Raw genomic sequence first — 54,577 nt, 5'->3', positions numbered from 1 at the left:
ACCTCGGCCTGCCCGTGCCCGGACGGCGCTGAGCCGAACGCACCCGCACCGCGGCCCGCCTCGGATCCGGGCTCAGATCCCGCCTCAGATCCGGCCGAGGCGGGCCGCGTGCACACCGGCCTGGAAGCGGCTCTCCGCTCCCAGGCCGGCGGTCAGTTCGGCGACCAGCCGGCGCACCGTACGCTCGGACACCTCCAGCTTGCGGGCGATCGCCGCATCGGTACGGCCGGCCGCGAGCAGCCGCAGCACCTCCAGATGACGGTCGGTCATCTCCGTCGCGTCGGAGAGGAGTTCCGGCGGCGTCCAGGCGGCCGACCAGAAGTACTCGAACAGCTCCGCCACCAGTGCGACCAGGGCCGGTTCGCGGACCACCACGGCCGCCTCCGCCACCGGGGCGTCGCCGTCCGGACCGGCGCCCGGCGCGGGCAGGATCGCCAGCCGGGCGTCCACCACGATCAGCCAGAGCGGCAGCGAGTGGGCGGCCCTGATCCTGGCCCCGGCGCCGGTCAGCTCCCGGACGTGCGCGAGCACGGCGGGCCGGCGCAGCGCGGCGGCCGGGTAGATGGTGCGCAGGGCGGCGCCGTGGGCGAGGGCGAGCCGTTCGCGGGCCAGCTTGCCGGCCAGGGCCGGACCCGACAGGTCCTGGCCCGGGCGCAGGGAGAGCGCCTCGGTGCGGGCACCGCGGGCCGCGTCCTCCAGCAGGGCGGCGATCCGGTCGGCCCCGCGGACGAGCTCGAGGGCGGTACCGGCGTGGTGGCGGTGCTGGACCGGCAGGTAGCCGGTGTGCAGGCGGTCGACGGAGTCGCGGGCCCGGCGCAGGGCCGTGACCAGGGCGCCGACCTGCTGGTCGGCGTCGAGGAGCAGTTGGCGGACGGCCGTGTCGACGGAGACCGCCGCATGACCGGCAGCGTGATCGCCGACGCCGTCGGCGCCCTGGCCCGGCCCCCGACCTGCGCCCCGACCTGCCTCCTGGCCCGCGCCCCGACCGCCGGCCGTCGGCTGGAGCAGGCCGAGCGCGAGGAGCTCGCCGGTCGCGGCGGCGAGGCGGCTCTCGTCCCAGCCCAGGCCGAGGGCGACGGCCGGGCGTCCCGGCTCGGCGAGCAGGCGGGCGTAGAGCAGGGTGGCGTCACTGTCGGGGCGGCCGTCGGGGCTCTCCATCAGCGCAGCGTAGTGAGGGGGCGGCGGGTGGGTCCGGGGTTTCCGAGGAGCGAGACGGCCGCCCCTTCCGCTCCCGGTCATGGCCGGTTCCGGCAGCGCCGGGGCGGCTGACCCGCGGTCCGGCGGTGGCCAGGATGGGCCCATGGCTCTTCCCGAAGCTTCGACGATCTGGTTGGACGGCGCACTGGTGCCCTGGCAGGAGGCGCGGGTGCACGTCCTGACGCACGGACTGCACTACGGCACAGGGGTACTGGAGGGCACCAGGGTGTTCGCGACGGCGGACGGCCCGGCGGTGTTCCGGCTGCCCGAGCATCTGCGCCGGCTGGAGCGCAGCGCCCGCATGCTGCGCATGGAACTCCCCTACACCGTGGACGACTTGACCAAGGCAACGATCGAACTGGTGCGCGCCAACGGCCACCGGTCCTGCTATCTGCGGCACTTCGCCTTCCTCGGCTACGGCTCGATGGGGATGGACATGCGCTCCTCCCCCGTCTCGACGTCGATCGCGAGCTGGGAGTGGCAGTCCCAACTCCCCGAAGCGGAGGCGGGGATCAGGGTGAAGACGAGCAGCTGGCGGCGGAACGACCCGAACACGGTGCCGCCCGCCGCGAAGGCGACCGGCCCGTATCTGAACTCGGTGCTGGCCCGCCGGGAGGCGACCGACGCGGGGTACGACGAGGCGCTGCTGCTCGGCCCGGACGGCTCGGTGAGCGAGTGCACCGGGGAGAACGTGTTCGCGGTGCGCGACGGGGTACTGCGTACCCCACCGACCAGCGCGGGAGCGCTGGAGGGGATCACCCAGGACACGGTGCTGGCGCTGGCCCGGGGCCTGGGGGTGGAGGTGCGGGTGGAACGGCTGCTGCGCTCGGATCTGTACGCGGCGGACGAGGTGTTCGTCTGCGGGACGGCGGCCGGGGTGGTCCCGGTGCGGTCGCTGGACGACCGGGAGCTGCCGGCCGCGCCCGGCCCGCTGACGGCCCGGCTGCGGGCGGCCTACGAGGCGGCGGTCTCGGGCGCCGATCCCCGGTACCGGCACTGGCTGACCCCGGTGGAGTGAACCCGCCCGGAGGCCGGACGGTCTCCGGGTGCGGACTCAGATCTCGTACACCGCGCCGGCCCGGGCGACCTCGACCGGGCCGGCGAAGGCCTCGGCGGCGTCCCGCAGGTTGTGCTCGGCGTCGGTCCACGGCGGGATGTGGGTGAGCACGAGGCGCCGGGCGCGGGCGGCGGTGGCGTGTTCACCGGCCTCACGGCCGTTGAGGTGGACGGCGCGGTAGGTGTCCCGGCCGTCGAGGTAGGCGGCCTCGCAGAGGAAGAGGTCGCTGTCGCGGGCGAGCTCGACGAGTTCGGCGCTCTCCCCGGTGTCGCCGGAGTAGACGAGGGCCCGGCCGTTGTGTTCGAGCCGGAAGGCGAAGGCGTCGACCGGGTGGTTGACCTGCGCGACCCCGATCCGCAGCGGGCCGAGGTCGAAGCCGCCGGGAGTGAGGGTGCGGAAGTCGAAGACCTCCTTCATGCCGGGGTCCTCCGGCATGTCGTAGGCGCGGGCGAGCCGTTCGGCGGTCCCGGCCGGGCCGTAGACCGGCATCGGGTCGGGACAGCCCCCGGCACGGTAGTTGCGCGCGACCCAGTAGGCGCAGAGGTCGATGCAGTGGTCGGCGTGGAGGTGGCTGAGCAGGACAGCGTCCACCTCGTAGAGGTCGGCGTACTTCTGCAGGGCGCCGAGCGCGCCGTTGCCGAGGTCGAGCACCACCCGGTAGCCGTCGGCCTCGACGAGGTAGCTGGAGCACGGCGAGTCGGCGGACGGGAAGCTCCCCGAGCACCCCACCACGGTCAGTTTCATCCGAGCCCCTCCGCCCCGACACGTCCTGGCTGCTGCTGGTCAATGGCAGTACGGGCCGGTGAACCGGCCGGTAGCACTGCGTTCGCGTGTCGAGAGTAAGGGGGGAGCGGCACTTTGCCCCCGTCTCCGTGCCGCGCTGTGGCTGGAATCACCAGAACGCCTGGGCCGGGGGCGGCGTCTCCGGTTCAGCGGTGGCCGGGGCGCCTGCGGGCCCAGGTCCTGATCGTGGCGGGGTACCAGCGGGGGTGGCCGCTGCCGTCGACGACGTCGGGGGCGGGCAGCAGGCCGTGCCTGCGGTAGTTGCGGACGGTCTCCGGCTGGACCTTGATGTGGCGGGCGATCTCGGTGTAGGTCCACAGGTCGGTGCTGTGCCTCACGGGGTCACTCCGTTTGCGTCGGGAAACGTTCGTGAGCAGCCTTTCCGGGGGCCGGGGGCATCCTCGCCCAAGATCGGACTCTGTGGTCATTCCGTGACGAACCGGAAGCAGAGTCCGGACAAATACCCGGCCGCGGCGACGGTCACAGTGGTGCGGGGAGCCGCGTGCCCGGTACGGTCGGCCGCATGACTGGCATCTGGGTGGTCCTGGCGGTGGCGGCGGTCGCGGCCCTGGCCTTCGTCGTGTCGGCGCTGGTCCGGCGGGCCCGGCAGGCGCCCGCACCGGCCGCGCCACGGCCGGCGAAGGGCCGTCCCGGACCGGCGCCGCAGGAGATCTGGTGGGCCGAGGTCCCGTTCGAGGACGGCCCGGGGTCGAAGGACCGCCCCTGTCTGGTGCTTCGGGTGAACGGCCGGGTCGCGACCGTCGCGAAGATCACCAGCAAGCACCACGCCGACCGCCCCGGGGTGCTGCCGCTGCCGCCCGGCACGGTGGCCGACCGGCAGGGCCGGAGCAGCTGGCTGGAGACCGACGAGCTGCGCGAGGTGCCGCTCTCGGCCTTCCGCCGCCGGGCCGGTGCGGTGGACGGGCAGACCTGGGCCCGGGCCCGGCACGCGGCCGGGGTCTAGCGGTCGGGCCGTCCGGCCCGTCCGGCGGGAAGGGCCCTACGCCCAGAGCTGGCCCTGAAGGGCCTCGACCGCGTCCTCGGTGGTCTCGGCGGTGTAGATGCCGGTGGAGAGGTACTTCCAGCCACCGTCGGCGACCACGAAGACGATGTCGGCGCGGCGGCCGGCCGCGGCGGCCTTGCGGCCGGCGCCGATGGCGGCGTGCAGGATGGCGCCGGTGGAGACGCCGGCGAAGATGCCCTCCTGCTGGAGGAGCTCGCGGGTGCGGCGGACGGCGTCGGCGGAGCCGACCGAGAAGCGGGTGGTGAGCACCTCGGCGTCGTACAGCTCGGGGACGAAGCCCTCGTCGAGGTTGCGCAGACCGTAGACCAGGTCGTCGTAGCGGGGCTCGGCGGCGACGATCTGCACGCCGGGGACCTTCTCGCGCAGGAACCGGCCGACGCCCATCAGGGTGCCGGTGGTGCCGAGGCCGGCCACGAAGTGGGTGACGGTGGGCAGGTCGGCGAGGATCTCGGGCCCGGTGGTGGCGTAGTGGGCACCGGCGTTGTCCGGGTTGCCGTACTGGTAGAGCATCACCCAGTCGGGGTGCTCGGCGGCGATCTCCTTGGCGATCCGCACCGCGGTGTTGGAGCCGCCGGCAGCCGGGGAGGCGATGATCTCGGCGCCCCACATGCGGAGCAGCTCGCGCCGTTCCTCACTGGTGTTCTCGGGCATCACACAGACCATCCGGTAGCCCTTGAGCTTGGCGGCCATGGCGAGCGAGATGCCGGTGTTGCCGCTGGTGGGCTCCAGGATGGTGCAGCCGGGGGTGAGCCGGCCGGCGGCCTCGGCGCGCTCGATCATGTGCAGCGCCGGGCGGTCCTTGATGGACCCGGTGGGGTTGCGGTCCTCCAGCTTGGCCCAGAGGCTCACCAGGCCGTCGGCGTTGCCGGGGAGCGCGGCGGAGAGTCGGGGCAGGCGGACCAGCGGGGTGTTGCCGACGGCTTCGAGCGGGCTGTCGTAACGCAAGGGGGCCTCCGGCAACGGCGGTGAGGGTCGGGTGCGGCGGCTCTCCCGCCCGCGCCGCCCGGTGGGCGATCGGGCGGGAGAGCGGGAGGTCAGCGGGCGCCGCCGGCCACGGCGGGCAGGATGGTGACGCTGTCACCGTCGGCGAGGGCGGTGGAGATGCCCTCCAGGAAGCGGACGTCCTCGTCGTTGAGGTAGACGTTGACGAAGCGGCGCAGCTCGCCGCCGTCCAGCAGGCGGGCGGCGATGCCCGGGTGGCGGGCGTCGAGGTCGTGGAAGAGTTCCCCGAGGTTGCTACCGGTGCCCTCGACGGCCTTGGCGCCGTCGGTGTAGGTGCGGAGGATGGTCGGGATGCGGACCTCGATGGCCATGGGTGCGCTCCTGTGCGAGTGGTGGGGTGGTGGGCCGCAGCGGACGCGGCAGGGCGGGGTGGGCCCGGGGCCTGGGGCCGACGGCGGGCCTGGACGGGCGGCTCAGCGCGAGCGCGCCGGCGTGCCGGGACAGATCGCACTGGCGAGCCGGCACAGGTCGACGTGCAGGCGCGCCACAAGGCGGATGCCCGGGGCCTGGTTGCTCACATCGACGGAACGCATGGACTCATCGTATAGATTCCCGGGCCCGCTCCGACATGCCCGTCTCGGGATCCGGATGTTTCCGTATCTGCTGCTGAGACAGCACGGCCCGCCGACCGCTTCGCGGACAGTCGGCGGGCCCCGCCCAGGTGGGTGCTGGTCAGGCCGGGTAGGCCTCGACTACCTGGACGTCTTCCTCTGTGATCGCGCCGTCCACGATGCGGAACGAGCGGAACTGGTACGGGTCGTCCGCGCCGTTGCCCTCGGCGGTGGAGACCAGGACGTAGTGGGCGAACGGCTCGGAGGCGTAGCTCACGTCGGTGCGCGACGGGTAGGCCTCGGTGGCCGTGTGCGAGTGGTAGACGATCGCGGGCTCCTCGTCCCGGTCGTCCATCTCGCGGTAGAGCTTGAGCAGGTCACCCGAGTCGAACTCGTAGAAGGTGGGCGACCGGGCGGCGTTGAGCATCGGGATGAACCGCTCCGGCCGTCCGCTGCCGGCCGGTCCGGCGACCACGCCGCAGGCCTCGTCCGGATGGTCGGCGCGGGCGTGGGCGACGATCGCGTCGCGCAGTTCTCGGGTGATGGTCAGCATGCGGCCAGGATAGCCACGCCCCGGCCGGTGTCCGCCGGGGCGTCCACGGCCCGGCTCAGCCGCTGTCGCCGACGTGCAGGTGGTCATGGGCGGTGCCGTGGACGGCCTGCGGGCGGGTGCGCTTGAGCACCTGGTAGCCGACGACCAGGAGCACGGCCCAGACCGGGAAGACGTAGAGCGAGATCCGGCTGATCGGGTCGAAGGCGATCAGCACGACGACCAGGGCGAGGAAGGCGAGAGCGGCCCAGCTGCTCCAGACACCGCCGGGCGCCTTGAAGCTGGGCGGTGGCAGGTGGCCGTTCCGCCAGGCCCGGCGGTAGCGGATCTGGCAGATCAGGATCATCGCCCAGGTCCAGAGCCCGCAGACGGTGGCGACCGAGGTGATGTACTCGAACGCCTTGGCCGGGACCAGGTAGTTGAGCACCACGCCGACGCCCATCAGCAGCGAGGAGACGGTGATCGCGACGGCGGGGGTGCGGCGCGCGTTGAGGCCGGTGAGCCGGCCGGGGGCCTGGCCGCGCAGGGCGAGGTCGCGCAGCATGCGGCCGGTGGAGTACATGCCGGAGTTGCAGGAGGAGAGCGCGGCGGTGAGCACCACGAAGTTGATGATGCCGGCCGCGGCCGGGATGCCTATCTTGCCGAAGGCGGCGACGAACGGGCTGACGCCGGGCTGGAATTCGGTCCACGGCACCAGCGCGAGGATGATCGTCAGGGCGCCGATGTAGAACAGCACGATGCGCCAGGGCAGGGTGTTGATGGCCCGCGGCAGGGTCTTCTGCGGGTTCTCGCTCTCCCCGGCGGTGACGCCCACGAGTTCGACGCCGAGGTAGGCGAACATCACGATCTGCAACGTCATCACGGTGGCGCCGATGCCCTTGGGGAAGAAGCCGCCGTTGTCCCAGAGGTGGGTGATCGACGCGGTGTCACCGGCTTTGCTGAAGCCCAGGGTGAGCACGCCGATGCCGATCAGGATCATGCCGATGATGGCCGTCACCTTGACCATGGAGAACCAGAACTCGATCTCGCCGAACAGCTTCACCGAGATCAGGTTGGCCGCGTACAGGATGACCAGGAAGGTCAGCGCGCTGATCCACTGCGGGATGTCGGGCGCCCAGAACCGTATGTAGACGGCGGCGGCGGTGGTTTCCGCCATGCCCGTGACCACCCAGAAGAGCCAGTACGTCCAGCCGGTCACATAACCCGCGAAGGGGCCGAGGAACTCCCGCGCGTACTCCGCGAAGCTGCCCGACACCGGGCGGTAGGTGAGCAGTTCGCCGAGGGCCCGCATGATCACGAAGATCACCACGCCGGCGACGGCGTAGGACAGGATCAGGCTCGGCCCCGACCTGGAGATCGCCGTGCCCGCACCGAGGAAGAGGCCGGTGCCGATGGCGCCACCGATGGCGATCATCTGGATCTGGCGACTGCCCAGCCCCCGCTGGTAACCCTCCTCGTCCGGCTTGGCGTCGACGACTTCGTCGTAGAGCTGTTCGGCCATGGTTCACCGTCCTGGGTGGGTCTCGTGGGGAGGAGGAAGTCGTACCACGCAGGCTCCGAATAGCGGTGTTCATCTGAGCGACATTTGAGCATGACCTGGTAGGTTTTCGCCCGTTTTAGACAGAAATGCCCCGACCATCGGTCCATCATGTGGACAGATGGTCGGGGCGGCCCGGCGGCGGGAGAATCAGTCCGCGATCGCCTCCAGCAGCGACTCCTGGAGTGCGCCCAGCCAGAGGTAGGCCATCACCAGCGGCTTGCGCTCGTCGGTGTCCGGCAGGTCGTACAGCCCCTGCTCGTCCTCCTCGGTGACCTCCAGCCGCACGCCCAGCGTCAGCCGCAGGTCGTTGAGCGCGCCCAGCCAGCGCAGACCGTCGGCGGCGGCCAGCTTGAGCACCCCGCCCTCGCCGCCCAGCCCGTCCAGGGCCCGGACCACGTGCAGCGCGTCCTCGCGCTTGCGGGCGCGCAGGTCCAGCTCGGTGTAGCGGCGGAACTCGGCGGAGGCCACCTTGTCCTCGGCCTCCTCGGGCCGCTCCGGATCGCCGTACGCGTCCGGGAAGAGCCTGGCCAGCGCCGGATCGGCGGGCGCCTCCGTGGGCCCCTCGGCGAACAGCGCGGCCAGCGGGTCGCCGCCGCCCTCCGCCGCCGGGCCGGGGCCGATCAGCTCCAGCATCTGCACCTCCAGGGAGCGCAGGATGGAGGCCTCCAGCTCGTCCAGCGCGATCGCCGCGCTCCCGCCGCCGGCACTCTCGAACAACCCAGCCATCTGTATCGGTCAGCCCGTCTCGTCGATTCGGTGGTGTGCGGAGCCCGCGCCGGCGGGTCAGTCGTGCTGCAGGGTGGCCCAGAGGCCGTACCCGTGCATCGCCTGGACGTCACGCTCCATCTCCTCGCGGGAGCCGCTGGAGACCACTGCCCGGCCCTTGCTGTGCACCTCCATCATCAGCTTCCTCGCCTTGTCCTTCGGGTAGCCGAAGTAGGCCTGGAAGACGTGCTGGACGTAGCTCATCAGGTTGACCGGATCGTTGTGCACGATGGTCACCCAGGGCGTGTCCGGCTCCACCACCGGCAGGCCTTCGACCTCCGGGCGCTCGATCTCCGCGGGCGCGACACTCACCGCTGGGTCCTCCCTCGCTGTGCTCTCTCCCACATGCCCTTCCAGCCCCCATGCTGCCATCCGGGGGACCCGCGGGCGATTCCGCCCCAGGTACCGCGAACGAGAAATCGTCACTCTGACGCTAAGTGGTAGTAGCATCATCCACATGGACGCCACTTCCGTGCGCGCGGCCGGCTCGACCGCGCTGTTCACCGATCGTTATGAGCTCACCATGCTGCAGGCAGCCCTGCGCAGCGGGGCCGCGCACCGCCGCTCCGTCTTCGAGGTGTTCACCCGCCGGCTCCCGAACGGCCGGCGCTACGGCGTGATGGCCGGCACCGGCCGGGTGCTGGACGCCGTCGAGGACTTCCGTTTCACCGCCGCACAGCTCGACTGGCTGGCCGGCCAGGGCGTGGCCGACGAGGACACCCTGCGCTACCTGGCCGACTACCGGTTCACCGGTGACATCCACGGCTACCCGGAGGGCGAGGTCTACTTCCCCGGATCGCCGCTGCTCACCGTCGAGGGCACCTTCGCCGAGGCGGTGATCCTGGAGACGGTGATCCTCTCCATCCTCAACCACGACTCGGCGATCGCCGCCGCCGCCTCCCGGATGACCGCCGCCGCCGGCGGGCGCCCCTGCATCGAGATGGGTGCCCGGCGCGCCCACGAGCACGCCGCCGTCGCGGCAGCCCGGGCCGCCTACGTGGCCGGCTTCGGCGCCACCTCCGACCTGGAGGCCGGCTTCACCTACGGCATCCCGACCACCGGCACCGCCGCACACGCCTTCACCCTGGTGCACGACAGCGAGCGCGACGCGTTCCGGGCGCAGATCGCCTCCATGGGCAAGGGCACCACCCTGCTGGTCGACACCTTCGACCTGCGCGAGGCGGTGCGCACCGCCGTCGAGGTGGCCGGACCGGAGCTGGGCGCGGTCCGGATCGACTCCGGCGACCTCACCCTGCTGGCCCACCGGGTCCGCCGCCAGCTGGACGAGCTCGGCGCCGAGCGGACGAAGATCATCGTCACCTCGGACCTGGACGAGTACGCGATCGCCGCGCTGGCCGCCGCACCCGTGGACGGCTACGGCGTCGGCACCAGCCTGGTCACCGGCAGCGGCCACCCGACCTGCGCGATGGTCTACAAGCTGGTCGCCCGGGCCACGTCGGCGGACGGGCCGCTGGCCCCGGTGGCCAAGCGCGCGGCCGGCGGCAAGACCAGCATCGGCGGCCGCAAGTGGGCGGCGCGCCGGCCCGACGGGGAGGGCGTCGCCGAGGCCGAGGTGGTCGGCACCGGGCCCGTCCCGGCCGGGCTGGAGCCGCACCTGATGCAGGTGCCGCTGGTCCGGGCGGGCGAGGTGGTCGGCCGGGAACCCCTGAGCGCGGCCCGCGAGCGGCACGTCCGGGCCCGGGCGGCGCTGCCGCTGTCGGCCACCCAGCTGTCCAAGGGCGATCCGGTGCTGCCCACCGAACTGATCGTCTGAACGTTCGAACGCAGGTCTCGCGCGGAGGCGGCGGGCCCGGGCCTTCCGCCTCCGCGCGCCACTCCCTAGAGTCAGCCGTAGAGTTCCCGCGGAGCTCCCGAGGGCTCCCACCGCCGGGGCGCAGACCCCCCACAACCGAGGATGCGAGCCATGCACCGGGCACTGATCGTCGTCGACGTGCAGAACGACTTCTGCGAGGGCGGCAGCCTGGCCGTCTCCGGCGGGGCCGAGGTGGCCGCCGCGATCACCGACCTGATCGCCGAGTCCTCCCCCGGGTACCAGCACATCCTCGCCACCCGCGACAACCACATCGACCCGGGCGACCACTTCTCCGACCGGCCGGACTACATCAACAGCTGGCCGGTGCACTGCGTGGCGGGCACCGAGGGTGTGGGCTTCCACCCCAACTTCGCGCCCTCCGTCACCTCGGGCGCCATCGAGGCGGTCTTCGACAAGGGCGCCTACGCGGCGGCGTACAGCGGGTTCGAGGGGATCGACGAGAACAACCGCGGACCGGTGGAGTGGCTGCGCGAGCGGCAGGTCACCGAGGTGGACGTGGTCGGCCTCGCCACCGACCACTGCGTCAAGGCCACCGCGCTGGACGCGGCCAGGGCGGGCTTCACCACCCGCGTCCTGCTGGACCTGACGGCGGGCGTCATGCCGGCGACCGTCTCCGCCGCGCTGGAGGAGCTGCGGGCCGCCGGGGTCGAGCTGGTCGGCTCCCCGGTGGTGCGGAGCTGAGCCCCTGCTCCGCAGGCCGCTCGGCACGCGGTTCGGCACGCGGTTCAGAACTCGGTGACCATCAGCTCCACCACGTCGGTACCACCCCGCAACAACGCCTCGCGCAGCTCCGCGCCGACCGCGTCCGGGTCGGCGGCCAGCCGCGCGCCGGAGAGGTGGACCACCCGGACCCCGAGGTACTCCATCCGCTGCTGGCCGCCGCGCACCCAGGCGGTCTCCCCCTCGCTGACACAGCGCAGCTCCGAGTCGACCTCCACCGCCACGCCCGCCTGCGGCCAGTAGAGGTCCGGAACGGCGATGTAGGTGCCGCCGCGCATCCGCAGTTCGGGGCCGGCCAGCGGGGCGGGCAGCAGCCACGCGTCCACCACCTCGCCGACCCGGTCCAGCGCCACATCCCGCTCGGCGGCCAGCAGTTCGTCCAGTGCGGCCCGCACGGCCGGGTCGGCGACCAGCCCGGACTCGGTCAGCTCGGCGACCAACTCCCCCGCCGTGCAGCGGACGTCCGGCCGGTGCACGGCCTCGCGCAGGACCTCGCGGACCAGCCGCGGGCCGGCCGCGACGCCCGGCGCGGCCCCGTCCGCCGTCCACGCGCACAGCGCGTCGGCGACCGCCCGGGCGACCGGCGCACACGCCAGGCCCTGTACGGACCGGGCCACCAACTCCCGCTCGGTGCGCCGGATCCGCACCTCACCGGCGTCCTTCAGCCGGCGCTGCCGGGGCACCAGGACGTCCACCCCGGTGACGGCGGTCAGCCGCGGCGCGGCCGCGAAGCCGTACAGCGCGAGCGCGGCCGTACCGGTGATCACCGCGCCCTCGCGGCGGCCCTCCTCCCGGCCGTTCTGCGCGGCGTACAGCAGGGCGGCCCACATCCGCTGCTCCGGCGTCGGCCCTTCGTCCTGCAACAGGTAGACGCGGGGCAGCAGCCGCCGCCACGGGCCACCACGGCGGCAGTGCTCACTGACGACCCGGGCCGGCACGCCGCGGGCGCGCAACTGGCTGGCGGTGACAACATTCTGCTGACGCTTCGCCAGCTCCTCCAGGGAAGGCGGCGGCGAGGGAATCCGGTAGCTCATGCCGACACCATCCCCAACAGCACCGACCGGCCATCAGGCGCCTGACGCACTGTTACCCAACCGTCGCGAAACCGGGATCAGCCCGCACTAAAGTCCCCATACCCTCACCCATTCGGAGCAATGGTCGGCCTTATGGTTGTCATCACCGATCGAAGCCGATCGCCGACCAGGGCGTTTGACCGTGGGTGACCAAGGGCATACGCCGAAGCCCCTCCGGGAGTCACTCCCGCCCTCCGGATTGCCTACCCTTACTTCATGTCACGTGACGAGACCGCCGGCCTCCGCGCGGCCCAACTCCGCCTCGGCCGCCTGCCCGGATACGTCCGCCGGCCGGACCCGGCCCGCCGGAGCGGCGAACAGGGCCATACGTACAAGAAAGGCTGGGAGGTCCGCTTCACCGCCCGCAGCGAGGCGGAGATAGCCGAGATTCGCGACCTCGTGGTCGCCGCCGGGTTCGCCCCGGCCAGACCCTTCTTCAAGGGCCACCAGCTGATCCAGCCGGTGTACGGGATGGCCGCCGTCCAGGCCTATCTGGCCGCGAGACAGGCGGCCGAGGAACACGCCGCGCGCAGCGCCGTCGGCCGCGACCGGCGGGGCACCGGGGCCGACCTCGCGAGACTCACCGTGCACGGCGGGGACGAGGCCGACACCGCGAGACTCGCGAGCGCCGCCGGCGCCGCGGCCGCCGCAGCGGCGCAACTGGCCCGCCGGCGAGCCCTCGAATCGTTCCCCGCCCAGGTCGAGCGGCGCACCGCGGCGGACGACCGGATCACCCCGGCGGAGACCGGACGCCAGAACTGACGAGCGATCACACCCACGGCCGCGCTTCGCGATTCGGCCTCAGGCCGCCGGAGCGTGGTCGATGTGCACGGTGGCGGCCAGCAGGCGCGGGACCGCCCGGACCAGCGCCTGCTCCGCCGCCTCGGCCACCCGGTGCGCCGCCACCACCGAGAGCGTGCCGTCCACCACCACGTCCGCCTCGGCCCGCAGCGTGTGCCCGATCCAGCGCATTCGGAGCGCGCCCACCCCGCGCACGCCCTCCACCTCGCGCAACGCGCCCTCTGCGGCGTCCACCAGAGCCGGATCCACCCCGTCCATCAGCCTGCGGCCGACCTCGCGCACCGAACCCCGCAGCACCCACAGGATCGCCACCGTGATCAGCAGGCCGACCAGCGGGTCCGCCCAGGGCAGGCCGAGTCCGGCGCCGACCGCGCCGGCCAGCACCGCCAGCGAGGTCAGGCCGTCGGTACGGGCGTGCACACCGTCCGCCACCAGGGCCGCCGAGCCGATCCGCCGGCCGGTCCTGATCCGGTAGCGGGCCACCCACTCGTTGCCGACACAGCCGGCCACCGCCGCGCCGGCCACCGCCCAGAGGTGGCCCACCGGCCGGGGGTCCAGCAGGCGGTCCACCGCGGCCAGCCCGGCGAACCCGGCCGAGGCGGCGACCGCGAGCACGATCGCGACACCCGCCAGATCCTCGGCCCGCCCGTAGCCGTAGGTGTAGCGGCGGTTCGCCGCCCGGCGGCCGAACAGGAAGGCCACCGCCAGCGGGACCGCCGTCAGCGCGTCCGCCAGGTTGTGCACGGTGTCGCCGAGCAGCGCCACCGAGCCGGAGAACAGCACCACGGCGGCCTGGACCAGCGCGGTGGCGCCGAGCACCAGGAGGGAGATCCAGAGCGTGCGCAGACCGTCCGCGGAGGCCTCCAGGGCGGCGTCCACCCGGTCCGCCGCGTCGTGCGAGTGCGGACGCAGCAGATGGCCGAGACGGTGGCGCGGGGAACCGTGCGCACGGGTTCGCCCGTGATCGCCGCGGCCGGAGCGGCGAGCTTGCACCTGATGGGCGTCAGCATGATCATCGGCATCACCACCGTGCGGGTGGTCGTGTGAATGGTTGTGCGGGCGCGGCTTCGCGCCGTGGTCGTGGACGTGAGCCTCCATACGGCCTACGGTGGCACATCAACTGCCTTGCAGCTATTGCCGTCCTACACCTCCTGACCAGGTGCGACGCGCTCGCACCTGCACCCGTGGCGCTACTGCGCACCACGCCACGACCGCTCCCTCGCCAACCCTCCGTCCGCCCCGCCCCGCCGGCCGCCACCGGAACCGGCCGGGCGACGGCGCACGCCGGGCGCTCCGGCCGATTGGTAACCCAGCGCACCGAGCGCCTACCGTAGAGTGAGCACAGATGATCGACCGTCAGAAATCCATCTCCCTTGCCGAGAAGTCGAGATGACAATTCGTCATGACAGCACCGCCGAACCCCCTCCGGGGCCCGGCGAACCACCCGACATGCCGTTGGAGTTCACGGCTTTCTGTGAGCTGCACCGGCCTCGGTACCTCAGCTACGCCCGGGTCTGGCTGCCGGAACAGGCCGAGGCGGCCGGCGCGGTCCAACAGGCGTTCGCCGAAATCGCGATCCGCTGGCGCGAGTTGCTGGGCAGCTCCAACCCGACCGCGCACGCCTGGCAGATCCTGCGCGGCATCGTCACCGATCACACCCGGCTGTCCCGGCCGCCGGAACCGGTCCGCCACCCCGTCGACGACGACCTGGCGATCCTGCACTACGTCGTCGGTCTCGCCGCGCCCGAGATCGCCGACGTCATCGGCACCGACACCGCCAGCGTGGCCGGCCGGCTCCGCCGGACCATGCTGCGCGAGGCCTCCGACTGGTGACCCCGGCACGGGCCCAGGCCCCGGCCGGAGGCCTGCCCACCGGCTGAACTCCCCTACACCACCCGCCGCCCGGCGGCCCGGGCCCGCTCGCCCGTGACGTCGTACAGGTGGTGGACCGGGTCATGGATCAGGTAACGGGAGAACGACTCCACCGTGAAACGCGCGCCGTCGCTGCGGCCCCCCGTACGCTGCCACTGCCCGTCCGCGACCTCCTCGAAGGCGGCCGCCAGCGTCTGCGCGGCAGCTGCCAGCCCGTCGGCCACGTCCTGCGGACGCTGCTCCCCGTAGCGGTCGGCGACGGCCGTCTCGTCCTGGTCCCAGTTCGGGAAGATCGGGTTCTCGTGGTCGAGCATGAGGTTCAGACGGACGTGGAACAGCCGGAAGACGTCCCGGACGTGGCAGGCGTACTCCAGGTCCGACCAGATCTCCGGACTGCGGCGGCGGCGCAGCGCGTCCTCCTCGCCGGCCAGCACGGCCAGCCAGGCGTCCGCATTGGCCCGGATCATCCCGGCGACCTCCTCCCGGGCCACGGACCGGGCGTCCAGGCCGCAGTCCGGGCAGGGGCGCTCCAGGACCCAGGTCCAGTCCTTGGTGTCCGGGACGACGGCGGCGGGGTTCTCGGCGGTGGTCATGCATCCAGGATGACGGCGGGCCGGCGCCCCGGCCAGCGGCCTTACCGCCAGCGGCCGCCGAAATACTGCCAGCCCGCCGCCGGGCCGCACCGACCGCCCGCAGGCCGGAAACCCCTGGTCAAACCGGGGCGCTCCGGTCCATGCTGGACACCATGCTCATCCGCGAAGCCACCCCCGACGACTGGCCGGCCATCTGGCACTTCCTGCGTGAGATCGTCGCCGCCGGCGAGACGTACTGCTGGGACCGCGACACCGGCGAGGAACGGGCCCGCGCCCTCTGGTGCAGGCACGCCCCCGGCCGCACCTTCGTCGCCGTCGACGAGGACGGCACCGTCCTGGGCACCGCCGAGAGCCACCCCAACCAGGCCGGCCCAGGCTCCCACGTCGCCAACGCGGGCTTCATGGTCGACCCCCGCCACTCCGGGCGCGGAGTCGCCCGCGCCCTCTGCGCCCACGTCCTCGACCAGGCCCGCGCCGACGGCTACCGCGCCATGCAGTTCAACGCCGTCGTCGAGACCAACCACCGCGCCGTCGCGCTCTGGCAGTCCTTCGGCTTCGAGATCCTCACCACCGTCCCCGAGGCCTTCCACCACCCCGACAAGGGCGACATCGGCCTGCACGTGATGTACCGGAAGCTCTGACCCCCTCCCCGACCGCCGCCTCCCGCGTCACGCCTTCGAGCGAATCCGCCGACACCGCGTTCACCCGGAGGGTTACTCCTTCGGAGGACGCGCCGCACGGCCCCGCTCACTGATACGGATTCCCCGACGGCGGCACCGGAGGCGTCGGGGGCGGTACGGGCGCCGCCGGCCCGGCATGCGGGTACCCGCCGTACCCCGGCACCATGACCGCCCGCCTCCGGCGTCGCGCCCGCACCGCCACCGCCCCGGCCACACCCGCGACCACCAGCACCAACAGGCCGCCCGCGCCGACCAACGTGTACGTGATCCCCGGGTTCCCGCGCGCCCCCGCCACCGGCGCGGCCATCGGCGGCTCGGTCACGTCCTCGGAGGGCTCCCCACCGGGAACGGCCGTCGTCGCCCCCGGCGGAGTCCCCTGGGACTCCGCCCGCCCCAGCAACGGGTTCTCCTTCGGCCCGCCGTCCACCGCCGGATTGGCCTCCAGCGCCTTCGCCGGAGAGACCACCCCGTACCCGTACCGGTCATTCGGCACCGCCGAACCGTCGCCGGGCGGAGTCGCGCTCTTGATCATCCGGTTGATGACCTGCCCGGCCGAGAGACCGGGGTACTTCGACCGAATGAGCGCGGCCGTCGCGGAGACGTAGGCGGTGGCGTCCGACGTGCCTTTACCGATTCCGTAGCTCGATGTCGACTTGGCCGTGGCCTGGTAAACGTCTACGCCCGGGGCCGTGATCGTGGTCTCGGGGCCGAACGTCGACCTCTCCCAGAGGTTGCCCTTCTCTCCCACCGCCCCGACCGCTACAACTCCCGGAAACGCCGCCGGATACTCGACCGCGGCACCGCTGTCCCCGCTGTTCCCGGTGGCGGCGGCCACCACCACGTCCTTGGACACCGCGTAGTCGATAGCCCCACGAGTCTGGGAATCGAATCTGGAGAATCCTCCGATCGACATGTTGATGACCTTGGCACCGTGGTCGACGGCGAATCGAACGGCCAAGGCAATGTCGGACTGCTGCGGGTCCTGGGACTGACCGTTCCACACGATTCGAACGGGCAGGATCTTCGCCTTCGGCGCCAGGCCCATAACGCCCGCCTGAGACTCATGCCCGTGCCCGGCGATAAGGCTGGCGATTCCGGTGCCATGGCCATCGGCATCTGCTCGCCCGTCAGTCCCGGCTCCGGAGAAGTCGGCACCGGGCAGCACCTGGCCGGTCAGGTCCTGGTGGTCCTGATTGACTCCGCTGTCCACGACCGCGACGACAACACCCTCACCCTGGCTGGTGGGCCAGACCTTCGTCTCTGCCTCGTACTTCTTCAGCGGCCACTGCTTGTCGCGAATCTGATCCGCCGCAGCCGGTGAGACGGCGCTCCCCCACAACAAGGCGCCGGCAGCAAGTACGGCTGCACCACGCGCCAGTCGGTCGCTCGTCAAGCCCGGTCACCCCACTCAGCACAGCAGTCGTCCCACGGGGCGTCGGCCTGCGGGACGACTGGTCGAATCGGCCTGTCCCTGCACAGGCCAGAACTCATTCCACCACGTTCGGATTGGTCTGCTTGCCCGATGCCCAAGTCTCCTCGTCCTCGACCAGATAGGCCGGGCGCTTGCCGTCCTTCTCCTTGCCCTTCCTTCGACCCTGTCGATCGGACAGCGGCGCCACCGACCCCGGCCCCATCGCCGCACCGGCGCCCTCCTCACCGCGACCGCGGTTCCGGGCCCCCAGACCTGATCCACCTTCAGTGAAGGCCTGCCTCCCGGAAGCGCCGGCAGCAGGGTGACCGCCTTCGCCGACGACACCCGGGATCCGGCGAGGACCGGCTCCGGACTTCACTCCCGATGTGCTTCGTCCCTCTCCGGCAAAGGCGCCCCCCTGGACTCCACCCACACCAAAGGTGCTACCGCCACGAACCGACGCCACCCCGCGCGCTCCACCACGCCCCAGAGGCTCGCCCTCAAGGCCGCTCGCCCCACCTCTGGCACCACCACCCGGCACACCCAAACCCCCGGGAAGGGCGGCTCCCTGCCCTCCTCCGTGGGGACCGCCGGCGAGACCGCCCGGCGCTCCGTGGCCGGAACCGGCACCTGGTGCACCAGGTGCTGCCGCGCTTCCGCCCGGCCCGGCGCTGAGGACTGGCACCACGCCGTCGATCCCGGTTCCCGGACCGAAGTTGGTGGCGGAAGGCAGCTTCGGCAACACCTGTGCCGCACCTCCCTTGATACCGGAATCCCGTGACACCGGGGCTGTTGCCGAAACCGCGCCGACAGGCCTCTGAGATACCGGTGCGCCGGGCCGCTTCACGGTTTGGGGTGACGGCGCCGCAGCAGCGGCACTTCTGGTCCCCGTACTACCAAGACCTGCTCCGGCCATCATCGCGCCGACCGCCGCCGAACCGTCGGCACCGGACGTGGCCGAGGTGTCCTCCACGTCAGCCCGCCCGGGCCGGCCCGTTCGAAGCGGCGGAGGCGGCGGAGGCGGCGGCTTCAGCATCGGTGTCGCCACGCGGTAGTGCATGGCGAGGGTCTGCATGACCGCGACGGCTTCGGCCTTCTTCTGCTCGACGACCGCGGTCTTGGTGTCCTCGTCGTCGCCGCCGAAGAGGGAGGAGACGGTGTCGCCGACGCCGTCCTTGAACTGGTCCCAGCCGCTGGGTTCTTCGGGCATGTCGCGCTTGGCCTTGGCGATGGCCTCGGACATGGCCTTGAGGGTGATGGCGGCGTCGTTGGCGTAGGCGGCGGTGTTGTTGATGGTGCCGGCGAGCTGGAGCATGCGGGCGTGGAAGGCGTCGCTGGTGCTGCCCTCCCAGCTGACGGCCGCCTCGGTGCTGGCGCGGGTGAGGGTGGTGCGGATCGCCTTGAGGGTGTCGGCGGCGCGGCGCCAGGGGTCGCTGGCGGCCATGACCTCGCCGGGGTTCAGGGCCTCGGCCATCTTCCGGAGCTGGCCGTGGCTGTACGCGCCGAAGTCGGTGTAGTTCACCGGTGGTCGCCTCCGCTCTTCCTCGGCTGTTCGGTGCTCACCGTTCGGACTTCCCGCCGGAGTGCCGGGGCGGGGCCACCGTCCGGGCGTACGCGGCGGCGCTGGTGGCGGACGGGACCGCCACCGACCAGCCGTCGTCGCCGAGTTTGAGTCTGCCCGCGGTGCGGCGCTCCTGCTCCTCGTAGTTGGTGGCGGTGAGTTCGGCCTTCTTCTGGGCGTCGTCGACGGCTTCCTGGAGCTGGTTGAGCACGTCCCGCAGGCCGTCCCGCATCGCCTGGTACCGGCCGTGCAGTTCGGTGGCCTCGGCGAAGGTGCCGAAGGCGTTCTTGCCGACGCCGCTCCGGCCGTGCGTCGTGGTGCCGTCGGCGTAGTGCTGGAACTCGGCCAGCAGTACCCGGACCTGGGCGGCGAACGCCCGCAGCTGCTCGACCTCGACGCGGTAGCCGCCGCCGGCCCCGCCGCTCGAACCGGTCCCCGTGCCCACTCCCGGCGCCTCCCCCGTGCGTCCGTCCCGTACGTTCGTCCCGCGCGGCCCTCTGCGGCGCCCGGGAACACATGTCTAACACATGGCCCGGGCCGGCAGAACGGCATCGCCGGTGAACGCCACACCGCCTGACCCGGGGTCAGTTCGTGGGCGTCCTCTCCTGCAGCGCGGCGAGGGCGCGGCGGCAGAGCGAGTCGGCGCGGCGGGTGGTCTCGGGCAGGCGGTACTGGCGGGCGAGGCCGAGGGTGGTGTCGACGGCTTCGGGCAGGCCGATGCGGTGGCCGACCGAGACGAAGACGGGTTTCACGCCGGGCCGGGTGCGGACGGCGCGCCCGACCTCCTCGCCGGTCGCGGGGTCGGTGAGCGGGGTCCAGGAGCCGCGGGCGGCGTCCGGTGCGCGGTGGTCGAAGGTGAACGGGGTCTTGGCGACCCCGAGGGTGCGCAGGCCGGTGAGCACGCCGAGGTGGCTGGCCAGGCCGAGGCGGCGCGGGTGGGCGAGGCCGTACCCGTCGCAGACCACGGTGCCGGGGGTGCGGGTGAGTGCGGCCAGGGCGTCCAGGACGGCGGGAAGCTCCCGGAAGGCGAGCAGGCCGGGTACGTAGGGGAAGGCGATCCGGCCGACGGCCGTGGCCTCCTCGACGACGGCGAGGGTGTCGCGGTCCAGCAGGACGGCGGCGGCGACCACGAGGTCCCGCTCGTCGTCGTACGCGACGTCGACGCCGGCGACCAGCGCCTCGTCGGGCCGCTCGCCGGTGTCGGCGGTGGGGCTGTCGCCGTACGGCCGGACGAGCGGGCGCAGCCGTTCCTGCTCGGCGAGCGCCTCGGCCTCGGTGGTGGGCCAGTCGGCGGGGATGGGCACGGCGGTTCTCCCTGCGAGGGTCGGCGGTCGGGTCGCGACCACCGTACCGAGTGGGGCGGACGACCCCCGGGTGAGCCTGTGCGCCCCCTGTGCCCCGGAGCCGGCGGGCTAGCCTGAACGTACCGAACTCCCGTGCCGGGCATGGCTCCTGGCACCTCCCCCGGCACCGCCCGTTCCCCCCGACGTGCGAAGGACCACCGCCATGCCGCGCCCGACCACCGCTCAGATCTGCCTCGGCACCTTCACCGTCGTCGCCGCCACCGTGGCGCTGCTGGCCGTCTCGGGCGCCACCGGCGTCCTGGAGACCGCCGTCCTGCTGGGCTTCGCGCTCGCGCTCGGCACGCTGGTGACCCTGCTGTCGCTGTCCACCGCCGCCCGCCGGCGTCCGGCGGGCGCCACCGCCCAGGCGCCCGCACCCGCCGCGGGCCCCGCCGGGCACGAGTACGCCCGGCAGCGCTGACCCACCACCTGGCGGCACCGGACCCGAAGGACTCGCGCTCAGGCCGTGGAGACCACCACGGTTTTCGCGGCCTTGTCGTGCAGGCACTGGCGGTACGGCTTGTCGAAGACGCCGAACAGGCCGTCGATCAGCCACCAGAGGGCGGCGCAGCAGACGACCGCCGGGACGATGAAGACGGCGGCCCGCGTCCAGGCGGCGGCCGGGGCCGGCGAGTTGCCGTCGGCCAGCATGGCGACCCGGATCTTCATCGCCTTCTTGCCGAGCGTCTGGCCGTCCCGGCTGAGCATCAGACCCTCGTAGACCAGGTAGAGCGCGCAGGCGAGCCAGAACGCGCCGGTCGAACCGGAGCGGTCACCGAGGCTGGCGAAGGGGAGTACCACGATGATCGCCACGACCTGCACGAGCAGGTAGTCGATCAGCCGGGCGAGGATCCGGTTGGGCCAGCTGCCGAGCGGCGGCATCCCGGGCAGGGGCCCGGCGCCCGGTGTGCCGTGTCCGGTCGGGCCGTAGCCGGGCGGCGGCGGCTGGTCGTACGGCGACTGGCCGTAGGGGCTCTGCCCGTACGGCGACCCGCCGGGGGCGCCGCCGTACTCACCGCCGTACGCGCCGGGCCGGTCTTCGGGGCCACCGGACGACGGCGGGGGGTTTCCGTACGGGTCCGACGGCTTACCTTCCGGCGTGCCGCCGCCCGACTGCGGGGGCCGCTTGTCGAAGGAGGGCTGGCCGCCCCCCTCCGGCTCGGGGCCTGAGGGGTCGTGGGTGCTCATGCCCCGAGTAGAACATCGCGCATTCTATGGGGTTGGGATATTTAGTCCGTTTTGCCTATTCGACCCGCACAACACGTCCTAGTCCCGGACGACCCGGGTGCGCGCCGCCCGGTCCTGCCAGCCGCGGCGGGCCGGGCGGTCGAGCAGCGGCCAGACCAGGCCGATCAGCAGCAGGGCCGCGAGCTGCCCGACGGTCCAGCGGAGCAGCGACCGGCCGAAGCCCAGCCGGGCGCGGGCGGCCGCCGGGGCCGCGTCCACCACCCGGATCCGGGCCAGGCGCTTGCCGAAGGTCTGGCCGGTACGGGCGGTCGGCAGCACCTCGTAGAGCAGTCCGACGAAGGCCAGGATGCCGAGGAGAACGGCGAGCCTGCCCACCACCACGCCGTCCACCAGCCAGACCTGGACCTGGTGGTGGGTGAGGACGCTGGCCATCCGGGCCTGGTCGAGCTTCCGCTGGAGGTGGGCGGACACCTCGCGGCCGAGCGGGAGGCCCGCGGCGGCGGCGACCACGGCCAGGACGGCGGTGTCCACCAGCCGGGCGGCCAGCCGGCGCCCCGGGCCGGCGGGTGTCCGCCGGGTGGGGCGGCGCCGGGCGGTCGGGCGGCGCGGGGCGGCCCGGGGCGCCGGCCGGACGGCGGCTGCGGCAGGAGGGGGTACCACCGGGACCGACTCGGCCGACCCCACCGGGGCGGACAGGACCGACGGGGCGGACGGGGCGGACGGCGAGGCGGCCGCGGAAGCCGGTACGGGACCGGGCACGGCAGCCGCCGGAACGGCGGAGCGAACCGCCACCGGGCCTGCGCCGGGCCCGGAAGCGGCGCCGGGGCCGGGCACAGGACCGAGCGCGGCCCCCGATCCGGCCGCCGGCCCGCGCTCGTCCGCGACGCACTCGCCCGCACCCGGGAAGCCCGGAAAGCCCGGGACGCCCGAGAGCTCCGGGAAACCCTCGGAGTCCGGAGAGCCCATGGAGTGCGCGGAGTCCACGGAGTCCGGAGCCGGGCCGGCCCCGGACAGCACGCCCCAGGAGACCCAGCGCGGCGCGTCACCCGTGTCCAGCAGTCCGCGCTGGGTCCGCGGGTCGACCTGCCAGCCCGACGGGACGGACTCGTACCCCACCGCCGCGGACGCCCCCGCCTCACCACGCGCGGGCAGGAACACCGGGCCGCCCGCAGGCTCCACCGGCGGCCCGACGCTGAACGACGCCCTGCCCTCGGTCTGGTCCAGGTACACCGGCCCGGTCTCCCCCGCGGCCACCGCGGACCCCGCCGCGAACGCCTCCCCGGATCCCGCCCCCGGCGGCAACCCCGTACCCTCCCCGCCGGCCTCCGGCGCCACCGGCGGCGGCACGAACCGCGCACCGCCACCCACTCCGGCACCCCCCTGCACCGGCCTGCGGGACGCGAACCGGGGCGGCTCCAGCACCTCACCCGCCGCGGGGGCGGGCCGGCTGGTGCCGGGCACCCAGGCGGTGCCGCCCCAGTAGCGGACGAAGCCGGGGATCGAGGGGTCGGGGTAGTAGCCCGGCGCGGGGCCGACGGCCGTGTCCGTACCGCCGACGAAGGGCCGGTCCGTCATGGGGGTCTTCTTTCCTGGCAGGGCCGATGCGGCGCGCCCGGCGAGCACGCGGGCAACCCGGGGCGGGGCGGCGGCTGCGCCGTTGGCGCGCTCGGGGGCACCACCGCATGGGCGGACAGTCGCCGGACAGTCACAAAGGGTAGTGCCTCGGCGGCCCCGAGGTGGAAAGTTGGTCAATCATCGGACGGAGCGGGTTCGAACGGGGTAAGGCCGGCCTGCGGTCGCCCCGGCGCGCGCCCACGAACACGCGCTCACTCCACCGTGTTCACCACTCCTCACCGAAGTCCACGGAAGTCCGCGAAGAAATCTCGGAAACCCGAGTAAGAACGGACCCCGGACGCGCTCTGAAAGGGGGCAGGGCCCGGAACCGGGCACGAAACCGCAGGCAGAGAGGAAGCCGATCATGGAGCGCGCGACGAGCGTGGTCGAGCACGAGCTGGAACTCAACCTGGTGCTCTCACCCGAGCACAGCGTCCCCGTCCCGGCCCGGCTGTCGTACGGCAGCCACGACCCGTACGCGGTGCACATCACCTTCCACCTGGACACCGGCTCGCCGGTCACCTGGGTGTTCGCCCGCGAGCTGCTGGTCGAGGGGACCTTCCGGCCGTGCGGCCAGGGGGACGTGCGGATCTGGCCGACCCGCTCGGGCCGGCGCAGCGTGCTCTGTCTGGCGCTGAGCTCGCCGGCCGGGGACGCGCTGCTGGAGGCCCCGCTGCCGGCCGTCGCGGCCTGGCTGGAGCGGGCGCACCGGCTGGTGCCGCCGGGCAGCGAGCTGTCCGCCCTGGACCTGGACGGTTCGCTCGCCGAGCTGCTCGCGTGACCGGCCGCGCCCCCGGGGCGCACGACCCCGGCGGCCCGGACCGCTTCGCCGGCCCAGGCGGCCCCGACGACTCAGCGGGCCGCGGGGGCCTGCTGACGGTCGTGCGCGGGGCCCGGGTGGCCGCCGCCGTCGCGCTGGCCGGGCAGCCGGACCAGCGGAGCGCCGGCGGCGCGCCTCCTGGCCCTTATGCGTAGCCCGGCGGCCAGCAGGAAGCAGAGCCCGACCCAGGGGTAGACCGAGGCCGGGAGCTGGCTGGCCGGCGGGAGGTGCAGGTCGAGGTCGCCGTGGTGCGGCACGGCCCACATCGCGAAGGAGAAGAAGGCGACCAGCGTGGCCCAGAAGGCGGCGCGCCAGCGCAGCTTGCGGACGGCGGCCGGGCGGGCGTGCTCGATCGACGCCTCGCAGGCGAGCAGGGCGAGCATCGGCACGCACCAGACCCAGTGGTGGGTCCAGCTGATCGGCGAGATCAGGACGGCGGTGACGGCGGCGCAGCAGACGCCCCACGCCTCGGCGCGGGGCAGCCAGCGGGAGCTGTAGGAGGCCCAGGCGGCGACGCCGAGACCGGCCACGGCGACCACGACGCCGGCGAGGGTGGCGACGGTGCCGGGGTCGGCGGTGTGCAGCAGGCGGGCGATGGCGCCGCGCACCGACTGGTTGTCGACGATCTCGGTCTTGCCGACCCGCGAGGAGTCGTAGAGGTACTTGGTCCAGAAGCCCCAGGTGGCGTCCGGCAGGACGAGGGCGCCGATCAGGAAGGTGCCGAGGAAGGTGAAGCCGGCCACCAGCGCGGCCCGGACCCGGCCGGTGATCAGCAGGTAGACGGCGAACAGGCCGGGGGTGAGCTTGATGCCGGCGGCGATGCCGATCGCGACGCCCTTGCTGCGGCGCCCGTCCGGGCGGGTGAGGTCCCAGAGGATCAGGCAGGCCAGGGCCAGGTTGATCTGGCCGTAGCGCAGCGTGGTGAAGACGGGTTCGAGCCAGACCCCGCCGCCGGTGACCAGGATCACGCCGAGCGGGCGCAGTTCCCGGCGTGGCCAGCCGACCAGCTTGAACGACAGGTGGGTGAGCAGCGCGAGCAGCCCGAGGTTACCGAGTGTGATCGCCACCCGGAGGAAGGGGACGGGGAACCAGGTGGTCGGCACGAACAGCATCGCGGCGAACGGCGGGTAGGTCGCGGGGAGGTTCCACTCGGTGACCCGCAGTCCGTACAGATCGGTGCCGTTGGCGACGGCGGCGCCCTCGGCCCGGTAGACGATCATGTCGACCATCGAGGTGTGGACGAAGTGCCGGACGACGGCGTAGACGACCAGGGACAGCAGCGCCACGGCGGAGACGGCCAGCAGTGGTCGCCGCGGCGCCTCGCGCAGGGCCTGGACGGGCGCGCCGAGGGCGGCCTTCAGCCGGTTCGACAGGGGGGCGGGCGCCGGGTCGGGTGCGGTTCGCACCGGGCTGCGCTCGTCTTGCACCGCTGTCACTGTTCCGCTCCGTCCACCGCTCGACCAACCAGCGACGATACCGGATGCCCGGCACCCCGGCCCGGCGCCGTTCGGTCACGGAGAGTGTCCACCCTGAGGGAAACGCCCCGGCCGGCCACGCTCCGTTGCGGTCGGTGCGCGGCCGGCCGGGGCCGGGGGGAGGGCCGTCGACGGGTCAGCCGGCGTAGGCGCCGAGGGCCCGGGTGAAGTCCAGCGGCTGCTGGACGATGCTGCTGCAGCTGGCGTCGGCGTACGCCTTGGCGCCGCCGTCGCAGGCCTTGTCCCGGGTGCCGGACCACATGGCCAGCCAGGCGAGGTGCTTGGCGGTGGCGAAGTCGGCGAGCTGCTTGGCGTCGGCGACCGTGAAGATCTCGCTGGCGACGTCGTTGACGCCGATCATCGGGGTGACGGCGACCTTGCGCCAGGCGGACGCGTCGTCCAGGCCGAGCACGCTCTTCACCTGGGCCTGGGTGGCGGTGGCGGCGGCGATGGCGTACTTGCCCATCTGGCCCTGCGGGTTCGGGGCGACGCCGTCGCCGAAGTCCATCGCCATGATGTTGACCGCGCCGATCGCGACGCCGTTGTTCTTGGCGTCGGCGACCAGGTTGACGCCCTCCTGGGTGAGGCCGGAGGGCAGCGCGGGCAGGGTGTAGGAGACGTCCAGGGCCTTGCCCTTGGCGGCGGCGTTCTTCTGCAGCTGGGCGATGGACTGGGCGCGGCGGGTGTTGGCGGCGGTGTTGCCGATCGCGCCGCCCTCCACGTCGAAGTCGATCTTGGTCAGGCCGAAGGTGTCGACGGTCTTCTGGTAGACGGCGGTCAGGTCGGCCACCGAGGAGCAGGCGAGGGCCAGCTCGCTGCCGTTGGCACCGCCGAAGGAGACCCGGACGTCGCCGCCGATCGCCCGCAGCGCGCCGATCTGCGCGGCCACCGCGTCGGCGGAGAGGTCGCTGACGCCGCCCCACTTGGGGACGCAGCCGCCGCCGGAGACCACGAAGGCCAGGGTGAAGTTCTTGACGCCGCTCGCCTTGGCGGTGGCGACCAGGTCGTACGGCGGGTAGAGCGAGGTGTCCACGAACGGGGCGAAGCCGGCGCCGGTGGCCGGGACGGGCGTGCCGGTCGCGGTGGGCGTCGGGACCGTGGTCGGCGTCGGCGCCGGGGTGGTGGGCTTGACGGTGGCGGTGGGGCTGGGCGGGGCGGTGGTGGGCTGGGCCGTCGCTGTCGGGGTCGGGGTCGGGGTGGCGGACGTCGGGACGGCGGTCGCGGTGGCGCTGGCGCTGGGCGAGGTGGTCGGCCGGCCCGAGGGGGTGGGCGCGGTGCCGTCGCCGGCCTTGCAGGAGACGTTGTTGATCAGGCAGTTGCCGGGCTCGCCCTGGGCGGCGCCGGAGCCCTGGGCGACGAAGCCGACCACCACGCTCCTGCCGGGCTCCAGCCGCTTGTTCCACGACTCGGGCTTGACGGTGATGTGCTGCCCGGTGGCGCTGAAGGTGGCGTTCCAGAGCGAGTCGATCTTCGCTCCGGCGGGCAGGTCGAAGGAGAGCGTCCAGTCCTCGATCGCGCCGCTGTCGGGGTTGGTGACCAGGTACTGGCCGGTGTAGCCGGCGTCCCAGGTGCTGGTGCGGCTGTAGACGGCGCCCAGCGAGGCGGCGCTGGCCGAGGACGCGAGGACGACGACACCGCCCGCGACCAGCGCGGCGGCGACCGCCGAGGCGCCGATGACGGTCCCCTTGCGGCTGCGTCGGCGGCGGCCTGGACGGCGGTTGGGCTGGGTCGTCATAGGGGCGTACCTCCGCTGGGAAACCTCCCCGCCCGAAAGGGTGGGGGAGGCAAGGTGGGGCCGTGGGGGCCGCAGCGGCCGGGCGAGGGTGCGTGGACCCGTCGCGGGCCTGCGACCCGGCTCGGTCGGGTGACCGGCGCGGACGACGCTAGCGGTGCCCGAGGACCGGAACCGGCCTGCTGAGCGAGGGGTACAGGTCCCTTAGGGCCCGCTTAAGAAAGAGGCCGGGGGCGTCGCCGGGGTTCACCGCTGGAACAGCGCGCTGCGGCTGCGGCGGCGGCCGGCCCGGGCCGGGGCGCCGTCGGGGCGCGCCTCCAGCCGCAGCCGGATCTCGGCGCCGCCGAGCACGGCGGAGCGGCCGAGCGCGAGATCGCCGCCGGTGGCCTCGGCGAGCTTGCGGGCGATGTCCAGACCGAGGCCGGTGGAGCCCTCGCCGCCGTGGCCCTGGCCGCGCTGCAGGGCGGCCTCGGGGTCGGTGAAGCCCGGGCCGGCGTCGCCGACCAGGACGATGACCGAGCTGTCGGCGGCGAGCACGTCCACCGAGAAGGCGGTGCCGACGGCGGTGTGCCGGAAGACGTTGCCGAGCAGCGCGTCCACGGCGGCGGCGAGGTCGCCGCGCTGGACCGGGACGGGGGCCGGCTGGTCGGCGCCGGCGAGCTGCCAGCGGCGGCCCTCGTCCTCGGCGAGTGCGGACCAGAAGCCGACCCGTTCCTGGATCACCTCGGCGGCGTCGCACCCGACGGTGACGGCGGGCGCGTCCTCGGGCGCCCGGCGGGCCGAGCGGATGATCTGGTCGACCTCGCGCTCCAGCTGGGAGACGGCGTGCCGGGTGGCGTCGGCGGCGTCGCCCTCGCCGAGCGAGGCGGCGTTGAGCCGCAGCACGGTGAGCGGGGTACGCAGCCGGTGCGACAGGTCGGCGGCCAGCTCCCGCTCGGCGGCGAGCAGGTGGACGACCCGGTCGGCCATGGCGTTGAAGGCGTGCGCGGCCTCGCGCAGTTCCTCGGGGCTGCCGGCGGTCTGCCGGCCGTCGGTGGGCACCCGGACCGCGAGGTTGCCGGCGCCGAGCGAACGGGCGGCGCCGGCCAGCCGGCGGGCGGAGGCGACGATCCGCGCGCCCATCCGGTCGGCGACCAGCACCGAGATGGCGACCAGGGCGAGTGCGACGGCGGACAGCACCAGCCAGGCGGTGGAGACGCCCCGGGTGAGGTCGACGTCGGCCACGAACACCTCGACCACGGCGGTCCGGCCGGTGTCGACGGCGACCGGCTGGAGCAGCGCGAAGCCGCCGGGCACCTCGACGGTGAACGAGCGGCCCTGGCCGGCGGCGCTGGCCACGTCGGCGGCGAGCGCGTGGGCGTCGCCGATGGTCGGCCCGCCCCCCTCACCCGCGCCGGCCGGCTCCCCGCCCGCCGCGGCGGGCACGCCGGGCACCGCGGTCGGTGCCGCGCCGGGCAGGACGCCCGGCACCGCGGCCGGTGCCGTGGCCGCCGCGCCGTCCGCCCCGGCGGCGGTCCGCGCCGGGGCCGGCAGGTGGACCGCCATCCGGCGCTGCGCGCCCGCGTCGGTGCTGGCCACGGCGCGGGTGATGGCCTCCTGGCCGGTGGTGATGGCGAGCGCCGGGCCGAGGGCCGCGGCCTGACGCTCCGCCGCGGTGAACGCCCGGTCGCGGGCGGTCTGCTGGACCATCAGCCCGAGCGGAATGAGGAAGGCCAGCGCGACCATGGTGGTACCGGCCACGGCGGCCTTGATCAGGGCCCAGCGCAGCGAGTGGCCGAACTTCCTCATGTCCGGCGCTCCGCGTGGGCCGGCCCGGGACCGGTGGGGTGCCCGGCCGCCTCCAGCCGGACCCCGACGCCGCGCACGGTGTGCAGGTAACGGGGGCTGGAGGCGGTCTCGCCGAGCTTGCGGCGCAGCCAGGAGAGGTGGACGTCGATGGTCTGGTCGCCGCCGTAGGTCTGACGCCAGACCTCGGCCAGGATCTCCTTGCGCGGCACCACCACCCCCGGGCGGGCGGCGAGAAAGGCCAGCAGGTCGAATTCACGGCGGGTCAGATCCAGCGGCCGCCCGTCCAGCGCGGCCTCGCGCCGCTGGAGATCGATGGCGAGCCCGCCGACTCTGAGCACCTGGGCCACGGGGGCCACGCCGCCGCCGAGCCGGCGCAGGACGGCGGCCATCCGGGCGCTGAGGTGCTCACCGGAGAAAGGTTTCACCAAGTAGTCGTCGGCGCCGTCGTTGAGCAGCCGGACGATCTCGGTCTCGTCGTCGCGGGCGGTGGAGATGATGACCGGCACATTGGTCAGGCCGCGGATCATCTTGAGCGCCTCGCTGCCGTCCAGATCGGGCAGGCCGAGGTCGAGGATCACCAGGTCACAGCCGACCTGGGCGACCTCGCGCAGCGCCTCAAGTGCCGTGCCCACACTGCGGACCGCGTGGCCGGTGTCGGCCAGGTGCCGGATGAGGGCGGAGCGTACGAAGGGGTCGTCCTCGACCACGAGCACTGTTGCCATGGGGCTGCACGGTACGCCATCGGCATGCAATGGTCTGTACCTCGGGGTCGGGTCCGGCCCCGGCCGCGGGCGGGGCCGGACCCGGTCCGGCCCGCGGCCGGGGTTTTGTGCAACTACCCTGCCGAATAGCAGGGGTGCCCACCTGCCGCGCCCCGGGATACGGCAGGATGTGCGCACGATGCGGAACGGACTGGTACAGCTCGGCGCCTGGGCGGCAGCCACCGGGGCGGCGGTGGCGCTGTCCTGGCTCGGCGTGCACGCGGTGCTGACCGGCGCCGCGTTCGAGCAGCCGACGGCGCTGCCACTGCCCTCCCCGGCCTCCAGCGGGACCAGGCCGACACCCACGCCGACGCCCACGTCCGCGCAGGCCCAGACGCAGGCGTCGTCGACGCCCCAGCCCCAGCCGCCCGCCCCGCCGTCCACGCCCGCCGCCCCGACCACCCAGCGCAGTCCCGTCACCGCGGCCACCGCCCAGCCCTCCTCCCGCCGGCCCGTACCGACCGCCACCCCCACGTCCACCGTGCGCAGTTACCCGGTCCCGGGCGGCAAGGTGGCCCTGGACATCCGGTCGGACAGTGCCTCGCTGGTCTCCGCCACACCGGACCCCGGCTGGACGATGCGGGTCTGGAACGGCGAGCAGTGGCTGCGGGTGGACTTCACCAAGGACGACCAGACCAACTCGGTCATCGCCTACTGGAACGGCCACCCGCCGATTGTCGACCCGGTGATCCGCTGACCTCCCGTCACCACCCCTCGAACGGCAGGTACCCGGGCAGATAGGGCCCGGTGTAGCGGGAGCGGTCGACCAGGGTGTGCCGGGTGCCGCCGGGCACCCTGATCGCGGCGAGCACCACCGTGCCGTAGCGGTCCCGCACCTCGTACGGCTCGGCCAGCGAGCCGGCGCCCCGGTCGACGGCGAAGTCGTACGCGTAGTGGACATCGGGCACCGCCACCGCCAGGTCCACCACCCCGTCGCCGTGCCGGGCCAGGTACGCGGCCAGCTCCCGCCCGCGCGGGCCGACGACCTGGACCGGCGAGGTGAGCACGAACCGCGTCCCGGGCGCCCGCAGCACGTACGAGACGGTCTCCGGCTCGCCCGTCCCGGGCCCCGCGTAGGCGGTACATCGCAGGCCGAGCGCGGCGGCGTAGCGGCGTGCCGCGCGCTCGGCGTCCCCGACCGCGAAGACCACCGCGTCGGCGCGCCCCATCGGGACGAGGTCGGGCTCCTCCCGGCCCGCGGCGAGCAGAACGGGTTCGGCGGCGGTGTCGGTCATGACGGCCCTCCCGGTAGGCGTACGGGACCACGATCAGCCCGGGCGCGGTGCGGGGACCGGCTCACGGGGGTGTGGCTGGAGGGTGGCGCCGAGCCGACCGCCGCGCAACTGTTCCGTTTCCTCCTGGTCAAGGTGTGCGCCGGGGCGGGAGAATCGGCCGCACCGCTGTACAGAATGCCCACCGGAGGACGGAGCCCGCGATGCCCCCCGCCAACTCCCCGAGCTCCCCCGGCTCGGCCGACTCCCCTGCCGCACCGAGCCCTTCCGCGCCGCCGGCGGCCGCGGGCGGCGGCAACGACGCGATCGACCCGCTGGACGGACGGCTGATCCGGCTGCTGGCGGAGGAGCCCCGGATCGGGGTGCTGGAGTGCTCCCGCCGCCTCCAGGTGGCCCGGGGCACCGTGCAGGCGCGGCTGGACCGGCTCCAGGCGAAGGGGGTGATCGGCGGCTTCGGCCCGGAGGTGGACCCGGCGGCGCTGGGCTACCCGGTGACGGCGTTCGCCACGCTGGAGATCTCCCAGGGGCAGGGCGCGGACGTGCGGGCGCACCTGGTGGGCGTGCCGGAGGTGCTGGAACTGCACACGATCACCGGGCACGGGGACATGATGGTGCGGATCGTGGCCCGTTCCAACGCCGATCTGCAACGGGTGATCGACCGGGTGGTGGGCTTCGACGGGATCGTCCGGTCCTCGACGGCGATCGCGCTGGAGAACCCGGTGCCCTACCGGATCCTGCCGCTGGTGGACCAGGCCGCCGCGGAGTAGCCGCCCGGCCCGGCACCCGCGCCGTCCGGCCGCCGTCGGCCGTCAGCAGCTCGGGACGCCGCCGCCGTTCCTGAGCGCCTCCAGCGCGGAGACGGCCTCCCCCAGCGTGCCCACCGGGACCAGCCGCAGGCCCTCGGGCGTGTTCACCTTGGCGTCCGTGCACTCGTCCTTGGGCAGCAGGAACACCGTCGCGCCGTCCCGGGCGGCGGCCTGCGTCTTCAGCGGTACGCCGCCCACCGCGCCGATGGTGCCCTGGTCGTCGATGGTGCCGGTGCCCGCGATCTTCAGCCCGCCGGTGAGGTCGCCGCCCTTGCCGTCCCCGGCGAGCTTGTCGACGATGCCCAGCGCCAGCATCTGGCCGGCGCTCGGGCCGCCGATGTCGCCGAGGTCGACCTTCACCTTCACCTGGTCCGGCGAGAGGTGGAGGTAGGAGAGCGCGGCCATCGCGGCGCTGTTCTGCGACTCGGCCATCTGCCGGGCGGTGACCTCCTCGGCCTTGGCCGGATTGCCCTGCGGGTAGACGGTGTCGGTCGGCCGGACCGCCTCGTCCCGGTCGAACCAGGCCTGCAGCGAGCGCCAGAAGGTGGTGCGCTCCCCCGGGCTGGTCGCCGAGATGGTCACCATCCGCAGCTGGCCGTCGGTGGCCCGGACCGGCGCTCCGGTGATGGTGAGCACCGGCCGGTCCTGGTAGCTGCCGAGGGTGTCCGCCGTCACGCCGGGCCAGGTGAGGGTGTACGGCAGCGGGACGAAGGCCGCCACGCCGAACAGCGCGGTGACCAGCGCCCCGCACAGCGCCAGCGCGCGGGTACGGGGGGCGGTCAGGGCCTTGGGCAGCTTGGAGTCGGACACAGAGGCATCCAAACACACCCGGCACTCCCGCCGGGCACTACCGCAGGGCGTCGGCCACCTCGGTCGCCGCCTCCACCACCCGGGGGCCGACCCGCTCGGGGACCAGTCCGTTCAGCATCACCACGCCCACGCTGCCCTCGATCCCGCTCAGCCCCAGCAGCGCGGCCGCGGCGCCGGACGCCCCGGACTGCTCCTCCGCACGGGTGATGACGAATCCCTGGTCCGGCCGGCGCTGGCCGGGGAACCCGCGCGCCTCCAGGATCGCCCGCCCGGCGGCGCTCTCGCCCAGCGGGTGGCGCAGGCCGGTCCGGTACGCGACGTGGAAGTCGGTCCAGCTGGGTTCGACCACGGCGACGGCCAGCGCCTCGTTGCCGTCCACCAGGGTCAGATGGGCGGTGGCGCCGAGGTCCTCGGCCAGGCTGCGCAGGGCCGGCAGGGCCGCCTCGCGCAGCAGCGGGTGCACCCGGTGCGCCAGGCGCAGGACGCCCAGGCCGACCCGGGCCCGGCCGCCGATGTCCCGGCGGACCAGCCCGTGCTGCTCCAGGGTGGCCAGCAGCCGGTAGACGACGGTCCGGTTGACGGCGAGCCGGGCGGCCAGTTCGGTGACCGTCAGCCCGCGCTCGGAGTCGGCGAGGAGTTTGAGGACCCGGACGCCACGGTCCAGGGTCTGGGAGGTCTCTGCAGTCACGACGCGCAATTCCTTTCCGCGGCGGTCGCCGGAGCGGCGGCGCCGGTCCGGGACTCAGGTGTCGCGCGCAGGTGGGTGACCGCGCTCGGGCCGCGGTGTGTCGTCCTTGACGCCCTGGCGGTCCTGCGGCGCCCGTCCCCGGGGGTTACCCGGCGGAAGAGCGTGTGGGAAAGGTAGTGAAGGAAATGTCGCGACGGAAGTGGTTGTCCAAAATTCGGGCATGATCGATTTGAACGCGCCCGGCAAATCCGGGCAAATGCCCACGTATCACAAGGCGTGACCGGGTGTCAGTTCGAACACAGTCCGAAGTTCGGACACCTGGACCGGAGGGGGGCGCCACGCCCGGACCGGCCGCCCCGGGTGCCCGGCCCCGGACGCCCGCCGGCTCAGAGCAGGTTGCGCAGCACCGTCCAGGCCACCGCGGCGCCGAGCACCACCGCCGTGCCGCGGCGCCCGAGCGGGGGCTGCCAGCTCCGGCCGGCCACCCCGTGCCGCAGCCAGGTGACGTAGAGCAGGGCGACCAGCGGCAGCGAGAGCAGCAGTGCCGCGTTGTCGTGCCAGGCCGCCGCGAGGTCGCCGTGCAGCAGGTCGTACGTCATCCGGGTGCCGCCGCAGCCGGGGCACTGCAGGCCGGTGACCTTGCGCCAGGGGCAGAACGGCAGCACCTGCCCGGGCAGGTGCGGGTCGCGCGACCAGAGGTAGGCGGCGCCGGCCAGTCCGCCCACGAGCACCGCCAGCGGCGGGGCGGCGGTCCGCAGCCGGGCGGGAACGGCGAAGCCGCCCCGGCCGGAGCCGGGGCGGCGTGCCGCGCGTGGCGTGCGCAAGGTCAGTTGCTGCGCAGCAGCCGGCCCTGGGCGTCCGTGCGGTCGTTGCTGGTGAGGAAGAGGATGCCGTCGATCAGGGACCAGACGCCCAGGCCGCCACAGGTCAGCAGCTGGGCGATGCCGATGCCGATGTGGCCGGTGTAGAAGCGGCCCACGCCGAGCGAGCCGAGCAGGATCTGCAGGATGCCCGCGACGACCTTCGACTTGTCGGACAGCTCGGGCTGCTGGGCGTAAGGGGGGTACGACACGTTCGGTGTGCTCCTTGTAGCGGCATCCCCGGGCACGGCATGGTTGCCGCGGCCTCGGGTTCGGTGAGGTCGCCGGCCGGACTCACCGGGGACTGCGGCAACCGTCCCCGGCGGGTCGGCGTACAGCTGTGACGGCCCGGAAGCGGCGCGGCACGCGGAACACTAGCCGATGATCACACCGGATGTCTCTTCAATTCCTTCACGTATACCTGAATGTCATATATAGCTACTACAACCCGGAATTATTGCCTGACGTACCGTTACTTCGCCCATTCCCGGATTTGGACGATCCGCGCTTTGAGCTGGTTCGCGGTGGCCTGCGCGGTGAGCGGACCGCCGCACTGGCGGCGCAGCTCGTTGTGGATGGTGCCGTGCGGCTGGCTGGTGCGGTGGTGCCACGCCGCCACCAGCGCGTTCAGCTCCTTGCGCAGCTCGCGGAGCTCCTGGTGGGTCACGACCGGCCGCTGCTCGGCCGGCAGTTCCAGCAGGTCGGCCTCCTCGGCGGGCTTGGCCTTGCTGCGCTGGATCTGCCGGTGCTGGCGCTTCTGCAGCAGCATCTGCACCTGGTCCGGCTCCAGCAGGCCCGGGATGCCGAGGTAGTCGTCCTCCTCCTCGCTCCCCGGGTGCGCCTGCATGCCGAACTCCATGGCGTTGTACAGCACCCGGTCGAAGACCGCGTCGGAGCCGATCGCCTCGTAGGAGAACTCCTCGCCCCCGGCACCGTCCGGCCCGTCGTTGGCGCGCTCGGCCTCGGCGAGCAGCCGGTCCTCCTCGTCGAAGAGGCCCTCGCCCTCCTTCTTCGGCCGGTCCAGCACGTGGTCGCGCTGGACCTCCATCTCATTGGCGAAGCCCAGCAGCATCGGGATGGTCGGCAGGAAGACCGAGGCCGTCTCGCCGCGCTTGCGGGCCCGCACGAAGCGCCCGACGGCCTGCGCGAAGAACAGCGGGGTGGAGATCGAGGTGGCGTACACCCCGACACACAGCCGCGGCACGTCGACGCCCTCGGACACCATCCGGACCGCGACCATCCAGCGCGAGTCGCCCGCCGCGTAGTCGGAGATCCGCTTGGACGCCTCGGTCTCGTCGGAGAGCACCACGGTGGCCTTCTCACCGCTGATCTCGCGCAGGATCTTGGCGTACGCGCGGGCGGTGTTCTGGTCGGTGGCGATGACCAGCCCGCCGGCGTCCGGGATCGCCTTGCGGACCTCGGTCAGCCGGCGGTCGGCGGCCTGCAGCACGCTGGGGATCCACTCGCCCTGCGGGGCCAGCGCGGTGCGCCAGGCCTGAGCGATCAGGTCCTTGGTCATCGGCTCGCCGAGCCGGGCCTCCAGTTCGTCGCCCGACTTGGTGCGCCAGCGCATGTTGCCGCTGTAGGAGAGGAAGATCACCGGGCGCACGACGTGGTCGGCCAGCGCGTGCCCGTAGCCGTAGGTGTAGTCGGCCACCGACTTGCGGATGCCGTCGCCGCCCGCCTCGTACTGGACGAACGGGATCGGGTTGGTGTCCGAGCGGAACGGCGTACCGGTCAGCGCGAGCCGGCGGGTGGCCGGCTCGAAGGCCTCGAAACAGCCCTCGCCCCAGGACTTGGAGTCACCGGCGTGGTGGATCTCGTCCATGATGACCAGCGTCTTGCGGGCCTCGGTGCGGTTGCGGTGCAGCATCGGGTTCACCCCGATGCCCGCGTAGGTGACCACGATGCCGTGGTAGTCCCGGGAGAGCGGCCCGGAGGAGTACGCCGGGTCGAGCCGGATGCCGATCCGGGCGGCGGCCTCGGCCCACTGCTTCTTCAGGTGCTCGGTCGGCGCGACCACGGTGATCTGCTGCACCAGGTGGTTGTGGAGCAGGTACGAGGCCAGGGTCAGCGCGAAGGTGGTCTTTCCGGCGCCCGGGGTCGCGACCGCGAGGAAGTCGCGCGGCTGCTTCTCGATGTACTTGTCCAGCGCACCCTGCTGCCAGGCCCGGAGCTTGCCGGCGGTGCCCCAGGGGGCACGGCCGGGGAAGGCCGGCGACAGGTGGTGCGAGGGGCCGGACGCGCCATGGGCGGCGGCCCGGACGGGTGCGTGCGACTCGTGCGCGTCGGAGAAGAGGGGCATCGAGGAGGCGGCGGCAGTACTCACGGTCTCCGAGGGGGATCGTCGCAGGTCAGGGGCGGTATTGCGGCCCCGGCCCGCGGTCGGGCGGCGATCGGACAACCGGTCCAGCGTACCGGCCCGGCGCCGCGGGGACGCCCAGGCCCGGCCCCCGCGCGGCCCGCACGGCCGGAAATCGATGTGACGTGGATCACTGGAATCGGTCCGGGAAACCGCGTAATCGCGACCACCCCACCCGCTCTCATCCGGTGTGAGGCCGCCCCACCCTCCACAGTCGCCACCGCCGGCCTCGCACCACGAGAAGGGAACCGCCGTGTACACCGCCGCCGAAGAGACCGTCCACGCCCGCCTGATCATCTCCACTCACCGCTCCATCCGGTTGCGGGTCACCCTGACCTACCGCCCGGAGGACCCACTCGCCGTCCGGATGGCCTTCCCCGCCGAGTTCTCGCTGGACGAGCCGGCCGACGGGCCCGGCCCCGACACCGGCGGCCAGGACATCGAGTGGGTCTTCGCCCGCCAGCTGCTGACGGCCGGCCTGGAGCTGCCCTCGGGCATCGGCGACGTGCACATCCGGCCCGCGCTCGGCCGCCGCACCATGGTCGAGCTGCGCGCGCCCGAGGGCACCGCGCTGATCCAGTTCGACAGCACCGACCTGCGGCGCTTCCTGTGGCGCAGCCGGCTGCTCGTCCCCGAGGGCGAGGAGCACCTGCACCTGGACGCCGACCGCGCGCTGGCCGAGCTGCTCGGTTGAGCCCCGCCCGGCGGCCGGGAGCACTCCCACTGCTCTCCCTCCTTGCCCGCCATCGGCCAGGAGGGGCCCACCTCCTCGCCCGCCATCGGCCAGGAGGGGCCCACCTCCTCGCCCGCCGCCGGGCAGGAGGGGCCCAGGCCGTCGCTGCCAGGGCCGCCGCCCCGCCGCCCTCAGGAGGACAGCCGGCGCATCAACCGGACGCCCTGCGCCGCCGTCAGGTGCGGCAGGTAGGCCTTGCCGATCGCCCGGGTGATGCTGGGCAGCGCCGCCGGGTCCGGGTACGCCATGTACATCGGCCGGTACTCCGGCTGGAACTTCGCCTTGAACGCGAGCAGCGAGCGGAAGCCGTACACCGGCTCCAGCACCCGGCCCATCCAGTCCAGCATCCGCTGCAGCGCGGTGGGCTCCCCGCCCTGCCCGGAACGGGCCAGCGGAGCGCCGGAGAGCGAGAGGAAGCGCGCGCCCTCCTCCTTGAAGCCGAGCGCGGCGGAGGCGATCAGGAACTCCGTCACCCCGCGGAAGCCGTCCGAGCGCCGGCGCATGAAGTCCAGCGTCCAGCCGACCGGTTCCCCGGCCTCGTAGACCGGCATCCAGCTGGTCACCCCGTGCACGGTGCGGTCCCCGTCGACGGCGATCAGCAGCCGCACCGCCGGGTCGTCCAGCTCCTCCAGCCCGCCGAGGGTGAAGCCCATCTCCGGCAGGCCCTTCTCGGAGACCCACTCCTCCGAGATCGAGCGGATCTGGTCCTTCAGGGCGAGCGGCACCTCGTGGTAGGCCCACCACTCGGCGGTGATGCCCTGCTTGCCGGCCTTGTTCAGCGCCGTCCTGATGTCCTGCCACTTGCGGCCGGTGAAGGCCAGCTCGGGCAGCGCCACCACGGTGTCCTCGGCGACCTGCAGCGAGCGCCAGCCGAGCTGCCCGGCGGCGGCCCTGGTCTCCGGGGTCACGCTGTAGAAGCACGGGGTCCAGCCCCGGGCGTCGCAGTACCGGGCGAAGCCCGCCACCGCCCGCCGCCGGGCCTCCGGCTCGCCGAACGGGTCGCCCGTGGTCAGCGCCACGGTGGAGAGCACCCGGTAGGCGACGGCGGCCCGGCCCTCCTCGTCGAACCAGTAGTGGTTGCCGTCCCAGGTGGTGATGAAGGACAGCGTCCCGCCGCCGTACGCGGTGAGCAGCGCCCTGGCCCGGGCGGCGTCCTCGGCGGCCGCGTGCACCACCGGCCGGCGGAAGGCCACCAGCAGGGCGCTCAGCGCGACCGCCCAGAAGGCCATCCCGCAGTACGTCTCCAGCAGGCGGGCGAACCGGCCGACGGCGATCGGGTAGTCCGGCAGCAGGTCGTTGTAGGCGGGCGGCAGGAACTGGGCCGGCAGGCCGGAGACCAGCCCGCGGAAGGTCGCCCCCGGCTCGAACTGGCCGGCCGCGGCGAGCCCGAGACCGGTGTACGCGGCCGAGGCGGCCAGCGCGGCGCCGCCGACGGCGGCGGTGAGCCGGAGCAGCACCCTGCCCGGCAGCCGCAGGCGGAAGCGCTGGCGGGTGGCCAGCAGCAGTCCGGTGGTGAGCAGCGGCAGCAGCAGCGCCTCGACGAAGTACTGCATCGCGTCCCCGTTGCCGGTGCCGGAGTCGGCGAACAGCCAGACCAGCAGCGCCACCCAGAGCAGTTCGGTGGCGACGGTGATCCGCCAGGCGAGCCGCAGGCCCCGCCGCAACCCTTCGGCGAGGACCAGCAGCAGCGCCGGGAAGAGCGCTGCCATCAGCCGGCCCGGGGTGTCGAAGAGCCGCTCGACGGCGTGCGCGCGGGCGCAGTCGTGGGCGGAGAGCGCGCAGAAGTCCGCGACCTCGTCGGGGGTGAGCCGGTGCGAGAAGTAGAGCTCGGAGAAGGTGTTGAACGGTCCGCTGGCGTTGTCGTACAGCGAGGCGATCAGCGGTCCGAGGGCGGCGGCGATCAGGCAGAACGCGACCAGCACCCGGGTCTCGGTGTGCGAGGAGCGGTGCGTGCGCAGGTGCGGCCGGCCCTCGGAGAGCAGCGCGCCGAGGCCCAGGCCGAGCAGCGCGCCGGCGATCCGCTGGACGCTCTGCAGGTGCCCGACGTACAGCGTCATCACCAGCGGGACGAGCACCACCAGCAGGTGCAGCCGGCGGCGCCAGAGCACGGTGAGGCGGTAGCCGAGCACCCCGGCCAGGGCGAACAGACCGGCGCCGGGGCCGATGGCGGTCTGGTCGGCGACCGAGACGGTCCACTGCTCGCCGGCCCGGGAGCCGGCCGCGACCAGACCGGTGCCCAGCAGGGTGCCGAGCAGCTGCCCGCCGACCAGCACGGCGGCGGTCCGCAGCCGTCCGAGCCGGCGCTCGGCGGCCGGGCCGACCAGGAGCAGCAGCAGGCTGGCGAAGGCGTAGGAGCTGACGCCGGAGCACCAGAACAGCGAGGTGAACGGCGTCCACCAGCGGCCCTCGGCCAGGGTGGACACGCCGACGCCGGCCCGGGACAGCAGCCGCGCCGAGGGCCCGCCGGTCAGGCTGCCGCCGGCCGCGCCGACCGTCCAGAGCGTGACGAGCAGCAGCAGGGTGAGCGGCGCGGCGCGCAGCCGCGCGCCCAGGACGGCGGCGATCCGGCCGACGCGCTGCGGCCGGGGCTCGGGCGTACCGGTGACCGGGGCGTGGTCGGGCTCCCGTTCGCCGTCCGGGGCGTGGTCGCGGTCGCGTTCACGCTGGTCGGCCAGGACCGGCGCCGCGCCGAGCCGGATCACCGGATCAGTCCGGTCTGCTGGGCGAGCCAGGGCAGCTGGTCGGCGATGCCGGTCCGGAACGCCCCCCAGCCGTGTCCACCCGGCATCAGCTCGAACTTCGCCTTCATCCCGGCGGCGGTGACGGCCTCGTAGATCTTCTCCTGCTGCGCCCGGAAATCACTGTCGTTACGGCCGACGACGATCGCGGCGGCCGTGTCCGGGAAGCGCTTACGGGCCATCACCTGCAGCGGGGCGACGGCGTCGAAGCGTGCCGCGTCCCCGTCGAAGGCCGCCGCGACGGTCTGCTCACGGGTTCCCAGGGTGGGCTCCTCCTGTCCGGACATGTCGAGGAAGGAACCGTAGACGTCGGGGGCGTTGACGGCGAGCTGGAGCGCGCAGGTGCCGCCCATGGACACGCCGCCGATCGACCAGGAACCCCGGCCGGTGGCCGTCTGAAGGTTGTGGTGGACCCAGGCGGGGACGTCCACGGCCAGATAGGTCTGCATGTTGGCGATCCTGGAGTCCATGCAGAGCGTGTTGTTCCAGGTGGATCCGAGCTGGTCCGGCATCACCACGATCGGCGCCAGGCCGTGGTGCTCGGCGGCGAAGGCGTCCAGCGCCTCGTTCACCTGAGCGCCGAGCACCCACTCCCCGGGGTTCCCGGGCTGACCGGTGATCAGGATGACCACGGGCAGCAGCGGCCGGGGGCTCGCCTGGTAGGCGGGCGGCAGGTAGACGTACGCGTCGCGCCCCTTGAAGCCGGACTTGGGGCCGGGGATCGGCGTGACCGAGACGGTACCCTTGGCGGGCAGCCCGGGCGGTGCCTGCCAGACCTCGTCGAGCACCTTGCCGGGCGGCGGACCGACCGTCCTGGCGTCCTTACTGGTGATCAGCTCCTGGGTCTTGGAGAGCCAGGGCGCGAGCATGACCCGGCCGCTCGGGTACTGGCCGAAGCCGCGGTTGACCTGCGAGGAGGCCATCAGCAGCACCAGGATGCCGCCGACCGCCGCCAGCGCCTTGCCGCGCCGGGGAAGCGAGGGCATCCGGAAGCCGGCCAGGCAGAGCCCGAGCAGCGCGATGGCGATCCACCAGGTCACGTACCGGGGCAGCCCCTCGGGGAAGGGGTGCCACCAGCCGTCGACGACGGTGTCCAGCAGCAGGCTCAGCGCCGCGGCGGCGAGCAGCGCGGCGGGCAGCCGGCGCTTCCACCAGGCCCGGCTCCGGGAGAGCGCGAGCACGAGCAGGGCCCCCCAGCCCGCGGCCAGCACGGCGTGCGGGATCGGACCGTGTGTCAGCGGCCAGTCGATCGGGTTCCAGCGGACGGCGAGCGAGACAGAGTTCATGCGTTCTTCCCCGGCCGAGTGGTGTCGGCCAGGAAGCCGTAGGCGACGACGTTGCCCTCGTAGCCGTGCTCCTCGCTGTACCCGCCGCCACAGGTGATCACCCGTAGCTGCGCGTCGGAGGCCTGGCGGTACACCCGGTCGTCCGGGAAGTCCTTTCGGTCGTGCACTTCGATGGCGTAGAGCTGGTAGACGGCGGTGGCGCCGTCCTCGCGGGCGATCTCGATCCGGTCGCCGCGGTGCAGGGCGCCCAGCCGGTAGAAGACGGCGGGCCCGCTCCTGTTGTCGACGTGTCCGGCGATGATCGCGGTGCCGCGCTGCCCGGGGGTGGCACCACCGCGGAACCAGCCGGCCAGGTTGCGGTCGGTCTCCGGGGGCGTCTGGAGGTGGCCGTCGCGGTCCAGGCCGAGGCCGGTGACGGGCGCGTCGAGCCTGACGGCGGGGATGCGGATCCGGGTGGGGGCGGAGGGGCCGAGCGGAGGTACCACGGAGACCGGGGCGAAGCCGGAGAGGGCCTGTCCGGTGCCGGGGGCCGGCGGGAGCTCGCCGGAGCCGCCGCCGTGCAGCAGCCAGGCGCCGAACACCAGGGCGGCGCCGGCCGCCAAGGCGCCCGGCCACGGGCTCCTGCTCTGCTGGGCGCCCAACCGGCGCTCCCCTCTGCTGACGATCTGACCGTTCCTGGGAGTTTCCTGAGAACAATTCAACCGGATCGGACCTTAAGGCACATCCATACGACGGTCGTATCGCGCCCCCCGATCGGCAGGTCCACCGGACGGAATACTGCGCCGCGTAGGGGTGTGGTCACCGAGCGAGAGCGCCGACGGGCGGAACGACACCGCATGACCATCGACAGTTCCGGACACCGGTCCGGTTGCATCATTCAGGCGATCACTTGCGCCCGTTCGCGGTGAATCACCGACCGGTCGTGCACCCATGCCATGCTGACCCGGGCCGCGCGGCTATCACCCCACTTGTCCGACCGGACGTACCGCCGGCCTGTCGCACGCCTGTCACACGCCTCATGAACGGAGTGACCATGGACGCTCTCTCCCGCCGCGCCCTGCTCGCCGTCGGCGCCGCCACCGCCGCGGGTCTCGCGGCCGGCTGCGGCGCGAACGACGGCGCCGTGGGCGCGCCGTCAGCCACCCCGGTGCCGGTGCCGGACAGCCCGGTGGCGAAGCAGAACGCGGCCCCGGCCGCGGACGCCGAACAGCCCGCCGTCCTGATCGGCGACGGCTCGACCTCGAACACCGGCGCCCAGCCGAACCAGCCGGTCCCCGAGCGGCTCGGGCTCGGCGAGCGCCCGCCGCAGTTCGTGGTGTTCTCCTGGGACGGCGCAGGCGAACTGGACAACGGCCTGTTCGGCCGCTTCCGCCGGCTCGCGCGGGAGCACGACGCCTCGATGACCTTCTTCCTGAGCGGCCTCTACCTGCTGCCCGAGGACAAGAAGGACCTCTACCGGCCGCCGCAGCACAAGGCCGGCGCCTCCGACATCGGCTACCTGACCGACCGGCACATCCACGACACGCTGGAGAACCTGCACGCGGCCTGGCTGGAGGGCCACGAGATCGGCACCCACTTCAACGGGCACTTCTGCGGCTCCAGCGGTGTCAGCGCGTGGTCGCCCGAGGAGTGGGACAGCGAGATCCAGCAGGCGATGGACTTCGTCACCAACTGGCGGACCAACACCGGCTTCACCGACCTGCCGGCGCTGCCCTTCGACTACCGCAAGGAACTGATCGGCAGCCGCACCCCCTGTCTGGAGGGCCAGCGCAATCTGCTGCCGACCGCCGTCAAGCGCGGCTGGCGGTACGACAGCAGCGGGAACGGGACGCAGATCTGGCCGCAGAAGATCCAGGGCGGCGCGCTGTGGGACCTGCCGCTGCAGTCCATCCCCTTCCCCGGGCACACCTTCCAGGTGCTGTCGATGGACTACAACATCATGTTCAACCAGTCCGGCAGCAACACCAAGGCCGACGCCTCGCTCCACCCGGCGTACCAGCAGCAGGCCCGCGACGCCTACCTGATGGGCTTCGAACGGGCCTACACCACCAACCGGGCGCCGTACATCATCGGCAACCACTTCGAGCAGTGGAACGGCGGCGTCTACATGAACGCCGTCGAGGACGTGCTCAAGGCCGTCGCCGACAAGCCCGAGGTCCGGCTGGTCTCCTTCCGCCAGCTGGTGGACTGGCTGGACGCCCAGGACCCGGCGGTGCTGCGCAAGCTGCAGGGCCTCGCCGTCGGCCAGTCGCCGGCCGGGGGCTGGGAGACCTTCCTCGGCGCCGCCGCCCCGGCCGCGGCCGGCTGATCAGGCGTCCGCCGCGCGGCGGACCCGGCCGGAGACCAGGGCGCCCAGCAGGGCCACCCCGGTCATGGTCAGGAAGATCACCGCGAAGGCGCCGGCCGAGCCGGTACCCTCGGCACCCTCGTGGGCGGCGGCCACCGACCCGCCGCCCAGCGCCGAGAACAGCACCCCGGCCAGGCCGACCAGCAGCACGTTGCCGAGCGCGTCGCTCATCTGCAGCGAGGCCGAGTTGGCACCGGCGTCCTCCGGCGTGGACAGCCGCATCATCAGCACGCTGACGCTGGCGACCGTCAGGCCCATGCCGATGCCGCCGACGCCCCAGGCCGCCGCCGCCACCCAGACCGGCACCGCCGGGACGAGCACCAGGGCCGCACCGGCGATCGCCACCGCCGTCAGCAGGAAGCCGGCCCGGATCATCGTCTCCCGGTACCGCTCCGCTCCCGGCCGGCCCTGCAGCCAGGACCCGAGCGCCCAGGAGAGACCGCCGCTGGTCAGGGTCAGCCCGGCCAGCGTCGGCGAGAGACCCCGCTGGGTGACCATCATCAGCGGGATGAACGCCTCGGCCGCGAAGAACGCCCCGGCGGCCACCCCGCGCAGCAGGATCACCGTCGGTAGCCCGCGCCCGGCCCGCAGCGTCCCGGTCGGCAGCAGCCCCAGTACGGCGGGCAGCAGCAGCGCCGCCCCGGCCACCGCCGGGACCAGCCCGATCAGGTCCAGCCGCTGGCCCGCGTACTGCAGCAGGCCGGCGCCGAGCGCGGCCATCGCGGCCAGCCGGGTACGGCGGCGGTCGAAGTCCGCGCCCTTGAGCACCGGCTGCTCCCGCTCGGAGCGGCGCAGCGCCGGGCCCATCACCGCCAGCGGCAGCAGGATCAGCGCCGGAACGGCCAGGAACACCCAGCGCCAGCCCAGGTGCTGGGTGACGGCGCCGGAGACCACCGGGCCGACGATCGAGGGCAGCACCCAGGCCGAGGAGAAGGCCGCGAACACGGCCGGCCGCAGCCGCTCCGGGTAGGCACGGCCGACCACCACGTAGAGCGCGACGATCACCAGCCCGCCGCCCAGGCCCTGGATCGCCCGGCCGCTCACGAAGATCCACATCCCCGGCGCCGCCCCGGCGACCACCAGGCCCGCGCCGAACACCGCGATGCCGGTGAACAGCGGCTGCAACGGGCCGCGCTTGTCGCACCACTGGCCGGAGACGACCAGGGCGAACAGCGTGGTGGTGAAGTACCCCGAGAAGGCGAAGGCGTAGAGCTCCAGGCCGTTCAGCTGCCGGGCCGCCACCGGCATCGCGGTGTTGACGGCCGTCGCCTCGAAGGCGAGGAGCAGGACCACGGAGACGATCCCCAGGGTCAGCGCCCGGAAGCGGCCGCTGAGCACCCCGCCTCCGGGATCCCCGTCGGCCGGGTGCTCTGCGGGGGGTATCGGGGCGGAGTCGACCGAGGTGGGGGATGCAGTGGTCATACGAAACATCGTAAGGCTCGTCCACCCGCGTGACCCCTGACTTTGGTCGGGTGATCGCCTACGGCGATGGACCTAGGGCGTGCCCCGCCCGGCGGGCCGCCGACTCAGTGCAGCACCTTCAGGCCGACCACACCGGAGACGATCAGCAGCAGGCAGCCGATCCGCGCCAGGGTGGCGGCGTCCCCCAGCACCGCCATCCCGTACAGCGCCGTACCGACCGCACCGATCCCCACCCAGACGGCGTACCCCGTACCGATCGGGATGGACCGCATCGCGTACGCCAGGCCGCCCATGCTCAGCAGCAGGGCGACACCGAAGACGAGGCTGGGGACGAGCCGGGAGAAGCCCTTGGACGATTCCAGGGCCACCGCCCAGACGGTCTCCAGGACGCCGGAAATGATCAGAACGAGCCAGGCCATGACGGTCGGACCTCCGCAGTCGGCAGCGGCCGGGTTGCCGCTGTACTGCGCCGTCTTGTCCTGACCGGGTACGACGCGCTCGTCCGGGGCGGTCGCGTGGCGGCCACCTGTCCTCGACCGTAGCACGAGCCGCCACACGGAATTTACAAAAGGATATTGACGGCCCGCCCGGCATTCCGCCATGATGAATTCACCAACACGGCGAACGACGACAGGAGTCGGACATGAACAGGAAGACGGCGGCCCTCGCGCCCCGCACCTGTGTCGCCGCTCCCCGGTGTTGTCGCGCCTGTCGCTGTTGCGTCTGATCGCACGCACAGCTCCACCCCACGGCCGTGTGCCCGAGTGGCTTAGGGAACCGTCTGCAAAGCGGTGTACACGGGTTCGATTCCCGTCATGGCCTCCCAGAAACGAATTGCCGACCGGCGAGAAATTCACCGGCCGGCAATTCGTCGTGCATTTTTCGAAAATTACGCCCCGGGAATCACGCCGGGGGCGGAAAACCGGTCGGATTTCCGCCCCGGGGCGTCAGGCGGTGGTGGCGTCCTCGGGACGGATCGGGAGCCGGCCGACCGGCAGCCCGGTGGCGGCCCGTACGGCGGCCGCGACGGCGACCGGGGCGACCACCGCGGGGGCCGCGCTGACCGCCTTGGCGCCGAAGGTGGCGACCACGTCCCGCTCCTCCACCAGGGCGGCGATCCGCACCTCGGGGGTGTCCAGCGCGGTCGGCAGGCGGTAACCGGTGAGCGAGGGGTTGACCAGCAGGCCGCCCTCGGTCCGCAGGTCCTCCAGCAGGGCCAGGCCCACGCCCTGCGCCACCCCCGCCTCGATCCGGTCCTCGATCTGCCGCGGGTTGAGCGCCCGGCCGACGTCCTGGGCGACGGTCATGTCCACCACCCGGACCGCGCCGAGCTCGATGTCCACGTCCACCACCGCCCGCATCGCGCAAAACGCGATGGAGACGAAGGCGTCGCCCTGCCCGGCCTCGTCCAGCGGCTCGGTGGGGTGCGGACGGCACTGCGCGGTGGCCCAGAGCTCCTTGCCCTCCAGCGCCTCGGCGACCGGCATGCCGAGCACCCCGTCATAGGAGGTGATCTTGCCGTCGGAGATCTGCAGCAGCTCCACCGACATCCCGAAGTTGGCGGCGATCGGATGGAGCAGCTGGTGGCGGACCATCAGCGCGGCCCGCTCGACCGCACCGCCCGAGACCCAGGTGTGCCGGCCGCGGGCCGAGGGCCCGGCGATCGACTGGTCGCTGTCGGCCGGCGCGATGTAGACCTCGCTGACGCCCAGCACCGACTGCACGATCTGCCGGGCCAGGGTGGCGAAGCCCTGCCCGGAGTCGACGGCCGCGCAGATCACCGTGGCGTGGTCGCCGCTGACCCGCACCGTCGCGGTGGAGACCTCGTCCTCGCCCTCGGCCCCCAGCATGTGCACCATGCCCACGGCGTAGCCGATACCGCGCCGCACCGCCGCCGGGTCCCCCGCGCCGCCCGGACCGCCCGGGAGCAGCCACTCGGCGTTCGGGTCGTCCACCGGCAGCGCGGGCAGCGGCTCCTTGGAGACGGCGTCCAGCAGCGCGGCCACCGGCGCGGGGCAGGTGACGGCCTGTCCGGTGGGCATCGGGTCACCGGTGGCCATCGCGTTGCGGCGGCGGATCTCGACCGGGTCCACGCCCACCCGCGCGGCCAGCTGGTCCAGCTGCGACTCGTAGGCGAAGCAGGCCTGGAGGGCGCCCTCGCCGCGCATCCGGCCGGCCGGCGGGTTGTTGGTGCGCACCGCCCAGGCGTCCACGAAGACGTTCGGGCAGACGTACGGGCCGACCGAGAAGGCGGTCGCGGCGGCCAGCGCCTCGGCCGAGACGTCCGCGTAGGCACCGCCGTCCAGCAGGATCTGCGCCTCGACCTTGACCAGCTTGCCCTCGGCGTCCGCGTGGTGGCGGTAGCGCAGCAGCGCCGGGTGCCGGGAGGTGTGGGTGTGGAAGGACTCCTCGCGGGTGAGGGTCATCTTCACCGGCCGGCCGGTGCGCAGCGCCAGCAGCGCCAGGGTGACCTGGAAGGAGAGATCCTCGCGGTCGGAGGTGGCGCCGGGCACGCCGGTGACCACCAGGCGGACCCGGTCGGGCTCCAGGCCGAGGCAGCCGGCGGTGCGGTCGCGGTCCCCGTGCGGATCGGTGGAGGACAGGTGCAGTTCGACCCCGCCGTCCGGGCGGGGCACGGCCAGGCCTGCCTCGGCGCCGAGCGGTGCCGGGTCCTGCCGGCCGACCTGGTAGAGGCCCTCGACGACGATCTCGCCGACCGCGTCCGGGTCGCCGCTGCGCAGCGGCAGGTGGCGGAAGAGGTTGCCGTCCGGGTGCAGCGCGGCGGCCGTGAAGGACTGCTCCGGGTCGGTGACCGCCTCCAGCGGCTCGTACTCCACGGCGATCAGACCGACCGCGAGCCGGGCGGTGTCGGGGTGGTCGGCGGCGACGGCGGCGACCGGCTCGCCGTGGTGGCGGACCACCCCGGCGGCCAGGATCGGCCGGTCGGCGACGATCGGCCCGGCCGGGGCGCCGTCCGGGCTGCCGTCCGGACCGGCCGGCAGGTCGGCGGCGGTGACGACCGCGTGCACGCCGGGCAGCGCGAGCGCGGCCGAGGTGTCGACGCCCTTGATCCGCGCGTGCGGGTGGGGCGAGCGCAGCACCGCGCCCCAGAGCAGGCCCTCGGCCCAGAGGTCGGCGGCGTACGGGTAGATGCCGAGCGCCTTGGGCAGCGCGTCGCTGCGCAGCGGTGAGCTGCCCAGCCCGAACGGCTCCGGTGCGCCGCCCTCGTCACCGTCCTGCTGGGTTGCTGCGCCGATGTCGGTAGGCGACGTCATGATGCGTGGTCGTCCTCGGGGAGCCGGATGCCGTGGGCGGGGGTGGCGCCGTACGGGACGCCGGCCGGGGCGGTGCCCTCGGCCGGGACGCCGTGCGGGGGCGTGGGGACGTACGGCGTGCCGTGCGCGGGCGTGCCGTCGAAGGCGGTGCCGTGCGCGGGGGTGGACTCGTACACGGGGCCGTCGTACCCGGTGGCGGTGCCGTAGCCGGGATGCTGTGGGTAGCCGCCGGGCGGGTAGGCATCCTGGGCCGGGGCGCCCCGGTACGGCGCGGGGTAGCCCTGCTGCGGGTAGTAGCCCGCCCCGTCGGCGGCCCGGGCGGGGATGCCCTGGACGGGCGACAGCACGGCGGTGTCGTACACGCCGCTGTCGTAGCCGCCCTGGCCGTCGGGGGTGCCGTACGGCAGGCCGACGCCGGTCCCGGCGGTGGTCGGGGTCTCCTCGGCGGGGGGCTGCGGGACGTGCTCGATCCAGGCGTCGGCGTCCGTGTACACCGGCAGGTCGCCGGCCGGCGGTGCGGCCTCGGCGGACGGGGTCGGCGGCGCGGCCGGTTCGGGGTCCCCGGCGGGCTCGCCCGCGACCGAGGCCGCACCCGGGGCCGGGACCGCGGCGGCCGCTGCCTCCCCGGCGGCGGCCTGCGCGTCCTCCGCCTGCTCGGCCTCCAGCGCGCGCGCGTCGGCGATGCTCTGGACGGCGGCCAGCACGCCCCGGTAGCCGGTGCAGCGGCAGAGGTTGCCGCAGAGCGCCTGCCGGGCCTCGACGTCGGTGGGCCGGTGGTTGCGCTGGAGCAGGTCGTGCACGGCCATCGCCATGCCGGGCGTGCAGTAGCCGCACTGCACCGCGCCGGACTCGGCCAGCGCCTGCTGGACGTCGCTGGCGGCGCCGCCGGCCGACAGGCCCTCGACGGTGTTGATCTCGCTGTCCGCGGCCAGCGCGGCGGGCACCAGGCAGCCGGCCACCAGCTGGCCGTCCACCTGCACCGAGCAGGCGCCGCACTCGCCCTGTTCGCAGCCGTCCTTGGCGCCGGCCAGGCCGAGCCGCTCGCGCAGCACGTAGAGCAGGCTCTCGCCGATCCAGGCGTCGGTGACGGGCCGTTCGAAGCCGTTGACCCGCAGCGTGTACGAGGCGCAGGGGCGCAGCTCGCGGCTGACCTGGGGGGCGTGGTCGAGGAGGCCCGCGTCGAGGGTCTCAAGGGGGTCTGTGGTCACTTCAGCGCCCTTCCCAGTGCCCGGCGGGCCAGCACCGATACGGTACGCCGCAGCCGAACGGCGGCCGCGCTCGGCCCCTCGGTCACGGCCTCCCAGGCGCCCTCGGCGCCGTAGCTGTCGGGTACGCAGGCGGCGGCCACGTACTCGCCGAAGGCGGCCGTCGCGGCGGGATCGATCTCGCGGCTGCCGTCCCAGTCGATGCAGCCGGCCACCCAGGCCTCGGCCTCCAGCGGGCGCAGCGGCACCGGGGCGACCGCGCCGACGGCGCAGCGCACGGCGCGCCGGGCCGGGTCGAGGACGAGCGCGACGGAGGCGGTGGCGCGGGCCGGGCCGCTGCGGCCGGTGGCCTTGAGGAAGACCTGCGGGGCGTGCAGCAGCGGGACGCGCACCCAGGTGAGCAGTTCGCCGGGGCGCAGCGGGTCGAGCCCGGTGAGCAGGTGACTGACCGGCACCTCGCGGGTGGAGCCGGCCCGGGCGAGGGTGACGCTGGCCTCCAGCGCGGCGAGCACCGGGAGGGTGTCGCCGGCCGGGGCGGCGGTGGCGATGTTGCCGCCCAGGGTGCCGACGTTGCGCACCTGCGGGGGCCCGGCGGTGCGGGCCGCGTCGGCCAGGGCGGGGATGAGCGCGGCGAAGTCGGGGCGGTCCATCCGGGCGTGGGTGAGCCCCGCGCCGAGGACGGCGGTGCCGCCGTCCTCGTAACGCCAGCCGCGCAGTTCGGTGATCCGGCCGAGGCCGATCAGGGCGGCGGGGCGCAGCCGTCCGGCGTTGACGGCCTCCATCAGGTCGGTGGCGCCGGCCACCGGTACCGCGGCCGGGGTGGCGGCCAGCGCGTCGACGGCCTCGTCGAGGGAGGCCGGCAGCATGATCGTCCGGTTCACCTGGGTCCCACCGTGCTCCACTTGCTCATCGATCGCCTGCCGCCCGCGGCCTTCGGCCGAGGTGTCCGCGTCGGCAGCCCGGCCTGGCCCGTAGGGTACGGGCGATCGGGCCGGGTTGGGCAACTCTGGCACACAATGCTCGATGATCATTTCGGGGCGGGCGAACGGGACTGCCCGATTGGGACGGATACCGGGCGGTATCTGCTCCGGCCCGATCAGGACCGGAGCAGATGTTCATCTGTTCTTGACGTCAGATGACCACTCAGAAGTTCCCGGGCACCGTCCGCAAAGGGCGGTGCCGCCAAGGTCACACCACCGGCGGCGGGCCCTCGATCGGGCGGCCGGCCACTCCGGGCCAGCGCTGCCAGGGGTGCGGCCCGTCGGCCGGGCGGTACGCGACACCCAGCGCGTCCAGCACGGCCAGGTGGCCGTCGAGCCGGCGCTCGAAGGCCTGGTAGTCGCGCGCGGCCGGATCGGTGGGCAGCGCGGACCAGGCGACCTCGGCGAACGCCGCGAGCCGGGGGAAGGCCCGGTAGTCGATGTCCCGGGCGCTGTCCATGAACTCGCTCCACAGGTTGGCCTGAGTGCCGATCACCCGCCGGGCCGCCACCTCGTCCAGCTGCGCCGGGACCGGCTCGAAGCGGTAGACGTCCTCCAGGGTGCGGACGAACCCGACCGGGATCGGCTCGTCCTCGCCCGCGGCCTGCCGGTGGTCCAGGTAGACGTGCTGCTCGGGGCACATCACCACGTCGTGGCCGGCCTGGGCGGCGGCGATCCCGCCGCCGAACCCGCGCCAGGAGGAGACGGCGGCGCCGGGGGCCAGGCCGCCCTCCAGGATCTCGTCCCAGCCGATCAGCCGGCGGCCGCGCTCGGCCAGCCAGCCGTCGAAGTGCCGGATGACCCAGCTCTGCAGCTCGTCCTCGTTGGCCAGGCCGAGCTCCTCGATCCGCGCCTGGGCGGCCGCGCTCTCCTTCCACTGCTCCTTGGGGCACTCGTCGCCGCCGAGGTGGATGAACTCGGACGGGAAGAGCTCCAGGACCTCCTCCAGCACCCCCTCGAAGAAGCGGATGGTGCCCTCGGAGACGTTGAGCACGTTGCGGCTGACGCCCCAGTCGGTCCAGACGCCCAGCGCCGAGGTGTCCACCACGTCGGTGTTGCCCAGCTCCGGGTAGGCCGCGATGGCGGCCTGGGTGTGGCCGGGCAGGTCGATCTCGGGGACGACGGTGATCCCCCGTCCGGCGGCGTACGCGACGATCTCGCGCAGGTCGTCCTGGGTGTAGAAGCCGCCGTGCGGGCGGTCGTCACGACGGTTGCCGAGCCGGTAGCCGACCATCGAGCGCTCGCGCCAGGCGCCCCGCTCGGTGAGCGCCGGGTAGCGCTTGATCTCCACCCGCCAGCCCTGGTCGTCGGTCAGGTGCAGGTGCAGCACGTTGAGCTTGTGCGCGGCGAGCAGGTCGAGGAAGCGCAGCACGTCCGCCTTGGGCAGGAAGTGCCGGGAGACGTCCAGCAGCGCGCCGCGCCAGCCGAAGCGGGGGGCGTCCTCGATGTCCGCGCCGGGGAGCACCCAGCCGGTGCGGCGCAGCGGGGCCCGGCGGTAGGCGTCCGGACCGAGCAGTTGGCGCAGCGTCTGGGCGCCCCAGAGGGCGCCGGCCGGACCGCCGGCGGTGACCACGGCGTGGCCGGGACGCACCGAGATCCGGTACGCCTCGGCGCCCAGCGTCCCGTCGTGAACGAACTCGACGCCCTCACCCGACCGCCCCGGCCCGAACGGCAGGCCGGTGGCGGCGGTCAGCGAGGTGCGCAGCCACTGCTCGGCGTCGGCGAGCGCGGGCGGCGCGGTCAGGGTGGTGGTGTGGTCGAGGGGGAAGTCCTCGTCCGGGCGACGGACGGCACTCAGTGGTGCGGGAATGAGGTCCATTCCGCCATCCTGCCCGCGCCGGGCCGACTGGCATAGACCATTCATGGAGCATTTTGCAAAATGGTCCAGACCGGGCGGAACTACTTTCCGTCGCCGTCCTTGCCGTCCTGCGGCTTGCCGATGCCGTCGTAGATCTCCTTGCACATCGGGCAGACCGGGTACTTCTTCGGGTCGCGCCCGGGCACCCAGACCTTGCCGCAGAGCGCCACCACGGGCGAGCCGGAGAGCGCGCTCTCCATGATCTTGTCCTTCTGGACATAGTGCGCGAAGCGCTCGTGGTCGCCGTCCCCGTGGGACACCTGGGGGACGGGCTCGACCAGGGTGCCGGTGCCGAGGCCGCGCTCGGGCTCAAGAGTGCTCATGGGTGCCAAGTCTATGGGGGCCCCGGGAAAGCGGGCCAGTACGGCGCCGGGGCGGTCGCACGTCAGTTCAGCGTGGGGTCCTCGGGGTAGGTCGCCAGCAGCGCCAGGGGGCCGCGCTGGCGGCGGAGCACCGCGCGCCAGAGCCGCTCCGGCTCGGGGCTGGAGATGTCACCCGGCTCGCAGTCCACCAGGTACCAGGCGCCGCCGTCGAGCTCCGCCTCCAGCTGCCCCGGCGACCAGCCCGCGTACCCGGCGAAGATCCGCAGCGCGCCCAGCTCGCCGGCCATCACCTCGGGCGGCGCCTCCAGGTCCACCAGGCCGATCGCACCGTGCACCCGCCGCCAGCCGAGCGGTTCCCCGGTCCCCGGCTCCCCCGGCGCCACCCCGAGGCCCAGCGCCGAGTCCAGGGCCACCGGCCCGCCCTGGAAGACCACCGCCGGCTGCCCGACCAGGCGGCCCCAGCCGTCCAGCACACTGCCCACCTCCACCGGCGTCGGCCGGTTGAGGACGACGCCGAGCGCCCCCTCGGCGTCGTGGTCGAGGAGGAGCACCACCGCCCGGGCGAAGTTCGGGTCGGTGAGCACGGGGGTCGCGACGAGCAAACGGCCGGTGTGGGACCGTCCTCCGTGCGAATGGGCCGCCGTCATGCCTCACATGATCCCGCAGAACCGCCGGGGGCGGACACCGCAACACGAAACACCACAGGGCCCGACGAACACCCGTACGGACGTGTCGGCGGGCGGAACACCACCCCGAGAGAGCACCATCACGGGAGAGGCAGGCGGGAACCAGCCGCACGCCTACTACCATCTACTGATGGTGGACGCCCTTTTACGGTGCCGACTCGGTCACGCCGGGGGCCCGAACGCGCCCGTACGACCGGTCCACCGCCGGCTCTCTGACCGGAGCCCCACCCACTCCTCTGGCACCCCGGATTGCGAGAACGATGACCGACGACGTCCTGCTGGTCCACGGCGGAAACCCGCTCGAAGGCGAGATCCGCGTCCGCGGTGCGAAGAACCTGGTACCCAAGGCCATGGTCGCCGCCCTCCTCGGACAGGGCCCCAGCAGACTGCGCAACGTCCCGGACATCCGCGACGTCAAGGTGGTTCGCGGCCTGCTCCAGCTGCACGGCGTGACCGTGCGCGCCGGTGACGAGGACGGCGAGCTGATCCTCGACCCCTCCCACGTGGAGAGCGCCAACGTCACGGACATCGACGCGCACGCGGGCTCCTCACGCATCCCGATCCTGTTCTGCGGCCCGCTGCTGCACCGCCTCGGCCACGCCTTCATCCCGGGCCTCGGCGGCTGCGACATCGGCGGCCGCCCGGTCGACTTCCACTTCGAGGTGCTCCGCCAGTTCGGCGCCTCGATCGAGAAGCACCCGCAGGGCACCTACCTGGTCGCCCCGCAGCGGCTGCGCGGCACCCGGATCGAGCTGCCCTACCCGTCGGTCGGCGCCACCGAGCAGGTGCTGCTCACCGCCGTCCTCGCCGAGGGCGTCACCGAGCTGCGCAACGCGGCCATCGAGCCGGAGATCGTCGACCTGATCTGCGTGCTGCAGAAGATGGGCGCGATCATCTCGATGGGCACCGACCGGACCATCCTGATCACCGGTGTGGACGAGCTCTCCGGCTACAACCACCGCGCGCTGCCGGACCGCCTGGAGTCCGCCTCCTGGGCCTGCGCGGCGCTGGCCACCAAGGGCGACATCTACGTCCGCGGTGCCCGCCAGCTGGAGATGATGACCTTCCTCAACACCTTCCGGAAGGTCGGCGGCGCGTTCGAGGTCGACGACGAGGGCATCCGCTTCTGGCACCCGGGCGGCGAGCTCAAGGCGATCGCCCTGGAGACGGACGTGCACCCGGGCTTCCAGACCGACTGGCAGCAGCCGCTGGTGGTCGCGCTGACCCAGGC

General features: G+C 73.5%; 55 protein-coding genes, 1 tRNA gene, 1 pseudogene and 1 riboswitch (2 of these 58 only partly in view). Of the genes and pseudogenes, 17 read left to right on the top strand and 40 right to left on the bottom strand.

The features are described from left to right. Positions 1–32, top strand: the end of a protein-coding gene (locus tag ACIO5D_RS20195) for an LLM class flavin-dependent oxidoreductase (RefSeq protein WP_400759167.1). Its footprint begins 1,255 nt before the window's first position; the window shows 32 of its 1,287 coding nt (coding positions 1,256–1,287); the start codon falls outside the window, past its left edge; it ends in the stop codon at positions 30–32. Between the two features lie 52 nt (positions 33–84). On the opposite strand, the gene ACIO5D_RS20190 is transcribed toward ACIO5D_RS20195, so the two are convergent. Continuing rightward, positions 85–1,158 (bottom strand): helix-turn-helix transcriptional regulator, encoded by a 1,074-nt coding sequence (locus tag ACIO5D_RS20190; protein ID WP_363606650.1) that lies wholly within the window; start codon positions 1,156–1,158, stop codon positions 85–87. 142 nt (positions 1,159–1,300) lie between these two features. Between ACIO5D_RS20190 and ACIO5D_RS20185 the strand changes: the two genes are divergently transcribed. After that, positions 1,301–2,215: a branched-chain amino acid transaminase gene (locus tag ACIO5D_RS20185; RefSeq protein WP_400655590.1), complete on the top strand. Its 915-nt coding sequence runs from the start codon at positions 1,301–1,303 to the stop codon at positions 2,213–2,215. 36 nt (positions 2,216–2,251) lie between these two features. On the opposite strand, the gene ACIO5D_RS20180 is transcribed toward ACIO5D_RS20185, so the two are convergent. Both ACIO5D_RS20180 and ACIO5D_RS20175 read right to left on the bottom strand, forming a co-directional pair. Next, positions 2,252–2,998: an MBL fold metallo-hydrolase gene (locus ACIO5D_RS20180; RefSeq protein ID WP_363606647.1), complete on the bottom strand. Its 747-nt coding sequence runs from the start codon at positions 2,996–2,998 to the stop codon at positions 2,252–2,254. A 185-nt stretch (positions 2,999–3,183) separates the two neighbouring features. Beyond that, entirely contained in the window at positions 3,184–3,375 is a 192-nt protein-coding gene (locus tag ACIO5D_RS20175; RefSeq protein WP_363606646.1) for a MerR family transcriptional regulator, read from the bottom strand. Positions 3,376–3,560: 185 nt separating this feature from the next. Here ACIO5D_RS20175 and ACIO5D_RS20170 point away from each other — a divergent pair, with 185 nt between their 5' ends. Continuing rightward, positions 3,561–4,001 (top strand): type II toxin-antitoxin system PemK/MazF family toxin, encoded by a 441-nt coding sequence (locus tag ACIO5D_RS20170; protein WP_400796767.1) that lies wholly within the window; start codon positions 3,561–3,563, stop codon positions 3,999–4,001. A gap of 36 nt (positions 4,002–4,037) precedes the next feature. Here the strand turns inward: ACIO5D_RS20170 and ACIO5D_RS20165 are convergent, their stop codons facing one another. The 7 genes from ACIO5D_RS20165 to clpS all read right to left on the bottom strand — a co-directional run bounded on the left by ACIO5D_RS20165 (position 4,038) and on the right by clpS (position 8,781). After that, positions 4,038–5,006: a PLP-dependent cysteine synthase family protein gene (locus ACIO5D_RS20165; RefSeq protein ID WP_400655586.1), complete on the bottom strand. Its 969-nt coding sequence runs from the start codon at positions 5,004–5,006 to the stop codon at positions 4,038–4,040. 89 nt (positions 5,007–5,095) lie between these two features. After that, complete coding sequence (locus tag ACIO5D_RS20160) at positions 5,096–5,374, bottom strand: MoaD/ThiS family protein (protein ID WP_350544771.1); 279 nt, start codon at positions 5,372–5,374, stop codon at positions 5,096–5,098. 102 nt (positions 5,375–5,476) lie between these two features. Beyond that, positions 5,477–5,596, bottom strand: coding sequence for a putative leader peptide (locus ACIO5D_RS20155; RefSeq protein ID WP_363606640.1), 120 nt, complete (start codon positions 5,594–5,596; stop codon positions 5,477–5,479). Between the two features lie 139 nt (positions 5,597–5,735). Further along, on the bottom strand, positions 5,736–6,167 hold the full coding sequence (locus ACIO5D_RS20150; RefSeq protein WP_400655583.1) for a Mov34/MPN/PAD-1 family protein: 432 nt from the start codon (positions 6,165–6,167) through the stop codon (positions 5,736–5,738). 55 nt (positions 6,168–6,222) lie between these two features. Next, positions 6,223–7,665 (bottom strand): amino acid permease, encoded by a 1,443-nt coding sequence (locus ACIO5D_RS20145; RefSeq protein WP_363606637.1) that lies wholly within the window; start codon positions 7,663–7,665, stop codon positions 6,223–6,225. 186 nt (positions 7,666–7,851) lie between these two features. After that, positions 7,852–8,430 (bottom strand): DUF2017 domain-containing protein, encoded by a 579-nt coding sequence (locus ACIO5D_RS20140; RefSeq protein WP_363606636.1) that lies wholly within the window; start codon positions 8,428–8,430, stop codon positions 7,852–7,854. A gap of 57 nt (positions 8,431–8,487) precedes the next feature. Continuing rightward, the gene (clpS, locus tag ACIO5D_RS20135) at positions 8,488–8,781 is read right to left on the bottom strand and encodes an ATP-dependent Clp protease adapter ClpS (protein ID WP_363606635.1); all 294 of its coding nucleotides are present in this window, start codon (positions 8,779–8,781) and stop codon (positions 8,488–8,490) included. 145 nt (positions 8,782–8,926) lie between these two features. Between clpS and ACIO5D_RS20130 the strand changes: the two genes are divergently transcribed. Together ACIO5D_RS20130 and ACIO5D_RS20125 are read left to right on the top strand one after the other, a co-directional pair. Next, positions 8,927–10,243, top strand: coding sequence for a nicotinate phosphoribosyltransferase (locus tag ACIO5D_RS20130; protein WP_400655581.1), 1,317 nt, complete (start codon positions 8,927–8,929; stop codon positions 10,241–10,243). 150 nt (positions 10,244–10,393) lie between these two features. Continuing rightward, the gene (locus ACIO5D_RS20125) at positions 10,394–10,984 is read left to right on the top strand and encodes an isochorismatase family protein (protein ID WP_363606632.1); all 591 of its coding nucleotides are present in this window, start codon (positions 10,394–10,396) and stop codon (positions 10,982–10,984) included. 44 nt (positions 10,985–11,028) lie between these two features. Here ACIO5D_RS20125 and ACIO5D_RS20120 read toward each other — a convergent pair whose 3' ends face one another. Further along, on the bottom strand, positions 11,029–12,057 hold the full coding sequence (locus tag ACIO5D_RS20120) for a hypothetical protein (RefSeq protein ID WP_400796764.1): 1,029 nt from the start codon (positions 12,055–12,057) through the stop codon (positions 11,029–11,031). A gap of 255 nt (positions 12,058–12,312) precedes the next feature. On the opposite strand from ACIO5D_RS20120, the gene ACIO5D_RS20115 reads away from it, so the two are divergent. Next, the gene (locus ACIO5D_RS20115) at positions 12,313–12,858 is read left to right on the top strand and encodes a hypothetical protein (protein WP_363606629.1); all 546 of its coding nucleotides are present in this window, start codon (positions 12,313–12,315) and stop codon (positions 12,856–12,858) included. A 39-nt stretch (positions 12,859–12,897) separates the two neighbouring features. Here ACIO5D_RS20115 and ACIO5D_RS20110 read toward each other — a convergent pair whose 3' ends face one another. Then, the gene (locus ACIO5D_RS20110; RefSeq protein WP_400796761.1) at positions 12,898–13,776 is read right to left on the bottom strand and encodes a cation diffusion facilitator family transporter; all 879 of its coding nucleotides are present in this window, start codon (positions 13,774–13,776) and stop codon (positions 12,898–12,900) included. A 36-nt stretch (positions 13,777–13,812) separates the two neighbouring features. Here ACIO5D_RS20110 and ACIO5D_RS20105 point away from each other — a divergent pair, with 36 nt between their 5' ends. Further along, entirely contained in the window at positions 13,813–13,944 is a 132-nt protein-coding gene (locus tag ACIO5D_RS20105; RefSeq protein ID WP_400655575.1) for a hypothetical protein, read from the top strand. Between the two features lie 342 nt (positions 13,945–14,286). Further along, the gene (locus ACIO5D_RS20100) at positions 14,287–14,730 is read left to right on the top strand and encodes a hypothetical protein (protein ID WP_363606626.1); all 444 of its coding nucleotides are present in this window, start codon (positions 14,287–14,289) and stop codon (positions 14,728–14,730) included. Positions 14,731–14,783: 53 nt separating this feature from the next. Here ACIO5D_RS20100 and ACIO5D_RS20095 read toward each other — a convergent pair whose 3' ends face one another. Next, positions 14,784–15,362 carry a DinB family protein gene (locus ACIO5D_RS20095; protein WP_400796758.1) on the bottom strand — a complete coding sequence of 193 codons (579 nt, stop codon included), beginning with the start codon at positions 15,360–15,362 and terminating at the stop codon, positions 14,784–14,786. Between the two features lie 152 nt (positions 15,363–15,514). Here ACIO5D_RS20095 and ACIO5D_RS20090 point away from each other — a divergent pair, with 152 nt between their 5' ends. Beyond that, complete coding sequence (locus ACIO5D_RS20090; protein ID WP_400655569.1) at positions 15,515–16,003, top strand: GNAT family N-acetyltransferase; 489 nt, start codon at positions 15,515–15,517, stop codon at positions 16,001–16,003. Between the two features lie 106 nt (positions 16,004–16,109). Here ACIO5D_RS20090 and mycP read toward each other — a convergent pair whose 3' ends face one another. The 4 genes from mycP to ACIO5D_RS20070 all read right to left on the bottom strand — a co-directional run bounded on the left by mycP (position 16,110) and on the right by ACIO5D_RS20070 (position 20,318). After that, the gene (gene mycP, locus ACIO5D_RS20085; RefSeq protein WP_400796755.1) at positions 16,110–17,435 is read right to left on the bottom strand and encodes a type VII secretion-associated serine protease mycosin; all 1,326 of its coding nucleotides are present in this window, start codon (positions 17,433–17,435) and stop codon (positions 16,110–16,112) included. 94 nt (positions 17,436–17,529) lie between these two features. After that, positions 17,530–18,975, bottom strand: a complete 1,446-nt coding sequence (locus tag ACIO5D_RS20080) for a WXG100 family type VII secretion target (RefSeq protein WP_400796752.1) — start codon at positions 18,973–18,975, stop codon at positions 17,530–17,532. Positions 18,976–19,012: 37 nt separating this feature from the next. Further along, positions 19,013–19,459, bottom strand: coding sequence for a hypothetical protein (locus tag ACIO5D_RS20075; protein ID WP_363606620.1), 447 nt, complete (start codon positions 19,457–19,459; stop codon positions 19,013–19,015). Positions 19,460–19,598: 139 nt separating this feature from the next. Beyond that, the gene (locus ACIO5D_RS20070; protein WP_400796749.1) at positions 19,599–20,318 is read right to left on the bottom strand and encodes an endonuclease V; all 720 of its coding nucleotides are present in this window, start codon (positions 20,316–20,318) and stop codon (positions 19,599–19,601) included. A 202-nt stretch (positions 20,319–20,520) separates the two neighbouring features. Here ACIO5D_RS20070 and ACIO5D_RS20065 point away from each other — a divergent pair, with 202 nt between their 5' ends. After that, entirely contained in the window at positions 20,521–20,778 is a 258-nt protein-coding gene (locus tag ACIO5D_RS20065; protein ID WP_363606618.1) for a hypothetical protein, read from the top strand. Between the two features lie 38 nt (positions 20,779–20,816). Here the strand turns inward: ACIO5D_RS20065 and ACIO5D_RS20060 are convergent, their stop codons facing one another. Further along, positions 20,817–21,545: an RDD family protein gene (locus ACIO5D_RS20060; protein WP_363606617.1), complete on the bottom strand. Its 729-nt coding sequence runs from the start codon at positions 21,543–21,545 to the stop codon at positions 20,817–20,819. Positions 21,546–21,623: 78 nt separating this feature from the next. Next, on the bottom strand, positions 21,624–23,120 hold the full coding sequence (locus ACIO5D_RS20055) for an RDD family protein (RefSeq protein ID WP_400796746.1): 1,497 nt from the start codon (positions 23,118–23,120) through the stop codon (positions 21,624–21,626). A 403-nt stretch (positions 23,121–23,523) separates the two neighbouring features. Between ACIO5D_RS20055 and ACIO5D_RS20050 the strand changes: the two genes are divergently transcribed. Beyond that, complete coding sequence (locus ACIO5D_RS20050) at positions 23,524–23,940, top strand: SsgA family sporulation/cell division regulator (RefSeq protein WP_363606615.1); 417 nt, start codon at positions 23,524–23,526, stop codon at positions 23,938–23,940. Between the two features lie 71 nt (positions 23,941–24,011). Here ACIO5D_RS20050 and ACIO5D_RS20045 read toward each other — a convergent pair whose 3' ends face one another. The 4 genes from ACIO5D_RS20045 to ACIO5D_RS20030 form a co-directional block, all read right to left on the bottom strand. Further along, a complete protein-coding gene (locus ACIO5D_RS20045; protein ID WP_400655556.1) occupies positions 24,012–25,415 on the bottom strand; it encodes a glycosyltransferase 87 family protein in 1,404 nt (467 codons plus the stop codon). Between the two features lie 175 nt (positions 25,416–25,590). Then, the gene (locus ACIO5D_RS20040; RefSeq protein ID WP_400796743.1) at positions 25,591–27,189 is read right to left on the bottom strand and encodes a cellulose binding domain-containing protein; all 1,599 of its coding nucleotides are present in this window, start codon (positions 27,187–27,189) and stop codon (positions 25,591–25,593) included. 243 nt (positions 27,190–27,432) lie between these two features. Further along, positions 27,433–28,974 (bottom strand): HAMP domain-containing sensor histidine kinase, encoded by a 1,542-nt coding sequence (locus ACIO5D_RS20035; RefSeq protein WP_363606612.1) that lies wholly within the window; start codon positions 28,972–28,974, stop codon positions 27,433–27,435. After that, a complete protein-coding gene (locus ACIO5D_RS20030) occupies positions 28,971–29,696 on the bottom strand; it encodes a response regulator transcription factor (protein WP_363606611.1) in 726 nt (241 codons plus the stop codon). The genes ACIO5D_RS20035 and ACIO5D_RS20030 overlap by 4 nt, the downstream gene beginning before the upstream one ends. Before the next feature lie 178 nt (positions 29,697–29,874). On the opposite strand from ACIO5D_RS20030, the gene ACIO5D_RS20025 reads away from it, so the two are divergent. After that, positions 29,875–30,432, top strand: a complete 558-nt coding sequence (locus ACIO5D_RS20025) for a hypothetical protein (protein ID WP_363606610.1) — start codon at positions 29,875–29,877, stop codon at positions 30,430–30,432. A 7-nt stretch (positions 30,433–30,439) separates the two neighbouring features. Here ACIO5D_RS20025 and ACIO5D_RS20020 read toward each other — a convergent pair whose 3' ends face one another. Next, positions 30,440–30,970 (bottom strand): VOC family protein, encoded by a 531-nt coding sequence (locus ACIO5D_RS20020; RefSeq protein WP_363606608.1) that lies wholly within the window; start codon positions 30,968–30,970, stop codon positions 30,440–30,442. 200 nt (positions 30,971–31,170) lie between these two features. Here ACIO5D_RS20020 and ACIO5D_RS20015 point away from each other — a divergent pair, with 200 nt between their 5' ends. Then, positions 31,171–31,734 (top strand): Lrp/AsnC family transcriptional regulator, encoded by a 564-nt coding sequence (locus ACIO5D_RS20015; protein ID WP_400796739.1) that lies wholly within the window; start codon positions 31,171–31,173, stop codon positions 31,732–31,734. A 42-nt stretch (positions 31,735–31,776) separates the two neighbouring features. On the opposite strand, the gene ACIO5D_RS20010 is transcribed toward ACIO5D_RS20015, so the two are convergent. From ACIO5D_RS20010 to ACIO5D_RS19990, 5 genes are all read right to left on the bottom strand, one after another. Beyond that, positions 31,777–32,583: a S16 family serine protease gene (locus tag ACIO5D_RS20010; protein WP_400655547.1), complete on the bottom strand. Its 807-nt coding sequence runs from the start codon at positions 32,581–32,583 to the stop codon at positions 31,777–31,779. 37 nt (positions 32,584–32,620) lie between these two features. Next, positions 32,621–33,271 carry a helix-turn-helix domain-containing protein gene (locus ACIO5D_RS20005; RefSeq protein WP_363606603.1) on the bottom strand — a complete coding sequence of 217 codons (651 nt, stop codon included), beginning with the start codon at positions 33,269–33,271 and terminating at the stop codon, positions 32,621–32,623. Between the two features lie 386 nt (positions 33,272–33,657). After that, entirely contained in the window at positions 33,658–34,095 is a 438-nt protein-coding gene (locus ACIO5D_RS20000; protein WP_400796736.1) for a DUF2752 domain-containing protein, read from the bottom strand. A gap of 2 nt (positions 34,096–34,097) precedes the next feature. Continuing rightward, complete coding sequence (locus ACIO5D_RS19995; protein WP_363606600.1) at positions 34,098–34,343, bottom strand: TM2 domain-containing protein; 246 nt, start codon at positions 34,341–34,343, stop codon at positions 34,098–34,100. Between the two features lie 260 nt (positions 34,344–34,603). Further along, on the bottom strand, positions 34,604–36,436 hold the full coding sequence (locus ACIO5D_RS19990) for a DEAD/DEAH box helicase (RefSeq protein WP_400762157.1): 1,833 nt from the start codon (positions 36,434–36,436) through the stop codon (positions 34,604–34,606). A 310-nt stretch (positions 36,437–36,746) separates the two neighbouring features. Between ACIO5D_RS19990 and ACIO5D_RS19985 the strand changes: the two genes are divergently transcribed. Further along, entirely contained in the window at positions 36,747–37,187 is a 441-nt protein-coding gene (locus ACIO5D_RS19985) for an SsgA family sporulation/cell division regulator (RefSeq protein ID WP_400796734.1), read from the top strand. 170 nt (positions 37,188–37,357) lie between these two features. On the opposite strand, the gene ACIO5D_RS19980 is transcribed toward ACIO5D_RS19985, so the two are convergent. Genes ACIO5D_RS19980 through ACIO5D_RS19970 form a run of 3 tightly spaced genes read right to left on the bottom strand, consistent with a single transcriptional unit; the run spans position 37,358 to position 41,891 of the window. Further along, positions 37,358–39,928 carry a bifunctional lysylphosphatidylglycerol flippase/synthetase MprF gene (locus ACIO5D_RS19980; protein WP_400796731.1) on the bottom strand — a complete coding sequence of 857 codons (2,571 nt, stop codon included), beginning with the start codon at positions 39,926–39,928 and terminating at the stop codon, positions 37,358–37,360. Beyond that, a complete protein-coding gene (locus ACIO5D_RS19975; RefSeq protein ID WP_400762147.1) occupies positions 39,925–41,250 on the bottom strand; it encodes an alpha/beta hydrolase in 1,326 nt (441 codons plus the stop codon). Before ACIO5D_RS19975 ends, ACIO5D_RS19980 begins: the two co-directional genes overlap by 4 nt. Continuing rightward, positions 41,247–41,891, bottom strand: coding sequence for a class F sortase (locus ACIO5D_RS19970; protein ID WP_363606594.1), 645 nt, complete (start codon positions 41,889–41,891; stop codon positions 41,247–41,249). The genes ACIO5D_RS19975 and ACIO5D_RS19970 overlap by 4 nt, the downstream gene beginning before the upstream one ends. 392 nt (positions 41,892–42,283) lie before the next feature. Between ACIO5D_RS19970 and ACIO5D_RS19965 the strand changes: the two genes are divergently transcribed. Further along, positions 42,284–43,558, top strand: coding sequence for a hypothetical protein (locus tag ACIO5D_RS19965; RefSeq protein WP_400796728.1), 1,275 nt, complete (start codon positions 42,284–42,286; stop codon positions 43,556–43,558). Here ACIO5D_RS19965 and ACIO5D_RS19960 read toward each other — a convergent pair whose 3' ends face one another. Together ACIO5D_RS19960 and ACIO5D_RS19955 are read right to left on the bottom strand one after the other, a co-directional pair. Continuing rightward, complete coding sequence (locus tag ACIO5D_RS19960; RefSeq protein ID WP_363606591.1) at positions 43,559–45,019, bottom strand: MFS transporter; 1,461 nt, start codon at positions 45,017–45,019, stop codon at positions 43,559–43,561. Between the two features lie 104 nt (positions 45,020–45,123). Beyond that, complete coding sequence (locus ACIO5D_RS19955) at positions 45,124–45,438, bottom strand: SMR family transporter (RefSeq protein WP_363611660.1); 315 nt, start codon at positions 45,436–45,438, stop codon at positions 45,124–45,126. Between the two features lie 44 nt (positions 45,439–45,482). Beyond that, a riboswitch (guanidine-III (ykkC-III) riboswitch) is annotated at positions 45,483–45,548 on the bottom strand. Positions 45,549–45,769: 221 nt separating this feature from the next. On the opposite strand from ACIO5D_RS19955, the gene ACIO5D_RS19950 reads away from it, so the two are divergent. Then, positions 45,770–45,841: transfer RNA gene (locus ACIO5D_RS19950), tRNA-Cys, on the top strand. Between the two features lie 125 nt (positions 45,842–45,966). Here the strand turns inward: ACIO5D_RS19950 and ACIO5D_RS19945 are convergent. The 6 genes and pseudogenes from ACIO5D_RS19945 to ACIO5D_RS19920 all read right to left on the bottom strand — a co-directional run bounded on the left by ACIO5D_RS19945 (position 45,967) and on the right by ACIO5D_RS19920 (position 53,307). Then, positions 45,967–48,294 (bottom strand): xanthine dehydrogenase family protein molybdopterin-binding subunit, encoded by a 2,328-nt coding sequence (locus ACIO5D_RS19945; protein WP_400658926.1) that lies wholly within the window; start codon positions 48,292–48,294, stop codon positions 45,967–45,969. A 682-nt stretch (positions 48,295–48,976) separates the two neighbouring features. Then, positions 48,977–49,427, bottom strand: a pseudogene (locus tag ACIO5D_RS19940) ((2Fe-2S)-binding protein); the annotation flags it as partial. Between the two features lie 71 nt (positions 49,428–49,498). Continuing rightward, a complete protein-coding gene (locus tag ACIO5D_RS19935) occupies positions 49,499–50,365 on the bottom strand; it encodes an FAD binding domain-containing protein (protein ID WP_363611669.1) in 867 nt (288 codons plus the stop codon). Positions 50,366–50,687: 322 nt separating this feature from the next. Continuing rightward, on the bottom strand, positions 50,688–52,298 hold the full coding sequence (locus ACIO5D_RS19930; RefSeq protein WP_400796724.1) for a beta-N-acetylhexosaminidase: 1,611 nt from the start codon (positions 52,296–52,298) through the stop codon (positions 50,688–50,690). Between the two features lie 80 nt (positions 52,299–52,378). Further along, positions 52,379–52,660 carry a DUF3039 domain-containing protein gene (locus ACIO5D_RS19925; RefSeq protein ID WP_363611653.1) on the bottom strand — a complete coding sequence of 94 codons (282 nt, stop codon included), beginning with the start codon at positions 52,658–52,660 and terminating at the stop codon, positions 52,379–52,381. Positions 52,661–52,722: 62 nt separating this feature from the next. Further along, positions 52,723–53,307 carry a YqgE/AlgH family protein gene (locus ACIO5D_RS19920; RefSeq protein ID WP_363611651.1) on the bottom strand — a complete coding sequence of 195 codons (585 nt, stop codon included), beginning with the start codon at positions 53,305–53,307 and terminating at the stop codon, positions 52,723–52,725. A gap of 299 nt (positions 53,308–53,606) precedes the next feature. Between ACIO5D_RS19920 and murA the strand changes: the two genes are divergently transcribed. Next, on the top strand, positions 53,607–54,577 hold the 5' portion of the coding sequence (gene murA / locus ACIO5D_RS19915) for a UDP-N-acetylglucosamine 1-carboxyvinyltransferase (protein ID WP_363611649.1). 370 nt of this gene lie beyond the right edge of the window; the window shows 971 of its 1,341 coding nt (coding positions 1–971); its start codon is at positions 53,607–53,609; the stop codon falls past the right edge of the window.

Source organism: Kitasatospora sp. NPDC087315 (assembly GCF_044744345.1).
In the GTDB taxonomy this organism is placed as follows: domain Bacteria; phylum Actinomycetota; class Actinomycetes; order Streptomycetales; family Streptomycetaceae; genus Kitasatospora.
The sequence above is the reverse complement of the archived record's forward strand: the minus strand, read 5'-3'. Positions and strand labels throughout refer to the sequence as shown.

Coding starts and splice junctions, on each gene's coding strand:
- ACIO5D_RS19975 (WP_400762147.1), bottom strand. CDS start 41,250: ATGAACTCTGTCTCGCTCGCCGTCCGCTGGAACCCGATCGACTGGCCG.
- ACIO5D_RS20130 (WP_400655581.1), top strand. CDS start 8,927: ATGGACGCCACTTCCGTGCGCGCGGCCGGCTCGACCGCGCTGTTCACC.
- ACIO5D_RS20095 (WP_400796758.1), bottom strand. CDS start 15,362: ATGACCACCGCCGAGAACCCCGCCGCCGTCGTCCCGGACACCAAGGAC.
- ACIO5D_RS20050 (WP_363606615.1), top strand. CDS start 23,524: ATGGAGCGCGCGACGAGCGTGGTCGAGCACGAGCTGGAACTCAACCTG.
- ACIO5D_RS19920 (WP_363611651.1), bottom strand. CDS start 53,307: ATGACGGCGGCCCATTCGCACGGAGGACGGTCCCACACCGGCCGTTTG.
- ACIO5D_RS20140 (WP_363606636.1), bottom strand. CDS start 8,430: ATGGCTGGGTTGTTCGAGAGTGCCGGCGGCGGGAGCGCGGCGATCGCG.
- ACIO5D_RS19965 (WP_400796728.1), top strand. CDS start 42,284: ATGGACGCTCTCTCCCGCCGCGCCCTGCTCGCCGTCGGCGCCGCCACC.
- ACIO5D_RS19955 (WP_363611660.1), bottom strand. CDS start 45,438: ATGGCCTGGCTCGTTCTGATCATTTCCGGCGTCCTGGAGACCGTCTGG.
- ACIO5D_RS20180 (WP_363606647.1), bottom strand. CDS start 2,998: ATGAAACTGACCGTGGTGGGGTGCTCGGGGAGCTTCCCGTCCGCCGAC.
- ACIO5D_RS20190 (WP_363606650.1), bottom strand. CDS start 1,158: ATGGAGAGCCCCGACGGCCGCCCCGACAGTGACGCCACCCTGCTCTAC.
- ACIO5D_RS20155 (WP_363606640.1), bottom strand. CDS start 5,596: ATGCGTTCCGTCGATGTGAGCAACCAGGCCCCGGGCATCCGCCTTGTG.
- ACIO5D_RS19990 (WP_400762157.1), bottom strand. CDS start 36,436: ATGCCCCTCTTCTCCGACGCGCACGAGTCGCACGCACCCGTCCGGGCC.
- ACIO5D_RS20145 (WP_363606637.1), bottom strand. CDS start 7,665: ATGGCCGAACAGCTCTACGACGAAGTCGTCGACGCCAAGCCGGACGAG.
- ACIO5D_RS20040 (WP_400796743.1), bottom strand. CDS start 27,189: ATGACGACCCAGCCCAACCGCCGTCCAGGCCGCCGCCGACGCAGCCGC.
- ACIO5D_RS20125 (WP_363606632.1), top strand. CDS start 10,394: ATGCACCGGGCACTGATCGTCGTCGACGTGCAGAACGACTTCTGCGAG.
- ACIO5D_RS20185 (WP_400655590.1), top strand. CDS start 1,301: ATGGCTCTTCCCGAAGCTTCGACGATCTGGTTGGACGGCGCACTGGTG.
- ACIO5D_RS19930 (WP_400796724.1), bottom strand. CDS start 52,298: ATGGACCTCATTCCCGCACCACTGAGTGCCGTCCGTCGCCCGGACGAG.
- ACIO5D_RS20065 (WP_363606618.1), top strand. CDS start 20,521: ATGCCGCGCCCGACCACCGCTCAGATCTGCCTCGGCACCTTCACCGTC.
- ACIO5D_RS20150 (WP_400655583.1), bottom strand. CDS start 6,167: ATGCTGACCATCACCCGAGAACTGCGCGACGCGATCGTCGCCCACGCC.
- ACIO5D_RS20035 (WP_363606612.1), bottom strand. CDS start 28,974: ATGAGGAAGTTCGGCCACTCGCTGCGCTGGGCCCTGATCAAGGCCGCC.
- ACIO5D_RS19935 (WP_363611669.1), bottom strand. CDS start 50,365: ATGCTGCCGGCCTCCCTCGACGAGGCCGTCGACGCGCTGGCCGCCACC.
- ACIO5D_RS19945 (WP_400658926.1), bottom strand. CDS start 48,294: ATGACGTCGCCTACCGACATCGGCGCAGCAACCCAGCAGGACGGTGAC.
- ACIO5D_RS20120 (WP_400796764.1), bottom strand. CDS start 12,057: ATGAGCTACCGGATTCCCTCGCCGCCGCCTTCCCTGGAGGAGCTGGCG.
- ACIO5D_RS19960 (WP_363606591.1), bottom strand. CDS start 45,019: ATGACCACTGCATCCCCCACCTCGGTCGACTCCGCCCCGATACCCCCC.
- ACIO5D_RS20015 (WP_400796739.1), top strand. CDS start 31,171: ATGCCCCCCGCCAACTCCCCGAGCTCCCCCGGCTCGGCCGACTCCCCT.
- ACIO5D_RS20025 (WP_363606610.1), top strand. CDS start 29,875: ATGCGGAACGGACTGGTACAGCTCGGCGCCTGGGCGGCAGCCACCGGG.
- ACIO5D_RS20030 (WP_363606611.1), bottom strand. CDS start 29,696: ATGGCAACAGTGCTCGTGGTCGAGGACGACCCCTTCGTACGCTCCGCC.
- ACIO5D_RS19925 (WP_363611653.1), bottom strand. CDS start 52,660: ATGAGCACTCTTGAGCCCGAGCGCGGCCTCGGCACCGGCACCCTGGTC.
- ACIO5D_RS20115 (WP_363606629.1), top strand. CDS start 12,313: ATGTCACGTGACGAGACCGCCGGCCTCCGCGCGGCCCAACTCCGCCTC.
- ACIO5D_RS20055 (WP_400796746.1), bottom strand. CDS start 23,120: ATGACGGACCGGCCCTTCGTCGGCGGTACGGACACGGCCGTCGGCCCC.
- ACIO5D_RS20105 (WP_400655575.1), top strand. CDS start 13,813: ATGGCCGAGACGGTGGCGCGGGGAACCGTGCGCACGGGTTCGCCCGTG.
- ACIO5D_RS20170 (WP_400796767.1), top strand. CDS start 3,561: ATGACTGGCATCTGGGTGGTCCTGGCGGTGGCGGCGGTCGCGGCCCTG.
- ACIO5D_RS20060 (WP_363606617.1), bottom strand. CDS start 21,545: ATGAGCACCCACGACCCCTCAGGCCCCGAGCCGGAGGGGGGCGGCCAG.
- ACIO5D_RS20090 (WP_400655569.1), top strand. CDS start 15,515: ATGCTCATCCGCGAAGCCACCCCCGACGACTGGCCGGCCATCTGGCAC.
- ACIO5D_RS20160 (WP_350544771.1), bottom strand. CDS start 5,374: ATGGCCATCGAGGTCCGCATCCCGACCATCCTCCGCACCTACACCGAC.
- ACIO5D_RS20100 (WP_363606626.1), top strand. CDS start 14,287: ATGACAATTCGTCATGACAGCACCGCCGAACCCCCTCCGGGGCCCGGC.
- ACIO5D_RS20020 (WP_363606608.1), bottom strand. CDS start 30,970: ATGACCGACACCGCCGCCGAACCCGTTCTGCTCGCCGCGGGCCGGGAG.